Origin of the sequence: Ferrimonas sediminum (assembly GCF_900100175.1) — a bacterium.
GTDB lineage: Bacteria > Pseudomonadota > Gammaproteobacteria > Enterobacterales > Shewanellaceae > Ferrimonas > Ferrimonas sediminum.
The window spans coordinates 5270-62940 of the sequence record NZ_FNEM01000016.1 but is presented as its reverse complement, the minus strand read 5'-3'; the positions used below and the strand labels follow the sequence as shown (position 1 = coordinate 62940).

Below are 57671 nucleotides of genomic sequence, written 5' to 3'. Positions count from 1 at the left end.
CGGGCGGTACGCGGGTCCTGCGCCAATGCATCGCAGAGGCGGCCAATAAAGCCATGCTGCAGGGTGGCCTCGCCGCCGGAAAAGGTGACCCCATCAAGCAGCGGCGCACGGTCGGCAATCAACTGCACCAGCTGTTCGGGAGTGTAGGCCACCGCACTGGGGTTGCCGCCCCGAGGGCAGTGGGGCAGGCACTGATCACAGCGTAGGCAGCGCCCGGCGTCACAACGCATACGCTTGCGCTGGCCGACACCTCGCACCAGTTCAAGGGCACCGTTGGGGCAATGGGCCACGCAGTCGCCGCAGTGGTTGCACAGGCCGATGGTCTGTGGGTTATGACAACCGATGCAGTCCATGTTGCAGCCCTGGAAGAACAGCACCATGCGGCTGCCGGGGCCGTCGACACAGCTGAAATCCAGTACCCTGCTCAGCAGGGCCGTCGCCGGTTTCGGCTGCGGGGCCGCGATCATCGGTGCCAGCGCGGTTATTTCCACAGTGCCGCCGGGTGCTGTTCGTGGCTGATCACCCGGGCCTGGCGCTCGAGAATCCCCACCACATCCACGGCCTCCGCGCCCAGGCAGGTGGAGTGGTGCCGTTCCGCCTGTTGACGGAACTTGTCGATGTCGGATTTCTTCACCATAAAGCCGGTGACCCGCACCAGATCGTTATCACTGAGGTTGGCGGTAAACATTCTCAGCCCCAGCTCCAGCCCCCCTTTCACTAGCCGGGTCAGAGCGGCTGGATTATGACGAATGGTGGGGTCGATGGCGAAGATATCGCTGATGCCGCCATCGAAATAACGGTGCATGGGGGCGCACAGCTTAATGTGGCTCAGGGTGTCGGGCTCGCTGCCTACCGGAATTCGGGTGCCGGCGGTTTCATCGGCATCGCAGGAGATGCCGGACTGGGAGTGGTACACCAGTTTGCCATCGGCGCAGTGGATCATGTCGATGGCATCCACCTGCAACTGATAGGCCGCCACAATGCGCTGACCCAACTCGGTGGCCTCGGCATCCAGTCCATAGCGCCCGGCCTTGCCTTGATGATCCATCAGCTGATTCACCAGTTCCGCCAGGCCGTAGATGCCAAACATGGCGGTAAAGCGATCCAGCCGCACCACCCCCTCCTGACACAGAAAGTGGGACTGGAAGAAATTGGACTCCTCCACCAGAAAACGGATTCGATGGGTCATGGCATCGGCCATCTGCCCGGCACACTCGGGCACCACCCGGCTGAGGTAATCCTCGACACTGCCGTCGCAACGGTCGAAGGAGGCGCGCAGGTTCAATCGCATCAGGGTGTGGGACCCGCCGCCGATGGGCAGGGAGTTGTAGCAGCTCACCACCCCGTAGTCATCGTCAAAATCGGCAGCGATAACCGGGTGATTGGCGATGTGAGGCTTGTTGCAAGCGATGATGTTGTCCACCACCTGCTGCAACAGATCATCCGGCGTACACTCGGGATCGTAGCGGAAGGTCAGGTTGGGCACCGACTGTTTGAGGCTGGCGTCCACCTTGAGGATGGCCCGTGCCACCCGGCTGTCCTCGGGGCCGATATTGGCGTGCACAAAAGAATCGGGCAAGGTGCGGTCGATCATCTGCCAGAACAGGCTCAACTTTTTCTCTAACTGGGCATCCGTCAGGCCCGCATCCACAAAGGGTTCCAGTAATCGGTCCAGCTGTCCCAGGAACACCGGGTAGCTGGTGACGGAGGGCACGTGTTGGTACAGGATGGACAGAAAATTGATCGCCTCGTCCAGATCCTGAGGCGGCGCCAGTTCGAGGAACTCACTCCCCTGCTGCAGCGCCAAGGCATAATCGGGCAGGACGTAGCGGGGTTTATAGGGGGCCGCACTCTCAAACATGTCATGAAACACCCCCTGCTCCAGGCCTTGCTGAACCTCGGCCGAAAATGCCGGTTCAGGCAGCATCGACTCCGCCAGTTGCGACAGTGCCAACTGCTTCTGACTCTGGGTCAGATTGGGTTGACGAATGAGGGAGAGCGCTTGCTGCTGAAACTGTTGGAGTTGCACCATGATAGAACCACTGCTTGTTGATTGGGGCTGGATGGGGGTTCCGTTGGCACCCGGACGATAGCGCCAACGTTTTCTAGCAGCATTCTGACCGTTTTCCCATGGGATTAAGAGTGCTCAGGTCACAAAGCCTGCACCGGGCTAGGCCTTTCTTTTACTGGTCGACGAACGCGCAGAGCTCTTGCCCCGGGCGCCCCGGGCAGCGGCAGGTTTGCGCTTTCTTCGAGGCTTGGGCGCCTGCACCCCCCGCAATGACTCAGGCACGTGTTGACGCGCCTGGTCAACCAACCCCTGCAGTTGCTGCTGCAGCGGCTGCATAAAACCCTGATAGCCCTGCTGTCGCTCCCGAATCGCCTCCAGGGCCGCTTCCCACTGGGCGGTCATGTCCGGAGTGGTCGCCAACTCGGGCAGGCTGTCGATCAGCGCACGGCCGGCGTCGGAGGCCTGAATCTGCTTGCCCTGTCGAAGCAGGAACCCCCGCCGGAACAACAGCTCAATGATGCCTGCCCGGGTGGCTTCGGTGCCCAGACCGTCGGTCTCCTTGAGGATCGCCTTGATCTTCGGGTCGGCCACGTGACGGGCGATGTTGGTCATGGCCGCCAGCAGGGTGGCATCGGTAAAGTGTTTAGGGGCTTGGGTGTGCTTCTCCACCACTTCCCCCTGCCGACAATGCAGTGTCTGTCCCTGCTGCAGCACCGGCAGCGATGCGCAACCCTCGTCGCCGTCGCTATCCGTTTTGGCCTCTTTGGCAGGGAACAGCACCTTCCAGCCCGCCTCGACCGGCACCTTGGCGGCGGCGGTAAACACACCGGTGCCGATGGCCACCGTCACCTTGGTCTCATCAAAGCGATAATCCGGATAAAACTGCAACAGGTACTGGCGGGCAATCTGCTGGTAGATCTTCGCCTCCTCGGCGCTCAGGCGGGTACTGCCCTGCTTACCGGTGGGAATGATGGCGTGGTGCGCATCCACTTTAGCGTCGTTCCAGGCCCGGCTTTTCCGGCTCAGATCGGCGCCGGTCACCGCGGTTTGCAGTTCACTGCAGTGATGAGCCACCGCCTGACACACCTTGGGGGCATCCCGATGCTGCTGTTTGGGCAGGTAGCGACTGTCGGAGCGAGGGTAGGTAATGAGTTGATGACGCTCATACAGGTTCTGGCACAGATCCAGCACCTTTTGCGCACTGAAGCCAAACCGCTTGGCGGCATCGATCTGCAGCGCCGACAGGTTGTAGGGCAAGGGAGCCGACTGCGACTTGCGCTTCTTCTCCGCCTGGGTCACCACCCCTGGCTGATCGGTAATGCGCTCGGCCACGTTCTGTGCCAGCCGTTTCGACAGCACCCGCCCCTCTTCATCCTGGTAGGGCTGACACGCCTCGCTGGGTTGCCATTTGGCAGAAAACGGCTGCCGATCCTCGGTCACCAGATGTGCCAACACCTCGAAGAAGGGCCGGGAGACGAAGTTGGCGATCGCCTTATCCCGGCGCACCACCAGCCCCAGCAGCGGCGTTTGCACCCGTCCCACCGACAGCACCCCCTGGTAGTGGACCTTTCTCCCCTGCAGGGTGTAGGCCCGGGTCATATTGATGCCATACAGCCAGTCTGCCCGCGACCGGGCCAATGCCGACACCGACAGCGGCACAAATTCACGGTTTGAGCGCAGTTGCCCAAGTGCCCGGGTCACCGCCGTCGGGGTTAAATCGCTGACCAGCAGACGCTGAACCTGCTGCTGCTTGGTGCGGCTGACCTTGCAGTGATGAATCACCTCATCCACCAACAACTGCCCTTCACGATCCGGGTCGCCGGCATGGATGAGTTGCTGTGCCTGCTTCATTAGCTTGCGCAAGACCGTCAACTGCTTGTGGCAACCCTTGCGGGTTTTCAGCTGCCACTCCTCGGGCACAATCGGCAGGTGCTGCTCCTGCCAGGATTGCCAGTGAGCCTGGTAGTCGCCCGGCTCCGCCTGCTCCAGCAGATGGCCGACGCACCAACTGACGCAGTCACCGTTGCCAACCTCAATGTAGCCGTCGTGGTTTTTATGGGGTTTGGGCAGCACCGCCGCAATGGCGCGCCCCAGGCTGGGTTTTTCGGCGATGTAGAGTTTCATGGCGACACGATGACTGTATGAATGAACAGTAGTGTAGCGAAAAGTGGTGAGGAGTGCGACCCGGGGACTTTACAATCGCCATCGACACTAAGAGTGACGACGGTTCTTAAGGTTGGCATCCTGGCATTTTTTACAGGACGGTTTGGATTTTATCCCTGTTTCAATAAAGCGAAACACTCGCCCTCTTAATTTAAGGTACTGCTCTGCATCAATTTTTTCATTCCATTTGAAAGAGTTAATAATAGCCAAAATGCATTCCATCTCAACCCTTTCCCGCTGGTCATCAACCATACTATCAATCAGTTTACTTTCGTACGCCGTAGATTGACCGAAAAGCTGAAAATAGATCATCTGCGTCAGGAGTAATACCCGTTCCGGAGTTTCATCAAGCGCCCCTTCGGCTCGGGCGTCCAGTGCCAGTTGATGGATTAAATCAAAAAATCGATTGACCCTGAGTTTAAACCTGTCCACTTTTTCACAACTGGCCAATGTCCACACTTTGCTGTTGACCGACACCGACCTAAGCGACATAAAGCGGCTGTTTTTAGCAACCTCTTCATAGGTAGTCAGTATCGGCACCAAAAATCGTTCCTGAGAGCTAAGCCCCTGTTCTAAATTCAAAATTCCTGAAATATTGTTGGCGGTGACGCTGCGAAGGAACAGGCACAGCAGCACGTCCTCCTTACTTTCAAAAAAACGGGTTACCGAGCCGGTAGAGCAGTTGGCCACCTTGGCTATATCTGAAAACTCAAACGAAATTATTCCTTGCTCTTCAATTAGTTGCTCTGCTGCATCCAAAAGAATCTGGCACTTAATTTCCGCTTGTTGGGTATTGGGACAGTGCATAGTCAATGGCATTCCTGCTTCAGTAAATTAAAACTACCTGTTCTTCGGAAGCGTTGTTGTGACTCTAATCAACAATCTCTGTGGCACAATCGGGTTTAAAAAACTCAACCTAAAGCCCGTTATTACGGTAAATAAAGATTCATACACCCATGCCGTAATGAAACTCCTGTTCCACCAGCACACGGTGTGGGTCAGTGTCGCTCTGCCGACCGCAGGCTCTCAAGTTCCCCCAAAATCACATGACACACCGGAAGCTGACTGCGTATCGGTGCAACCCCTTTACTACTTGGAGGTTGAGCGACTTTTGGGTGTCAATTTGCCGTGGTTCTGTCGCCATGGTGGTTGCTTTTCGCGATGAGAAGAAGGCCAGCTGCACCTCACCGCCTCAATTACTGACAAAAAAAAGGTGGAGTCCCCCCCACCCTGGTGTTACTCAGGCTGACATCAGGATAACCGGTACCGTGATACCACCTGGTGCAGTTCATCCGCATGGCTCAGGATCTGTTCCCCTACCACCAGCGCCTGACTGGCGTTGGCTTCCACCGACTCTCCGACCTCCTTTACGCGCATGACGCTCTGGCTGATCTCTTCGCTGACCCGGCTCTGCTCCTCGGCCGCCGCCGCAATCTCCATATTCATCTGGCTGATGTGGCTCACCTCCTCTGTCACCTGGGTAAGCATGTCATCCACCTCCTGCGCCTGACCGGCACAGACATCGGCATACTGCTGCCCATGCCGAATGGAGGAGGCGGCTTCCTCGGTTTCTTTCTGCAGACGCTCGATCATGGTCTGAATCTGCTGGGTCGATTCCTGAGTCCGTGACGCCAAAGAGCGTACTTCGTCCGCCACCACCGCAAAGCCCCTTCCTTGCTCACCGGCCCGAGCAGCTTCGATGGCCGCATTCAGAGCCAGCAGGTTGGTCTGATCGGCAATGTTACGAATCACATCCAGAATGGCGCCGATCTCCTGACTTTCATGCTCCAATCGCTGCATCACCTCACCGGACTGACTCACGGCGCCCTGCAGTTCGATGATATTGCGTTTGGTTTCATCCAGGCCGGTTTTACTCTGTCCCAGACGCCCATTGGTCTCCGCCACATTATTGGCGGCCACCTGGGCGCTGTTGCTGACCTGGGTCACCGATGCCACCATCTCGGTCATGGCACTGGCCATCTGATCGGTCTGAGCATTCTGCTCATGGATCTCGGCCCCACTGGCTGTCATCTCCTGTTTAAGAGCCTCAGACTGGGCCCCCAGTGCATCGGAAACCTGCCGCAGATTTTGCACGATAACCACCAGCTGCTGCTGCAACTCCCGGGCATCGTCCGCCAGTTGCCCAACCTCATCGCGCTGTTGCAGAGACAAGGATGCGGCAAAATTGCCCGACGCCAGTTGCTGCAGGAACGCTCCCAACGCCCGGGTGGGGGTCACCACCGTCGCATTACCCACCGCCATGCCTAGCGGTATGGCGATCACAATGGCTCCGATCAGAGCAATCACCCCAACCAGCAACTGATCTTCGGCATGTTGCTGGTGCTCCTCTATCAAGCGAGTCTGAGTCGCGGTCATCTCTTCCACAATCCCTGCCAGCAGGGTAGAAGGTGCCCGGTCGATGCCCCGCAGTTGCTGGTCCGTGGCCACCGCATCAAACTGACTGTTTAACAGGTACTCATGGCCCCGGCGGTATTGCCGGTTCAAATCCTGCAGTTCGGTGATGAACCCCTGCATCCGCTCCGCTTCAATGCTCTGTAGCTGCTGCAGCAACTCGAGGGTCGCCTGGGCATGCTCAAGCACCGAGGCTTCCGCCTTCAGATACTTGCCCCAGTACTTATCCCGGTCTGCCTGAGAGCCCGTCCGGATCAGCACATTTTTCCATGCCTGTACCTGGTTCTTAAACTCCACCTCAACCACCTTCACCTCCTCGCGGGCGCGAACGTCGTTGTGCAGCAAGTTCTGGTAATAGTCCACCACCGACAGCTGGCTGGACAGCGCAAAGCCGGCGCCCACCAAAACCATCACAATACCGATGAGGTTGGCAGCCACTAATTTCGTTTTAATGCTTAAGTTTTGCAGATAGGTCATTCTGACATCCCAAAGGCGGTACCCGGAAGCGGGCATGAAGGGTCGTAGAGTACACAGTCGCGGCTATCGGCGACTTTAAGACTCGAATAGTAACAAAGGGTAAATTAAGTATTTTCACTTTTACTTATTAATCGAACTGCATTCCTCTGAAGCAACGAAGAATAAGTACATTTTATAGCCAATCAAGCAACCTAAAACCCAACCAAAATCAGTGGAATTAACTGATTTATTTACAATTTGACCCATTAGCCACTTTTTGCGATCCTGAACAGGTACGACCTTCATAAAAAGTGATAAACATCAAATATCAGCCACAATTAATTAAAACCGTATTTCAATAACAACTTAATCTAAGTCATTGACCCACAATCGCTATGAGCTTAATTTAAAGTTCCGGCCTAAATGGATTGGTGCCGGATTACAATTTGCCCTGCGAAGTAGATGGAGTTTGCTGATATGGCCCGCTTGTCTTTGATCGATGCCTCGTTTGTCCTGTTCGAGTCTGCACATACCCCCATGCATGTGGGCGGCCTGTTGATGGTTGAACCCGACAACCACAATTTCGCGACAGAGCTGTTTCAACATCTGCTTCAATGCCATATCGCCAACCCACCCTTTAACCGGATTCTGAAAGTGGGGGCCGGCGGTTGGCCCTACTGGAAAACCACCTCGACCCTAAACATCGAACAGCACGTATTTCTGCATCAGGCCCCTCAGCACGGCGACGAACTGGCGCTGCAGCGGATGCTGGCGCAGTTGCACAGCCAACTGATGGATCGGCGTAAACCGCTATGGGAATGCCACATTATCGACGGCATCAAGGGTGGCCAGGTCGCGGTGTACATCAAAATACATCACGCCTGTGCCGATGGCATGAAACTCAGTGCCATGATGGATCAGTTGCTGTCCAAGGTACCGGATACCAGCATCAGCCCCGCGTTCTGGCAGTTCAATAACCCCAGACGGGCAAGACAGAACAACACCCTGAAGCAGGCCTACGACTTTGGCAGTGCCCTGTACCACCAAATCGTCGAGTTGCCGAACCTGGCCAAACTGACCGGCAAGCTGTTTTCACGCGCCTTCTACCCCACCATCAGTCGCATGCCGATCCCGTTCACCGCCGAAAAGACCTTCTTTAATCAGCGCCCAATCAGCGATCGGGTCATCGCTCAAGGCAATCTGCCCATCAGCTCTATTAAGCGGATCAGTAAATTCACCGGAGCGTCGGTCAACGAAGTGGTTCTGGCGGTGTGCGATGCGGCTCTGCATCAATACCTGATCGATCACAAACGCCCCAGTGACAAGCCTCTGGTGGCCATCATGCCGGTCAACATGAAGGCGGATGCCAACGACAAGGACAACCATTTCTCACCCGCACTGATTGAATTGGGGAAACGCCAAAACCAACCCACCGAGCGACTGAAGGAGATCATGATCTCCAGCCGGCAGATCAAGCATGAGGCCAAAGCCTTTTCACCCACCGCCTTTATGAACCTGTCTGTGGCTACCAATGCCCTGATGCTGCTTATCGGCAAGCTGAAGCTGGATAATCGCCTGCCGACCATCAGCAACCTGGTGATCTCCAATGTGCCCGGGCCACGGGAGACCCGTTATCTGTTCGGCGCGCCGATTCGATCCATTACGCCCTATTCGGTGCTGCTGCCGGATCAGAGCCTCAACATCACCCTGTTCAGCTACGACCAGATGCTGCACGTGGGCATTACCGCCTGCGATCGGGCCCTGGGCGACATTGAACTGCTGGTGCCCTACATCAGCAAGGCCTTGACGGCGCTGGAGCTGGATCTGCTGACGGTGACTCTGGAAAAAGTGGAAGCCCAGCTGGAGCAACAACACCACTGATCGGACTTGAATACACGGGTGGTTACGTTTTGATTTTGATTAAAAAAACCAAACCTGGCTACAGTACTATTTCGCCGTCACCAAGGAAGTGAGCAGCCCGTGTCCCTGAAACCCATCCTGTCGTTGCTGATCCTGGCGCTGTTGGCGCTACCGGCGCTGGCCGAACATCCCAGCGATGATTGGCGCACCCTGGAAACCGATCTCTACCGCATCCATTTCACCCCTGAATACGAACTCTGGGCCAGGCAACTGGCCGTGGAGGCCGATACCATTCAGCGACACGTCGGCAACCAGATTGGTCATCAACTGGGGGAAAAAGTCGACATCGTGATACGCGACCCCCTCAATGTCGCTAACGGCTTTGCACTGCCGCTGGTGGGACGCAGCCGCACCGTATTCTATACCACCGCGCCGCTGTCGGACTCGGTTCTGTCCTATCTGGACGACTGGCGCACCCTGTTGCTGGTGCATGAACAAGCCCACCTGAATCACCTGTCCCGCCCCTCCCGCTCCTCACTGACCCAGCTGTGGCAGGCGTTGTACATCGGCTTCCTGGAGGTGCCCCGCTGGGCGGCAGAGGGCTACGCCACCGTCATCGAGCATCAGCACAATGGCAAAGGCCGGCCAGCCAACCACCTGGTCAATGCCATCTTGCGGCAATGGGCCCGCGAAGGGGCGCTGCCGAACTATCAGCAACTGTCCGGCGATGACGATGCTTACCTGGGCATGAGCATGGCCTACCTGATGGGCTCCAGCTACCTGCTGTGGCTGCAATCCGAGTATGGAACAGACAGCCTGCCCGCGGTTTGGACCCGCATGGCCGCCAAGCAGGGCCGCGACTTTGAGCAGGCGTTTAAAGGGGTCTTTGGCCAGACTCCCCAACGGCTGTACCGGCGCTTTGTGGCCGAAACCACCTATCAGGCTCTGGCGGCGGAGGCCCGAATGAGCGATCCCCAGGCCAGCCTGTGGCTGGAGCACCGGTGGGGGCTGTCGCGACCAGCCTTGTCCGCCGACGGCAGCAAACTGGCGCTGCTGCTGAAGGACAAAAACAGCGACCGGCAGCGACTGGTGATCTACCCCACTGCCGACAATCCTAAAGCCAGGCAGCAATGGCAGCAGCGTCAACAGGCGCGCCTGAAAAAGGATCCTGAAGACATTGCCGACATCGAGCCCAGGGTATTTAACCCCGAGCCCCTGCATCAACTGCCGACTCGAAGTTGGCGTATGACCGCCCCGAGATGGCTCGACCCAGACACCCTGATTTTCAGCCAGGCCCAGCAAGATGATGGCGGCAACTGGCATTTCGACCTGTTTACCTGGCAACCCGGCGGCAACGGGGTCCGGCGCCTGACCCGTAACCAGAACCTGGTGCGCGTTGCACCCCACGAGGACGGCAAACGGGCTCTGGCTCTGCAACGCCAATATGGCCACAACCGCATCGTCGAGATTGATCTGGCCAGCGGCACCCTGACTCCGGTGGTGGAAGCACAAGGCAATGACCTGCTGGACTTCCCCGCTTATCGCCCCGACAGCCAGCAGATCAGCTTCCTGCGGCACCGGCACGGCCACTGGCAACTGATACTGGACAGTGAGGGCGATCAGCAGCAGCTTGGGCTGAACCAGGTCAATCAGGGCAACTTCATCAGCTACCCCCAGTGGCTCGACGCCCGGTCGCTGCTGCTGACTCTGGGACAAGCGGACGGCATTGCCAACTACCGTCTGGATCTGCAACACAACCGGCTCGAGCGCCTCACCAGCCACAAGTTGCTGGCAACCGCGGCCACCGCGGATGATCAGCGGCTCTACTTTGTGGCCACCGACAGCCAGGGACAAAGCCTGTACCGGCAACCCCTGAGCCACCAGGTCGGCTCCGCCATCACCCTGGCCGCCCCCACCCAGGTCGCCGATACGACGCCGCTGCCGCACCTTAACCGGGAAGCCTTACCCTACGGCACCGGCCCGCACTACCTCGCGCTGGCGTTTGGCGCCAACCTGTCCCCCTGGCAACAGGGGCTTGAAGTGGGCCTCAAAGGCGGCGATCCCGTCAACCGGCTTCGCTGGCAACTGATGGCACACTGGGATCCCAGCGGCCACCAACAAGGACTGCTCACCAGCCTGCGTTGGCAAGGCTGGCCCATACAGGTTCATGGCGATCTGTACTATCTGCAGCAGGACCTGCAAGGACTCGATGGCAGTAACGCCCCAGAGTTGGATGAGCGGCGCAGCGGTGCCCACCTGGGACTGGCGTGGCAACGCCGTTGGAGTGATTGGCTGTCGCTGCAGCTGAGCACCGGCGCAACCCTCAGCCAGATTGATGACCGGGCCCTGAGTCGCAATGGCATCGACCAGCGCAGCGCCTATGCCGATGTGACTGCCAACGGCCACTGGCAGCGCGGCCGCTGGAATGCCCACTATCACCTCGGTGGCCGCGCCAGCAGCGGTGAAACCGACCAGCAGCAGTGGCACCGCTACGACAGCACAGTATCTGCAGCACTGGGATTTGGCGACTGGCGCCTGTCCGGCGGCTATCAGCGCCTCAACCTGCTTGGGAATCCCAGTGACTATGATCGGCTTCGCCTCGGTGGCAGCGACACCAGCCTGACCCCTTCCTGGCTGCCGTGGGGCCAGCACACCAACGCCGCCCTGCCACTGTCCGCCCTGGTGGGCCAGGAACTGCAGCAGTGGCAAGCCGGAGTGAGTTACCAGGCCGTGCGCACCTTCTATCAGAGATACCAGATGGATAAGGGCAGCAGCCTGCCGGTTTATGGCATTGAGTTCCAGCTGCAGGGGCTGGGCCCCGAGCTGGACGATGCCCTGCCGGAGCTGGACGGCCTCAACTTGCGCCTCGGGGCCGGTTGGGCCGGAGACAACGGCGTCGACGATCCCCTTGGCTGGAGCGGCTGGATCAACCTGTTCTATCAGCTGTAGCCTTCGGTGGCCAACGCCCTCAGCCTCTCACCAACTCTACCCAGAAAGGGGTTGGCGCGCGGCCCTGGGCAGGCTACCCTGTGCGAGCGATGCAACCACCGGCCCGGACCATGATGCTGTTTTCCCCTGACGATCTGCTTAACCACCTGTTTGCCCTGCAGACCCAGACACTGACGTCTGAGAGACTGAGCCAGGTGGTGGCCAGCCTGCTCGACCATCACAACCAGCCATGGCAACTGAAATGCGGCCAGCACCGGCAGCTTGGCGACACGCCTCACTACTGGGTCGAGTGGCAGCAGCGGCTGGTGGACTTCCGCTATCCCGGTCTCAGCCAGCCTGAGATGGGGATTCGCCCCATTGCCGACGTCGAGGCCGATTACCTGTCGGCCAATACCGAGCCCTTTTCTCCGGTGCCCAAGGTGTTGCTGGCCAGTTTCTGTTGCAACGACCACGCCCACTTCGATCATCTGGCCGCCAAACCGCAGCCATAAAAAAACCGCCAGACGGCGGTTTTTTTTCAGGCGGTCAGGCTCAGATGTCGATGACATCAAACTCCACCAGCGGGTTAACGTCAGCCTCGTAATCGACGCCGTCAACACCGAAACCAAACAGGTTAAGGAACTCCTCCTTGTACTGAACGTAATCGGTCAGTTCAGCCAGGTTCTCATTCGTCAGCTTACTCCACAGATCACGGCAATGGGCCTGAATGTCTTCGCGAAGCTCCAGATCATCCAGGCGCAGGCGATTGGACTCATCCACCTCGGCAGCGCTGCCATCCTCTTTGTACAGGCGCTCATTGAACATGCGGTAGATCTGCTCCATGCAACCTTCATGGACCCCCTCTTCACGCATCTTCTTAAACACCATGGCAATATACAGAGGCATTACCGGGATGGCGGAGCTGGCCTGAGTCACCACCGACTTCAGCACCGCCACGTTGGCGCTGCCACCGATGTTGCTCAGCTGGCTGTCCAACGAATGAGCGGCACGGTCGAGATCCTTTTTGGCATCTCCCAAAGCGCCATCCCAGTAGATGGGCCAGGTAATCTCGGTACCGATGTAGCTGTAGGCAACGGTCTTACAGCCCTGTGCCAGAACACCGGCATCGGACAAGGCATTGATCCACAGCTCCCAGTCTTCGCCGCCCATCACCGTCTTGGTGGCGGCGATCTCCTCTTCGGTCGCCGGCTCGATGGACGCTTCAAACAGGGTGTCCTTGTTGGTGTCTACCGCCGTGGCGGTGTAAGTCTCCCCCTTTGGCTTCAGCACCGAGCGAACCACTTCACCGGTGTCCGGCATTTTACGCACCGGTGATGCCAGCGAGTAAACCACCATGTCGACCTGTCCCAAGTCCGCCTTGATCAGGTCGATGGTCTTCTGCTTGGCTTCGTGACTGAACGCATCGCCGTTGAGGCTCTTGGCATACAAGCCTGCTTCGTGGGCCAGCTTGTCGAAAGCGGCGGCGTTGTGCCAGCCCGCGGTTCCCGGCTTCCTCTCGGTGGCCGGCTTTTCAAAGAACACCCCGATGGTCGCGGCATTACTGCCGAACGCCGCCGCAATCCGGGAGGAGAGGCCGTAGCCACTGGAGGAGCCGATGACCAAAACCCGCTTTGGCCCCTTGGCGATAGCGCCCTTGGCCTGGGTGTAGGCGATCTGCTCTTGTACATTGCGCTCACAGCCAAGCGGGTGAGTAGTGGTACAGATAAAACCGCGAATTTTTGGCTTGATGATCATCCGATATTCCTTTGGTTTGTTCCTGCACATTGGCAGGCGATCGCGCCCCGTTCGGGCCACAGTAGAAATTTTTCAGGCAAGCTTATCCAAAAGCGATGATAACGAAAAGGAAAAGCTGGCACATCCGACCATCCATCCCGCCCCACAAACGACAAGCGCAGCCGAGGCTGCGCTTGTGGTATTGCAGATTGACCGGCATTGCCGGTCCGCCTGGCCTGAAGGCTTACTCAGCTACAGGATAGCTGATGTCGGCGTTGGCGCGCAGTGCAGCCACCAGAGCCTGGTAGCTGCCCTGTCCCATCATGCTGGCCATGCGCAGCTTCAGGCTTTCTGCAAGCTGGGCGTCGGCATCGCCGGCACTGACCTTATCCAGAGCCACAACGGCGTAATCACCGCTGCTCATCTGAATCGCTGCGTAGGAGCTGCCCCCGGCCGGTTTGGCCATGGCAAACACCTGCTGAACCAGCTGGCCATCCACCTCGGCGCTGCCCATGCGGCCCATGGCGTCCACGGCCACCATGCCGTCCAACTCGGAGCCGGACTTCAGCTCGGCCAACTTGGCCTCTGCGGCAACTTTAGCCTGTGCGGAGGCTTCTTCCGCCACCAACTGGGCCTGGATCTGGTCACGAACCTCGACCAGAGGCTGGGTTCCTGCTGGCTTGTAGTCCTTGGCTCTCACCACCAGCACATGACCGCTCTCCAGCTCGATGATGTCGCTGTTCATGTTGTCCAGCACCACGGCATCGGAAAACGCCGCGTTCAGCACTTTCGGATCGCTAAACGGCGCCGGTGCATCGAAGCGGTTGAACAGTTCGGTGCTCTTCACCTCACCACCCACTTCCAGCGCGGCATCTTCCAGGTTTTCGGGGATCTGGAAGCTGACATCGGCCAGCAGTTGTTGCAGCTCGTAGAAGCGCTCCTGGGCCTGCTCAGACTTCACCGCGGTCTCGATGTCGGCGCGAACCTCGGCAAGCGGCGCCACGGCACCGGTTTCAACATCTTTAGTCAGAACAATCTGGTAGCCGTAATCGGTCTTCAGAACCTCGGAAACCTGACCTTTATCCTGGCCAAAAAGGGCCTGGTCAAACTCCGGATCCATCACCCCTTGCTCAAACCAGTCCAACTCACCGCCATTGTCGGCGGAGAAGTCATCGGAGGCAGTCTTAGCCACCTCAGCAAAGCTCTCACCACCGCGGATACGAGCCAGGGCATCGTCCGCCTTGGCTTTGGCGGCGTCATCGTCACCCTCGATCAGAATGTGGGCTGCCAGACGGCGCTCCGGCTTCTGGTACAGGTTCTGATGGCCATCGTAGTAGGCCTGAATCGCCTCTTCGGAGGCATCCACGTCCTTCATCAACTGCTCAACCGTCAGTTCGACGTACTCCAGGCTCACCTGCTCGGCGGTAGCAAAGCGGTCCAGGTTCTTGTCATAGAACGCCTGAATCTGCTCATCGCTGATGGCAACACCGGCTTCAAAGTCGGCCTTGGCAATGGTCAGGTAACGGAAATCACGCTGCTGCTGCTGCAATGACACCAGGCTCAGCGCCTGCTCGGTAGTGACAATCTCGCTGCCAAGCAGAGTGCGCAACAGTTGGTTACGAACCATATCGCGACCGATCATGGTGGCCAGCTGATCCGGCGTCATGTTGACCTGACGCAGCACGGCCTGGTAGCGGTCGTTGTTGAACACCCCGTCCTGCTGGAACTCGGGCATCACAACAATGGCCTGCTTAATCTGCTCATCAGAAACGCGCAGACCCAGGTCTTTGGCCTTTTGATCAATCAGACGTTCGGCAATCATGCGCTCCAGCACGGACTGGCGCACGCTGGCCATCCAGTTCGCATCGGCAGACAAGGTATCGAACATCTCGCCCATCTGCTGGCGCAGGCGGCCCTGCTCGTTCTGCAGTGCCTTATCCAAATCATAGCGGGTAATATCTTCACCGTTGACGGTCACAGCATTTACCTGGGCACCTGAGCCCAAGTAGCTGTAAATACCTGACAACGCGAATGAGAGAATCACTGCGCCCAAAATGATCTTGGCGGCGCCACCCTGTGACCCTTCACGAATTTTCTCTAACATCTGATGTCTCTTCTGGATCGAGCTAGAACGGGTAATACCAAATCGCAGCTTGGTACCTATAAAAAAAGCGCATCGTTGATGCGCCTTTTAATAAAAAACTGGCGGAGTAGACGGGACTCGAACCCGCGACCCCCGGCGTGACAGGCCGGTATTCTAACCAACTGAACTACCACTCCGAAACTAAAAAACGCTCACGATTGTGTCGCTGAGCGCTTTCTGGTTGTTTAGTTTACCGCGTCTTTTAGCGCTTTACCGGCTTTAAATGCAGGGATCTTCGCCGCAGCGATCTTGATCTCTTCACCAGTTTGTGGGTTACGACCAGTACGCTCTGCGCGCTCGCGTACTTCAAAAGTACCGAAACCTACCAGAGAGATCTTGTCACCCTCTTTCAGAGTGTCGGTGATTGCTTCAATGAAAGAGTCCAAAGCACGGCTGGCTGCTGCTTTAGAGATATCAGCACCAGAAGCAATTTGATCGATCAATTGAGATTTGTTCATTTCATCCCCTTCAATTCTAATTTTGCGCCGTCGCCATTCCATCGCTAGCGCGGTCTGCGGAGAGTTTTATATCAAGCCTAAATTCAAAGTTCAAGCATTCAGAGAACCACAATTTCCTAATCAGGATACCGCTCAAAGCCAGTCATGCCGCGCTTTTTAGCGCACTGAGCCTTGGTTCAAAACATACACTACACATGGAAATCGAGATTGAAAAGCCCTTTTTTCGGTTTTTCGACCTAAAACAAAAATGCGCTCATAAAAAAGCGCATTTTTGTTGATTAATGACCAAGATTACGCCACTGAAACAAAGCCTTCCGGTGGATTTTCCAGTGCCAGATTGAGAACTTCGTCAATCCATTGCACCGGATGGATGGCCAAATCCTTCTTAACGTTGTCCGGAATCTCTTCCAAATCACGTTCATTTTCCTTAGGGATCAGTACGGTTTTTATCCCACCGCGGTGTGCGGCCAGCAGTTTTTCCTTCAATCCGCCAATGGGCAACACCTCACCCCGAAGGGTAATTTCACCGGTCATGGCGACGTCGGCTTTGACCGGATTTCCGGTCAAACTGGACACCAGTGAGGTGCACATGGCGATGCCCGCAGACGGCCCGTCTTTCGGCGTTGCCCCTTCGGGAACGTGTACATGGATGTCCCGTTTTTCATAGAAATCCGGATTAATCCTCAGCTTCTCGGCCCGGGAGCGCACCACCGTCATCGCCGCCTGAATCGATTCCTGCATCACATCGCCCAGGGAGCCGGTATAGGCCAGCTTGCCTTTACCCGGTACCGAGGTCGCTTCAATGGTCAGCAGATCGCCGCCCACTTCGGTCCAGGCCAGACCAACCACCTGACCGACCTGGTTATTTTGCTCGGCTTTTCCATAGTCAAAGCGCTGAACACCCAGATATTCCTTGATATTATCGCCGTCCACCGTCACCGATTTCAGCTTCTTATCCAACAACAACTGCTTCACCGCCTTACGGCACACCTTGGAGATTTCACGCTCCAGGCTACGTACCCCCGCTTCGCGGGTGTAGTAACGGATAATGCCCATGATGGCACCGTCATCGATGGTCAGCTCACCCGCCTTGAGGCCATTGCGCTTCAGCTGCTTGGCCAGCAGATGCTGCTTGGCGATGTTGAGTTTTTCATCTTCGGTGTAACCGGACAGGCGAATCACTTCCATGCGATCCAGCAGCGGCCCCGGAATGTTCATGGAGTTGGAGGTGGCCACAAACATCACGTCCGAGAGGTCATAATCCACCTCCAGGTAGTGATCGTTAAAGGCGTTGTTCTGCTCGGGATCCAGCACCTCAAGCAGCGCCGACGCCGGATCACCGCGCATGTCCGAGCTCATCTTGTCGATCTCGTCCAGCAGGAACAGCGGGTTTTTCACCTCGACCTTGGCCATCTTCTGAATCAGCTTGCCGGGCAGTGAACCAATATAGGTACGGCGGTGACCGCGAATCTCCGCTTCGTCACGCACGCCCCCCAGTGCCATGCGAACGTATTTGCGTCCGGTGGCCCGGGCAATGGACTGCCCCAATGAGGTCTTACCCACCCCTGGAGGCCCCACCAGGCACAGAATCGGCCCCTTCAACTGCCGCACTCTCGACTGTACCGCCAGGTACTCAAGAATGCGGTCTTTGACCTTCTCCAGACCATAGTGGTCGGCATCCAAAATCTGCTGAGCGCGGGCGATGTCCTTTTTCACCTTACTGCGCTTGGTCCAGGGCACGCTGATCATCCAGTCGATGTAACTGCGCACCACCGTGGCCTCGGCAGACATCGGCGACATCATCTTCAGCTTGTTCAGCTCAGCCTCGGTTTTCTCCTTGGCTTCGGCCGGCATACCGGCTTCATCGATCTTTTTCGACAGCGCTTCGAACTCATCAGGCACGTCATCCAGCTCACCCAGCTCTTTCTGGATCGCCTTCATCTGCTCGTTGAGGTAGTACTCGCGCTGACTTTTCTCCATCTGCTTCTTAACGCGGCTGCGAATCTTCTTCTCCACCTGGAGGATGTCGATCTCGGACTCCATCATCGCCATCAGGTATTCCAGGCGTTCGGTGACGTTCCCCATCTCCAGAACAGCCTGCTTCTCTTCCAGCTTCAGCGGCATGTGGGCCGCCATGGTGTCTGCCAGTCGCGCCGCTTCATCGATACCGTTGAGCGAGGTCAGCACCTCGGGCGGAATCTTCTTGTTGAGCTTGATGTAGCCTTCAAACTGACCAATGGCGGTGCGGACCAGCACCTCCTCTTCCTTTTCGTCCATCTGGTCGGTCGCCACATAGCGGGCATTGGCCACCAGAAACGGCTCTTCATCGGTAAAGGTTTCAACTTCCGCGCGCTGGCTGCCTTCCACCAACACCTTGACGGTGCCGTCGGGCAGTTTCAACAGCTGCAGGATGGAGGCCACGGTACCCATCCGGTACACGTCATCGATGCTGGGTTCGTCCAGCTCTGCTTCTTTCTGAGCCACCAGCAAGACCTGCTTGTCTTGCTCCATTGCCGCTTCCAGACAGCTGATCGATTTTTCACGACCAACAAATAAAGGGATCACCATATGGGGGTAGACCACCACATCCCGCAATGGCAGAACCGGGATATGGATAAGGTCGGAGCGCTCTATTGTCATGGCTCTATTCCATTTCAGCTACCAGCCTGTGGGAAACACAGGCTATCTATAATTCAGTATATGGGGGCGTTACAGCCAGTTTCAATCGTTAATTAATACGTAAAGCATAAAAAAAAGGAGCCAAAATGGCTCCTTTTTTCAATGTGCTACCGACTTATTCAGCGGAGGCCGCCTGGGCGTCGGAGCCATCGTAAATCAGAATGGGAGCCGATTCGCCTTTAATCACAGACTCATCGATCACCACCTTACTGACGTTTTCAGTGGACGGCAGGTCGTACATGGTGTCCAGCAGTACCCCTTCGACGATGGAGCGCAGGCCACGGGCACCGGTCTTACGTATCATCGCCTTGGCGGCAATGGCACGCAATGCATCGTCACGGAACTCCAGTTCGACATCTTCCAGTGCCAGCAAGGCACCGTACTGCTTGGTCAACGAGTTCTTTGGTTCCTGCAGAATCTGGATCAAGGCTTCTTCATCCAGCTCACCCAGGGTAGCCACCACCGGCAGACGACCGATGAACTCAGGGATCAAACCGTATTTGACCAAATCTTCCGGCTCAACCTGCTGGAAGGTTTCGGTCAGCGACTGAGTGTCGTTCTTACCGCGAACCTCGGCACCAAAGCCGATACCGGTTCCGGTCAACGCACGCTGCTCAATCACCTTGTCCAATCCGGCAAAAGCGCCACCACAGATAAACAGAATCTTGGAGGTGTCTACCTGCAGGAACTCCTGCTGTGGATGCTTACGGCCACCCTGAGGCGGTACCGCCGCCACGGTGCCTTCAATCAGCTTCAGCAACGCCTGCTGCACACCCTCACCGGAAACATCCCGAGTGATGGAGGGGTTGTCGGACTTACGGGAGATCTTGTCAATCTCGTCAATGTAGACGATGCCGCGCTGGGCTTTCTCTACGTCGTAGTCACACTTCTGCAGCAGTTTCTGGATGATGTTTTCCACATCTTCACCCACATAACCGGCTTCGGTCAGGGTGGTGGCATCGGCCATGGTGAACGGCACATCCAGCAATCGGGCCAGAGTTTCCGCCAACAATGTCTTACCGGAACCGGTAGGACCGATCAGCAGAATGTTACTCTTACCCAGCTCCACTTCGGCGTTGTCGCCGCCATGGCGCAGTCGCTTATAGTGGTTGTAAACGGCAACCGACAGCACTTTTTTCGCCTGTCCCTGCCCAATAACATAATCATCCAGGTGAGCGCGGATCTCATGGGGCGTCGGCAGGCGATCACTGTCCCGCTTCGGCACCAGCTCCTTGACCTCTTCACGAATAATATCGTTACACAGGTCCACACACTCGTCACAGATGTAAACAGAAGGGCCGGCAATCAGCTTACGCACTTCGTGCTGGCTCTTTCCACAGAAAGAGCAGTACAAAAGTTTGCTGTTTTCACCGTCTCCCTTGGAGATATCACTCATTCAGCTACCTCATCACTGTGCCTGTCGCCGTACCATACCCTTCAGTGTATGCCACCGGCGACCGCTTTGCTTTACTCTACGCCGCGCTTGGTCAACACCGAATCGACCAGGCCGTATTCAACGGCGTCATTGGCACTCATGAAGTTATCACGGTCGGTATCACGCTCGATGATCTCCAGTGGCTGACCGGTATGTTCAGCCAACAAGGTGTTCAACTTCTGCTTGATACCAATGATCTCTTGAGCGTGGATTGCGATATCAGAGGCTTGCCCCTGGAAACCACCCAACGGCTGGTGAATCATCACCCGGGAGTTTGGCAGTACATGCCGCTTGCCCTTGGCTCCACCGGCCAGCAGGAAGGCGCCCATGGAAGCCGCCTGTCCCATGCACACCGTGCTCACGTCCGGCTTGATAAACTGCATGGTGTCATAAATCGACATACCTGCGGTTACCGAGCCACCGGGTGAGTTGATGTACAGATAGATATCTTTATCCGGATTTTCGGACTCCAGAAACAGTAACTGGGCCACCACCAGATTCGCCATATGATCCTCAACCTGGCCGGTCAAGAAGATCACACGCTCTTTCAGCAGGCGGGAGTAGATATCGTATGAACGCTCCCCTTTCGCGGTTTGTTCAACCACCATAGGGACCAGTGCATTGAGTGGAGATTCGAGCAAATGCTGCATATTCAATCCGTTTCCTAACAAAATGGCTCGCATGAGAACAACCCCATACGAGCCATAATATGATTGGCCTGACAGGCCAAGTCAAATCAACTTAAGCGCTAGGCTGTTGTTGATTCATGAACTCTTGGAAGTTCACTTCCTTATCAGAAACTTTAGCATCCGCCATCAGGGCGTCAACCGCTTGCTCTTCCAGAGCAACGTTGCGCATGTTCTGCATCATTTCCTGGTTGTTGTTGTAGTATTCAACAACTTCCTGAGGATCTTCATAGGCAGATGCCATGGAAGCGATCAGGGCGTTAACGCGCTCGTCTTCCACTTTCAGTTCTTTCTGCTTGATCACTTCACCCAGCAGCAGGCCAACGCGAACGCGACGCTCGGCTTGCTCGGTGAACAGCTCGGCTGGCAGCTCAGGCATGTTTTGAGCCTGTTGGTTACCAAAGCGCTGCATCGCTTGCTGACGCAGAACGTTGATTTCGCCTTCAACCAGTGGCTTAGGTACGTCGATCTCGTTGGCCTTCAGCAGACCGTCCAGAGCTTGCTCTTTAACCTTGGCTTTCAGAGCCTGGCTCAGTTCACGCTCCATGTTCTTACGGATTTCCGCTTTCAGCGCGTCCAGGCCACCCTCTTCGATGCCAAACTTGGCAACGAACTCGTCGTTCAGCTCAGGCAGAACCTGGGCATCAACGCTGTGCAGCTTGATGGCAAACTGAGCCACTTTACCTTTCAGATTCTCAGCGTGGTACTCTTCAGGGAAGGTCACGTCGATGCTGAATTCGTCGCCGGCTTTCTTACCCAGAATGCCGTCTTCGAAACCAGGGATCATACGGCCGGAACCCAGAACCAGTTCAAAACCTTCGGACTTACCGCCTTCAAACGCTTCACCGTCGATGGAACCTTCAAAGTCCAGTTTCACCTTGTCAGAGTCCGCCGCTTCACGCTCAGCCGCTTCAAACGTAGCGTGCTGGGTGCGCAGAGTTTCGATCATGGTGTCAACATCAGCGTCGGTTACGTCGCAGACCGGCTTTTCGATCTCGATGTCGCTCAGACCCTGAAGCTCAACTTCTGGGTACACTTCAAACAGAGCGGCAAACTGCAGGTCTTCACCTTCGTTGCTGGCGATCACGTCAAAACGTGGCGCACCCGCTGGGTTCAGCTTTTGCTCAACGATGGCTTCAAAGAACTTCTGCTGCATCAGTTCGCCCATGGTTTCCTGGCGAATTGCGGCACCGTAGCGCTTCTTAAATACAGAAACTGGCACCTTGCCAGGACGGAAACCGTCCAGACGTACGCGCTTGGCTTCGGCCTTCATTTTTTCGGTTACTTTAGGCTCGAATTCAGCGGCCTCAACGGTAATAGTCAGGCGGCGTTCCAGGCCTTCAAGGGTTTCAAAAGAAACTTGCATTACGTTACCTCAAGTACTCGTGTTCTTGGTGACCAGCCGTGTCGTCAGCTGGCAAAAAAATATGCTGCGGTATAGTCAATGCAAACCGCGCGTATCAGGAGTGCTTGCAGACGCAATGATTGAAAAACCAGTGATTGCATAGAAACGGCTTTAAAATCGACTCGGAAACTCCGAAAACGCCTGCCACTACCTGCCTAAGCCAATAGTAGGACGCGCCATTATAGCCATAGGTATTGACGGAGTCGAGATGGCATTGTTAAAGGCGGGATAAGATCCCTTTCCGCCCTCCAATTGCTCGTTTGTTGTGCAACACTTACAGAAGCAGACCACCATGGAGGGGGCTTTTACAGAGAATGCAGGATGCCGGCATCAAACCTAATCGAAAATCAGCCCTGAAAAGGAGGTCCGCAATGAAAGCACAATATTGTCATATCGGCCAACAGATGATTGAAGTCACCTGGGCAGACGGGGTGATGACCATCAAAGGCCATGGAGTCCTTTCTGACAAGACCGTCGACATCCCCTATGAAGAGGCACTGCAGGCCGCGACCGCCTACGTCGATCAACATGGTGGGGAGCTGCCAACCCTGTACCGCGCCGGCTGGATCGCAGCAGAAAACCGCATCAGTCAAAAAGGGATCTATTCCAGCAACCCCGACTTGCAGGTACGGCAGGACAGAGCCCCGGAATCCTAGGCGGCGCAGACGCCCCTGTATAACAGCGGCCTTGAAACGGTGAAGATGGCATCCGCAACAACCGGACTCAAACATAAACAGAATAATATCGGCGAGGTAGGCTGCGCCCTGAATCCGCCATCGGTCTCCAATTCAAGACAACGAAGACGGTCAACGTCATCGACGATTCGAAGCAGCCAAAAACAGGTGATGGAAATAGAGCCCGAAAGGAGGGATGGTTGCCGCTAAAAATGAAACCACAACCGGAACCAGGCTGGGTGTAAACGGATTCCAGATACGAAAAAGCCCCTGAAAATCAGGGGCTTAATCTGGTAGATGGGGTGGCTGATGGGGATTGAACCCACGACAACCGGAATCACAATCCGGGACTCTACCAACTGAGCTACAGCCACCATTATATGGCGCACCCGGCAGGATTCGAACCTGCGACCAGCTGCTTAGAAGGCAGCTGCTCTATCCAACTGAGCTACGGGCGCAAGATACAACCTTACCGGTGTATTTTATTGTGTTTGGTGCCGACAAACCAGGTCGATCACCCCACACATAAAGAGTGGTCGGTGATAGAGGATTCGAACCTAAGAACGACCTCTGGCCCGCTTGTTCCAGAAGCGACGATGCGCTACCAGACAGTGCTATTCACCAAACACGCAATAAGTGGTCGGTGATAGAGGATTCGAACCTCTGACCCTCTGGTCCCAAACCAGATGCGCTACCAGGCTGCGCTAATCACCGACAAAGTGTTGTTGTTTCGAGGCTGTGCCCCGTCAACGGAGGCGAATATTAGCGGCGGCTCCAAGTCAGGTCAATCACTTTTTTACAAATGCCACCACGATTGGACAAATGCTGAACGTGAGACACACTAATACCATGACACTGATCAGTTTTACTGGCAAAATGCGCCCAGCGTCACTTAATCTCAACTACAAGGGAAGTTTGTAGGGATGACAGCATCACTAATAGACGGCAAAGCCATTGCCGCATCAATTCGACAGAACATCGCCTCTCAAGTCCAACATCGAACCAGCCAGGGGCTGCGGGCACCCGGTCTGGCCGTCATCCTGGTAGGCAGCGATGCCGCCTCTCAGGTCTATGTCGGCAACAAGCGCAAAGCCTGTGAACAGGTTGGCTTTGTCTCCAAAAGTTTTGACCTGCCTGCCGACACCACCGAAGCGCAACTGCTGACTCAGATTGACCAGCTGAATGCCGATACCAGCATTGACGGCATTTTGGTGCAGCTGCCTCTTCCGGATCACATCGACAGCGCCACCGTGATTGAACGGATTCAGCCGAACAAAGATGTCGACGGTTTCCACCCCTACAACGTCGGCCGGCTGGCTCAGCGCATCCCGGTACTGCGCCCCTGCACGCCTCTGGGCATCATGCAGCTGATCAAATCCACCGGCATCAAAACCCACGGACTGCATGCCGTGGTCGTCGGCGCATCCAACATCGTTGGTCGGCCGATGACCCTGGAACTGCTGCTACGCGGCTGTACCACCACCACCTGCCATCGCTTTACCGACGATCTTCGCCACCATGTGGCCCAGGCCGATCTGCTGGTGGTCGCGGTGGGCAAGCCAAACTTTATTCCCGGCGAGTGGATCAAGCCCGGAGCCATCGTCATCGATGTCGGCATCAACCGTCAGGCCGACGGCAAGCTGGTGGGGGACGTCGAATTCGAGGCCGCCAGCCAGCGCGCCTCGCACATTACGCCGGTCCCCGGCGGAGTGGGGCCGATGACCATCGCCTGCTTGCTTCAGAACACCCTGTTTGCCTGCGAGCAATACCACAGCTAAGTACGGTGCTAAGTTTAAGCAGGGCAGACACCACCCGGCCCTGGCTTCCAACCAATAAAAAGCCCGCTTTCGCGGGCTTTTTTGTGGAAGTAAGTGGTTACTTGCGACGCCAGGAGGTGCCACCAGCACCATCTTCCAGCACAATGCCCATGGCGGTCAGGGCATCCCGGGCTTCGTCGGCCTTGGCCCAGTCTTTGGCCGCTCTGGCATCGTTGCGTTGTTGAATCAGTGCCTCAATCTGAGCCACTTCGTCATCGTCGCCACCGCCCTGAAGGAACTGCTCTGGCTGCTGCTGCAAAATCCCCAGTACCCCGCCAAGATTGCGCAGCGTGGCCGCCAGCCCGGCAGCGTCACCGGCCTGCTCTTTGGCAATGTTCAGTTCACGGGCCAGCTCGAACAGCACCGATACCGCTTCTGCGGTATTGAGGTCATCGTTCATGGCGGTACGGAAACGTGCCAGGTACTCTGGCAACACCTCTCCCTGCTGCGGCGCATCCCGCAGCGCCGTGTACAGCCGCTCCAGAGAGGCATGGGCCTGGTTCAGGTTCTCTTCCGAATAGTTCAACTGACTGCGGTAGTGGCTGGACAGCAGGAAGAAGCGCACCGCTTCGTGATCGTATTGCTTGAGCACATCACGAATGGTGAAGAAGTTGCCCAGAGACTTGGACATCTTCTCCTTATCCACCTGCACCATGCCACCGTGCATCCAGTAGTTGACGTAGTTGTTATCATGGGCACAGCAGCTTTGCGCCACTTCGTTTTCGTGGTGAGGGAACATCAGATCCGAACCGCCACCATGGATATCGAACACCTTACCCAGATGCTTGCCGTTCATGGCGGAACACTCGATGTGCCAACCGGGTCGACCCAGGCCCCACGGAGACGCCCAGCTCGGTTCGCCAGGCTTGGCACTTTTCCACAGCGCGAAATCCATGGGGTTGCGCTTGTCCTCTTCCACATCCACCCGGGCACCGGCTTGCAGTTGCTCCAGATCCTGACGTGACAACTTGCCGTAGTCGGCAAAGGTATTCACCTCAAACCAGACGTCGCCCTTATCGGAAACGTAGGCATGGCCCTTCTCCACCAACACCGCGATCATGTCGATGATCTCCTGCATATGGCCGGTCACCGTGGGTTCGATATCCGGACGCAACAGACCCAGGGCATCAAAATCCTCGTGCATCGCCTGGGTGAAGCGCTCAACCAGCGCCTCACAGCTTTCGCCATTCTCAGCGGCGCGACGGATGATTTTGTCATCCACATCGGTAACGTTGCGCACGTAAGTCACGTCCATACCCAGCGAGCGCAGGTAACGCACCGCGATGTCGAACGCCACATAGGTACGCCCATGACCGATGTGACAGTAGTCGTAGATGGTTACCCCACACACGTACAGGCCCACTTTGTTGGGCTCGATGGGAGTAAAGGTCTCTTTCTGTCGGGTCAGCGTATTAAATATCTTTAGCATTGTGGCGCTCGTTATACTGTTTGACGGTACGTAAAAATCAAAGGCCCAAGTCTATCACGAGTTCAGGGCTTACGGAGCGGGTTTTTGTTATCACTCAGATCGATGGCCAGCATGCACAAGAGTTGGCCGACTCGCCTTCACCGGCTTCCTAGTCCCTTGTGGATAAGGTAAAATTTGCCAACCATAACTGAAGAGGTCCCTATCATGGTGACACTGACTACCAATTTCGGCGACATCAAGCTGGAACTGTTTGCCGACAAGGCGCCCATTACTGTTGAGAACTTCCTGTCTTACGTGAAAGACGGTTTCTACGACAACACCATCTTCCACCGCGTCATCGACGGCTTTATGGTTCAGGGTGGTGGCTTCACCCCGGACATGCAGCAGAAAGAGAACGGTGGCGGCATTCAGAACGAAGCCAGCAACGGCCTGTCCAACAAGACCGGTACCATTGCCATGGCCCGCACTCCGGATCCACACTCCGCAACGGCCCAGTTCTTCATCAACGTCAATGACAACACCTTCCTGGACTTCAAGAGCGAAACCTCTCAGGGTTGGGGTTACTGCGTGTTCGGTCAGGTTGTTGAAGGGATGGACGTGGTCGAGAAGATCAAAGCCGTGAAAACCGGCAACCACGGCATGCATCAGGACGTGCCGCTGGAGTCCGTGGTTATCGAGAGCGCCAAGCTTGAAGACTGATAACCTTCAGAGGGTCGCTGCCAGCGGCCCTCGCACCCTGTTTATCGGTGATCTCCACCTGAGTGCCGAGCGACCGGACATTACCCACGCCTTTGCCCGCTTCCTGGCCAAAGAGCTGCCGGGTGCCGATGCCCTTTACATCTTGGGGGATCTGTTCGAAGCCTGGATTGGCGATGACGACCTGACCGAGTTCAATCTGGAGGTAGCCTCGCTGCTGCATCAGGCCCGTCAGTTTGCCCCCATCTACTACATTCACGGCAACCGCGATTTCCTGATCGGGCCGGATTTTGCCAAGCGCGCCGGCCTGGTGCTGCTGCCGGAAGTGGATACCCTCGACCTCTATGGTGTGCCAACGGTGATTCTGCACGGCGACAGCCTGTGTACCGCCGACACCGAGTATCAAAAGTTTCGTCGCCTTCGCAACAAGCCCTGGTTCCGGCTGGTGCTGCTGTCGCTGCCACTGAAGCTAAGGCGGGCGCTGGCACGGCGAGCCCGGGCAAAAAGCAAAGTCGCTACCTCAGGCAAAGATCAGAGCATCATGGACGTCACCCCTAGGGCGGTCGACAGACTGATGCAACAGACCCAGACCCACCGCATGATCCATGGCCATACCCACCGCCCCGCCGTTCACCAGCTCAACGACGAGAGACAGCGACTGGTTGTCGGCGACTGGTATCAGCAAGACAGCGTACTGCTGGTCACACCGGAACAGTGTCAGCTGTCGAGCCAGGCTCTGCCTAGCACCTGACCGCCCCGACCGCACTGAATCAAACTCACGAGCCATGCACAACAAGCGGAGTTTTTGTGATGCAAGTCAAATTCCTGCTTGACTCAAACGCCGCAATCCCTAATAACTAGTACTACCTGCTCTAAAAATGATCAGACCGTCCGCGTTTCGCCCCACTCACAATGGCACCGAAACCCGTCGAGGGATCACCGACAGAGCGAGTAAGCAGTAGTTGTATCGTCTGAAGTTCCGACGACTAACGCACATTGACGTTTAGCAGGGGATAATAACTATGATACTCAATCATTTATGGGGCCTGTATACCCATCCGCGTGAAGAGTGGCAAAACATTGAACGCACCCACGAAGGGATTGGTGCCAGCCTCACTCACATTCTGGTCATTGCACTGATTCCCGCCATCTGCGGCTTCTTCGCCAGCAGTTACATTGGCTGGAGCATCGGTGCCGGCGAACCCATTAAATTAACCCAGGCCAGTGCCGTGAAAATGGCCTTCGCCATGTATTTCGCGCTGATTGCCGGCGTGTTCCTGTTGGCCTATCTGGCCCACTGGATGGCTAAAACCTTTGGCGCAGACCCCACCACCACCCAGGCGGTGGAACTGGCCGCCTACACTGCCACCCCGTTGTTCATGGTCGGCTTTGCCACCCTGTATCCAGAGCTGTGGTTTGTGATGATGGTCGGTTTGGCGGGCATCGCTTACTCGGTGTACCTGCTCTATTCCGGGGTGCCCATCATCATGAACATTCCCGAAGAGCGCGGCTTCATCTATGCCAGCTCACTGGTAACCTGCGGGCTGGTGCTGCTGGTGGCAATACTGGCGGCTTCGGTGATCATGTGGAATCTGGGGTTTGGCCCCTCCTACGTCGGTTGACGCAGCAACGGCAGCATAAAAAAACGCGCCTCTACGGCGCGTTTTTTATTTCCAGGCAACCCCGTCTCGGTGCCAGCCAATTCAGGGAACAGGCTCTACCCACCTCGATAGCCAATCACCAAAGGTTCACAGCCCCTAAGGGTGACAGACGTTGTGAATCTCCAGGTTACTGCTCTGCTCAGAGTCCCGTTGGGCCTTGGCGTCATCACTGCGTGATGCGGTCAGCTGATCCAGGTAGCCCTGATCCACGTCCTGAGTCACGTACTCGCCATTAAACACCGAGGTATCGAAGCGATTCACCGTCGGATTCTCTTCGCTGACCGCCGCCACCAGATCCTCCAGATCCTGGTAGATCAGGCCGTCAGCCTTGATCAGGCTGCACACCTCTTCCACATCCCGGCCATAGGCGATCAGTTCCTGCGGGCTGGGCATATCGATGCCGTAGACATTGGGGAAACGAATCTCCGGTGCCGCAGAAGCGAAATACACCTTACGTGCGCCGGACTCCCGGGCCATCTCGATGATCTGCTGTGAGGTGGTACCCCGCACCACCGAGTCGTCCACCAGCAGCACGTTTTTGCCCTTAAACTCCTGACCAATGGCGTTGAGCTTGCGACGTACCGACTTCTTACGCTCCGCCTGTCCCGGCATAATAAAGGTACGACCAACATAACGGTTTTTCACAAACCCCTGCCGGTACGGCAGATCCAGTTCGTTGGCAATCTGGAGCGCGATGTCGCAGGAGGTTTCCGGAATCGGAATCACCACATCGATGTCATGATCTTCCCACTCCCGGGCAATCTTGGCTCCCAGTTTACGGCCCATGTTCACCCGGCTGGCGTATACCGAGATGCCGTCAATGGTGGAGTCCGGGCGGGCAAAGTACACAAACTCAAAGATGCACGGACTCAGCAGCGGCTGCTCGGCGCACTGTTTAGTAAACAGGTGGCCCTCAACGTCGACGTAGATCGCCTCACCAGGTGCCACATCCCGAATGTACTCAAAGCCCACGGCATCCAGTGCCACACTCTCCGAGGCCACCATAAACTCCTGGCCGTTGTCCGACTGACGCTTACCCAGCACCAGCGGGCGAATGCCGTTGGGGTCTCGGAATGCCACCATCCCCTGCCCCACAACCAGGGCGACACAGGCGTAGGCACCGCGCACCTTCTTGTGCAGTTGGCTGACGGCACTGAAGACCTGCTCGGCATCCAGTTGATAACCCGGCATCTGCTGAATCTCGTGAGCCAGCACATTCAGCAACAGCTCCGAGTCAGAGTTGGTGTTGATGTGGCGACGCATCTTGGCCATGGAGTCACTCAACTCATGGGCATTGGTCAGGTTGCCGTTGTGAGCCAGAGTAATACCAAAAGGAGAGTTGACGTAAAACGGCTGCGCCTCGGAGGAGCTGGAGGAGCCCGCCGTCGGGTAACGCACATGGCCGATACCCACGTTGCCTTGCAGACGCAGCATGTGTTTACTTTCAAATACATCCTTAACCAGGCCGTTGGCCTTACGCAACCGGAATGCTTCCGCATCCACGGTGACGATACCGGCCGCATCCTGGCCGCGATGCTGCAGAACAGTCAGCGCGTCATAGATGGTCTGGTTGACGGAGGAATGAGCAACAATTCCGACGATACCACACATTATTGTTGATCCTTATTCGGTAAGATGTTCATAGTTAGTAGGGTCATGGTTTTATTATATTTTTGGTAAAAAACTGGAGCTTTGCTCCAGGTATTGGAAGAACCATTGAATGACGACTTTGAATTCGGGAATCAACACCGAATCGTGCCACCAGCCCGAGGACGCGGCCCCGGTAAAGCTATCGAGGAAGAACAGCACCGCAGCCACCACCAAGGCTCCGCGGGCAGCACCGAAGACCACACCCAGCACCCGGTCGGTTCCGGTCAGGCCAGTTCGGTCGACCATCTGACCGATGAGGTAATTCAGCAGGCCACCGAGAATCAGTGTGGCCACAAAGAGAATTGAGATGGCGGCGCCATTTCTCAACATGGGATCGTCTATCTGGCTCAGATAAACCGCAAGATCTTCATAGAAGCGGCTGGAGACCAGGAAGGCCAGCACCCACACCACCAAAGACATCGCTTCGCGGGCAAAGCCGCGAACCAGACTAATAAGGACAGAAAGTCCAATGACAGCCAGTATGGCGTAATCAATCCAAACCATCACAGCGAGTATCGCCTCCGAATCTACGTTTGGGCGGCAATTTTAACAGAGCGCCCGCCCTTTCACATCTAAATTTCATCGACTGTTACATGCACTAAAAAGCCCGCATAAATGCGGGCTCTGTGCTGAATCAGGTTAAATATCAGTGGCCTTGTAGCGCACCAAGCTGCCGTTGAGTTCGGTCAGTTGGGCCAGGCGCGCCTTCTCTTTCACCAAGGCGTCTTTGGAGATGTCCGGCCCGACAAAGACCCGGTTCAAGCGACCCTCCACCGGCCTGGCGGGCACCGTATAGGCCCGAAACCCCTTTTCACGGAGTTGACTCACCAGATTATTCACGTTCTTGGCGTTCTTGAAAGTACCCAGCTGAATGGTCCAGCCTTGACGTATCTCAGTGGTCGACGGCGTCGGCTTAGTCGCCGCCTTGGACGCCGGCTTGACTGTCTCCTTCTCCGCCCCGGTGTCGGTCAGGGCAACGTCGTCAAACGCCTGCTCCGGCACAGGCTCGGGCAGAGACACCGGTCGCAGTGGAATGGTGGCAAAATTCTCCTGCACTCTCTGTTTTTCACCACTGAGGAGATCGGGAAGAAAGATCACCGCCAGTGCCGTCAGCACCAATGTGCCGACAATCCGGTTCTTTAACTGAGCAGACAAGCTCTATTCTCCTGCAATTGCGTGTTGCGCCTGAGCCACAGTGTAAAAGGAGCCAAACACAATGACTAGATCTAATTGTTGCTGCTGGCTCCGGGCCGCCGCCATCGCCTCGGCAACCGACCCATGGATCGACGCACCACCAACGGCCTCGGCAACACGTTCCCCATTACTGCCTCTGGGCACCGCCAGCGGAGCCGCGAACCACTCATCCACCACCGTCATCAGCGGCGCCAGTGACGCTTCGATCTCCTTGTCTTCCAACATGGCACACACTGCCAGCACCCGTCCCTGCCCCTTCATGGCTTCCAATCGTTGAGCCAGATAGCGCGCCGCATGGGGGTTATGGGCCACATCGGTATAGAGACGCGGTGACAGGCTCAGTGGCTGCATCCTTCCCGGCAGAGTGGCTGTCGACAAACCGGCAGCCAAAGCATCGACGCTTATTTCAGGCATCAGGCGATCGATAGCCGCCACCGCGGTGGCGGCATTCATGGCAGGCAACGCCGGCATGGGCAGGGCGTCGAGATGACGACCGGGGCGGCGGAACTGCCAGTGGTCGGCCCGATAGTCGGCGTGAAACTCATGCCCCACCCGAATCAGAGGGGTGCCCAACGCCTGGGCATACTCGGTCACCGAAGCCGGCAGATCCGGCTCTCCAATCACCGCAGCAACCCCGGTCCGAAAGATTCCAGCCTTTTCACGACCGACGGAGTCGCGGCTGTCACCAAGGTACTCCTGGTGATCCAGATCGATGGAGGTGATCACAGCCAGATCCGCATCAATCAGGTTGGTGGCATCCAGTCGCCCCCCAAGACCTACTTCAAGCAGCACCACTTTTGGCTTGTGCCGGGCGAACAGATACAGGGCGCCCAAAGCCGAAAACTCAAAGAAGGTAAGCTGAATCGGCCCGCGAGCCTGTTCGATGGCAGCAAAGGCATCCAGATGAGACTGATCATCCAGCTCGTTACCATCGACGCGCACCCGCTCGTTATAGCGATGAAGGTGAGGAGAGCTGAAGACACCGGTGCTAATTCCGGCCTGAAGAAGTATCGATTCCATCATGGCGCAGGTGGACCCTTTGCCATTGGTACCGGCGACGGTCACTACGGTGGAGTCCGGCAGGGCATCCAACGCCATGGCCTCGGCCACCTGACGCAGCCGGCTCAACCCCATGTCGATCTCCGACGGGTGTACCGCCAGAATAAAATCAAGCCAGTCCTGGAGGGACTGGCTTGAAAAAGGTGCCGCATTGGCCATTATTCGGTCTCTTGAGGCGCCGCGTGGGTAAACTTGCCCAGTATTCGAGCCAGGGTGTCGCGCATCTGACGACGATCGACGATCATGTCGATGGCCCCTTTCTCCAACAGGAACTCACTGCGCTGGAACCCTTCCGGCAGTTGCTCCCGCACGGTTTGCTCGATAACCCGGGGACCGGCAAAGCCGATCAGAGCCTTGGGTTCGGCCACATTGATATCACCCAGCATCGCCAGACTGGCTGAGACGCCGCCCATGGTGGGATCCGTCAATACCGAGATGTAGGGCAGCCCCCTCTCACTCATCTTGGCCAGGGCCGCAGAGGTTTTGGCCATCTGCATCAGGGAGAACAGCGCCTCCTGCATGCGGGCACCACCACTGGCGGAGAAGCACACCAACGGCAGGTTTTTATCCAGGCAGATCTCGACCGCCCGAACAAATCGAGCGCCGACCACGGAGGCCATAGAGCCGCCCATAAAGGCAAACTCAAACGAACACGCCACCACGGGTTGTCCTTTCAGCATGCCTTCGGCTGCAATCAGCGCGTCAGACTCACCACTGGCTTTTTCACCCTGGCTGATACGATCTTTATATTTCTTGGAATCCCGGAACTTCAATACATCCTGGGGCACCAAGTCAGTACCGATTTCATGCATGGTTCCTTCATCGAAGAACCCTTCCAGCCGTGCTCGGGCCCCGATTCGCATGTGGTGGTCACATTTAGGACACACTTCCAGATTACGCTCTAACTCTGCTCGGTAGAGGATCTGATCACAGTTACCACACTTGCTCCATACCCCCTCTGGTACGGAGTGGCGACGGGCCGCGACTGTTTTACTTTTCGGCAGGATTTTCTCTAACCAACTCATCGTCGCTAGTCCTGTAAATGATTGGCCTGATTAGGCGGTTATCTGCTGCAAACAGGCTATTATCTGAATAATAGTAGCCTGTTTTCGAATTCTATTTTCTGGCACCTGGGCTCAAACTGAACAAATTAAACCACAAAGGTCACACAGGCGATACTGAAAACTGGTCTAACCCGATAATTCTCAGGGAAAATGCGGCTAAATTCACTGCCTGGCGTTTAACTCTCTACAACGGGTCTGGTAAAAAAAGCGGCCCCGGTTCACTCGCCGGAATCGCAAATTGCTCCGGGTAGTCTACCTGAACCAGATACAGCCCCTCAGCCTTGGAGGTCGCCGAAGCCAGGTTGCGATCTTTGGCAGCCAACAACTCCGAAATCCACTCCACCGGCTGCTCCCCTTTCCCCACAGTCATCAATGACCCGACGATGTTGCGCACCATATGGTGAACAAAAGCGTTGGCCTTGATGTCGACAATCACGTAGTGATTACGACGACTGACGGTTAGGTGATGCACATTCCGCCACGGCGAGTTTGACTGGCACTGGATCGCCCTGAACGAGCTAAAATCCTGTTCACCCAATAACAGTTGACCCGCCTGGTGCATTAAGGTTTCATCCAGCTCGTGGTAATAGTGGCTGACGCCACTGCCCAGAATTGCTGGCCGGTATCGGTGGTTATAGATGATATAGCGGTAGCGTCGGGCCGTAGCTGAAAAACGGGCATGAAATTCATCGCTGACCGGCTTGGCCCAGCGTACCGCAACGTCCCCGGGAAGGTTGGCATTTAACCCCAATGTCCAGGCACGCTCGGGGCGAACCGCATCGGTATCAAAGTGCACGACCTGGCCAGTGCCGTGCACGCCGGCATCGGTCCGACCGGCACAAAACACCTCCACCGGATGATTGGCAACGACCGACAGGGCTTCCTCCAGTCGCTGCTGAACGCCAACCACTTCCCGCTGGCGTTGCCAACCAAAATAGCGACTGCCGTCATACTCAATTCCCAGTGCGACTCTCATACCCGTACTACCTGCTGTTCAAAAAGGGGCGCATTATACCAAATTACCGCAACTTTACCGCTGCCACCGTGCGGCCGAGCATTGTAATACCAAACCCGGTGTAGATCTGGTCTGCGTTGCTGAATTTTGTCGTCAACCAATTGCCGGATTACCGCAGTGCGACCTACCCGCCAGCCTGATACAAAACTGTGAGTTTTCCCTTTCGTTGGCACAAAAAACGGTGGCCTGAGCCACCGTTTTCCATCGATTCGTCGAACCGTTATCTACAGGCGATCCAGCAACTCCTGGGCTTCCCCCTGCTGGGCGCCGGCCCCCTTATCGATCACTTCCCGAAGCAACGCCTTGGCACTGTCCTTGTCATCGATCTCGATGTAAGCCCGGGCCAGATCCAGTTTGGCACTGTAACCACTGACCTCGTCATCCACGTCCACCCCGGACGGCTCACCAATCAGGCTGGTCAAATCCGGATCACCGATGTCCAGGTCAAGGCCATTGTAGGGCTCAACCTGAGCCTCATCGCTGTGGGACTCGTCCAGCAGTTTATCGATATCGATAAACTCCTCATCCCCGGTTTTGCCCATCTCCAGGCTTGGCTCATTGTCCACGCTCAGATCCAGTCTGCTGTCCACCGGCTCCGACTCGAGCGGCGCCTGAAGGGCCGGCTCATCGGCCTCCGGCTGAGACTCGGAGTCCACTGGCGAATGATCTTTGAGCAACGCTTCAATGTCATCCTCAGCCATGGCCATGCTGCCGTCATCACCATCGTTCATCAATTCGACCATGTCGGCACTGTCATCCAGGGCCACTCCAAGCTCAGACATCACCGTGTCCACATCCGGCTCGAGTTCGTTGATGGCCATGTTCGCCAACAGCTCATCGTTGAAATCAGGCTCCGAGGCCTGGGCATCGCCGCTTTCCATGGCCTGATGCTCCTGCAGCAACTCCTCCAACGACTGCACCGGTTCCTCGGCTTCGGTGGCAGAGGGTTCCAGCTGAATGGCCGCCGTATCCTGGCTGTCAGCCGATGCCGGTGCCGAAACGACGACGGCCGGCTCCGGGACTGAGGGCTGAATCGGATCCGAAACCTGAGCGATGCTGCCATCCGGCTCCGGCGAGCGGCGACGGATGTACAACCACACCAAGACCAACAGGAACAGGGTCGGTACCACTGCCGCAATGCCAACCAGCCAGGGTTTGGCCCACAACTGCTGCCAGATGCCACTCTCTTCAATGTCCTGAGCCGGTTCCACCACCTCTGCGGAGTTGGCGCTGGCCATGGGCGACACCAGTTGCTGCTCCAGCTCCCGATTGACGGCCTGCTGATCATCCAGGGCACTTTGCAGAGTCAACACCTGCTGGTTCAGTTCATCCAGGCGAGCCTTAAGCAGTTCATTCTGCTCCAGCATCGCCGCCATCTCATCGATGGAGTGCCCCAGCTCCTGTCGCAGACGACCAATCTGTTCCGCCGATTGCTGCTTTTGCAGGTTCAATTCATCGTTCAGGCGAGCCAGCTCTTTATCCACCCCGGGCGTGGTGGCCTGTTTCGGCGTCGGGGCTTGAGCCCCCACCGGCTTCGGCGCCACATTGGCCTTAGCTGCCACCGGTAAAGCACTCCAGCGCTTGTCGTCGGAAGAGGCGCGCGCCTTCGCTTCGGCCGGATCGATGGCCAGAATCACCGAATCATCTGGGACAGTGAGGATCATCCCCTTTTCAAGGGCATTGAGGTTCTGACTGCTGAACGCCTGAGGGTTGGCCTGATACAGCGCCAGCATGGTCTGGTAGACAGTCGCGCCTTCCGGTTGGTGGGCTTTGGCCAGACGCCATAAAGTATCGCTGGGGGAGGTCGGCCCGATGGTGACTTGCTTCAGTTCACCCTGAGGCCCGGCAACAGCCACCCCTTCGCCAACGGCATGTAATGAATACGAGCAGGCCATGGCCCCACTCAACAGGGCTACCAATACCCTTTGCTTTCCAGTCATTTTGCAGGCCCGCATATCTGTGTCTATGGTTTGATTTTTAAATGCTGCGATCTCAACACTATATCTCATCTGCCATAAGGACAACAGCAGTTGCTGGGACAGGCGCTACCCGAAGTGATCAAGGCCTCGCCCCCTGACATCGCCCATAGCAAACAGCCGCCCCGAATTCGGGGCGGCTGCTGCAGGAATTACCCCTGGTAGTTACAGATAATCCCTGATCAGAGTTTCGGCAATCTGCACCGCATTGAGGGCCGCGCCTTTGCGAATGTTGTCTGCGACCACCCACAGGTTAAGGCCACAGGGGTGGCTGATATCCTGGCGCACCCGGCCAACGAAGACCTCATCCTGGCCAGTGGCGTTCCCCACCTGAGTGGGGTAGTCCTGATCTTCCTCCATCAGCACCAGTCCGGGCGCCTGGCTAAGCAGTGCCTTCACCTCCTCCACAGAGGTAGGCTGACGGGTTTCCAGGTGAATCGCTTCACCGTGACCATGGAATACCGGTACCCGCACCGCCGTAGCGTTCACCGCGATGCTGGCGTCACCGAAAATCTTCTGGGTTTCCCAGACCATTTTCATCTCTTCCTTGGTGTAACCGTTATCCATGAAATCATCGATCTTCGGCAGCACATTGAAGGCGATCTGATTGTCGAACACCTCGTTTTTCGCCGGTAGGCCATTCAACAACTGAGCACACTGCTTGGCCAGCTCCTCGATGGCACGGCGACCGGCACCGGATACCGACTGGTAGGTGGCCACATTTATCCGGTCGATGCCGTACTGCTGGTGAATCGGGTGCAGGGCCATCAACATCTGGATGGTGGAGCAGTTCGGGTTGGCAATGATGTTGCGATTACGAAACTCCGCCAGCGCATGGGCGTTGATCTCCGGCACCACCAGTGGCACGTCCGGCTCATTGCGGAAGTGAGAGGTGTTGTCGATGACCACGCAGCCGGCGTCGGCCGCCAACGGGGCATACTGGGCCGACACCTCGCCGCCGGCAGAGAAAAAGGCCAGCTCCACCTGACTCCAGTCAAACTCCGCTACATCGGTAACCGTCAGGCTTTTTCCTTTAAACGCCAGAGTCTTGCCGGCACTGTTGGCACTGGCCAGCAGATGCAGCTCGGCAATGGGAAACTCCCGCTCTTCCAGAATCTGGATCAGGGCTTCACCGACGGCGCCGGTGGCGCCCAAAATTGCGACATTAAATGCCTGTGCCATGGATTATCTCTCTTTATTAAAACCGAGTTCAGACCACAGGTCCGGGGCCGCCTGCCCCGAGTGACCCACGGTTAAGGATAGAAATTCTCTGCGATTGAGGTGGGCTTTTCGCTGCCGGTCAAAACCACCGGGTTGCGCCAGCCACTGCCGGAAGCGGCGATCTTCGCTGTCGATGTCGTACACCAGACGGGCAACGCGGGCCAACAGGGACTGATTCACAGCGGCACTTACCCGCACCGAGGCAATCTCGGCTTCCGGTACAAACCGGGAAAACTCCGCCACCGGTCCCAGCCCCAACTGCTTCGCCAGCACCTCAAGCAACATCCAGTTGCCCCGCAGTTTGGCTTCGACGCTGTATCCGGCGATGTGCGGCGTGGCAATCTCGGAGACCTCGACCAGCTCCGCCATCGGCGACGGCTCCCCCTCCCACACATCCAGAATCAACTTGAGGTCCGGCCGCGCTTGTTTCAGCGCCAGCAAGGCCCGGTTATCCACCACCTCACCCCGGCAGGCATTCACCAGCCAGGCATCAGGCTTGAGCCCGTTCAGGCGGGTCTCATCCAGCAGGTGCCAGGTGGGATGCGCGCCGTCACGAACCAGTGGCACATGACAGCTGACGATGTCAGCCGCTGCCAACACGGCGTCCAGTGACTCAAACTGACGGGGGTCTCCGGCCGCCTGCAGAGGTGGATCACACAGCAGCACCTGCATCCCCAACGCCTGCGCACGCCGCGCCGTGGCAGAACCGGTATTGCCGGCGCCGATTACCGCCAGAGTTTTCCCCTCAAGGGACACCGACAGACGCTGGGCCAGGGTCAGCAGCGCCGTGAGCACATACTCACCCACCGCCTCGGCATTGCAGCCGGGGGCATTGCTCCAGGGGATCTCTCTGGCCGCCAACGCCGCGACGTCGATGTGGTCAAATCCGATGGTGGCGGTACCGACAAACTTCAGCTTCTCCGCCGCATCAATCAACGCCTGATTGACCTGGGTGACACTACGTACCAGCAGGACATCAGCATCGCGCACCTGCTCCGGGCCGATCCCACGGCCGGGATAACAACGAATCTCTGCCAAATGGCCAAACATGGCATCCAGCGCCGGCATATTCTCATCAGCAACGATAATCATCGGGGTAGGGGGAGTTGCGGTAACAGGAGGGGGAGTGTAACAAAAGCAGAGCCGGGACGCAGTATCCCGGCTCTGGAGTTTACAGGGTTATGGACGCTTAACCCTGGTACTTACGCATGATCAGCGTGGCGTTGGTGCCACCAAAGCCAAAGCTGTTGCTCATGACGGTGTTCAGCTCGCGCTCCTGAGTCTCGGTGACGATGTTCAGGCCTTTAGCATCGTCATCAAGGTTGTCGACGTTGATGCTGGGCGCCACAAAGCCGTTCTCCATCATCAGCAGGCTGTAGATGGCTTCATGCACACCGGCGGCTCCCAAAGCATGGCCGGTCATCGCCTTAGTGGCACTGATGGCCGGGCTCTTGTTACCGAACACCTCCTGAATGGCACCCAGTTCACGGGTATCGCCGACCGGCGTACTGGTACCATGAGTATTGATGTAGTCGATGTCGCCACCGGCCTGCTCCAGCGCCAGCTTCATGCAACGCACTGCACCTTCACCGCTGGGGGCAACCATATCGTAGCCATCGGAGTTGGCACCGTAACCCACGATCTCGGCGTAGATCTTGGCGCCACGGGCCAGAGCGTGTTCCAGCTCTTCCACCACCACCATGCCGCCGCCGCCGGAGATTACAAAACCATCTCGATCGGCATCGTAGGTGCGGGACGCCTTGGTGGGATCATCGTTGTACTTGGTGGACAGCGCGCCCATGCCATCAAAGCCCATCGCCAGAGTCCAGTGCAGCTCCTCGGAGCCACCGGCAAACACGATGTCCTGCTTACCCAGCTGAATCTGCTCAACGGCATGGCCAATACAGTGGGCACTGGTGGCACAAGCGGAGCTGATTGAGTAGTTGATGCCCTTGATCTTAAAGGGGGTCGCCAGACAGGCAGAGGCGGTAGAAGACATGATCCGTGGCACCAGATAAGGGCCCACACGGCGCACGCCTTTGCTACGCAAGGTATCGGCTGCCTGCACCTGGTTCAGGGAGGACGCACCGCCACACCCGGCAACAATGCCGGTGCGCAGGTTGCTGACCTGGTCTTCTGGAAGATCGGCGTCTTTAATCGCCTCTTCCATTGCGATATAGGCGTAAGCCGCCGCATCACCCATAAAGCGCAACTTCTTGCGATCGATGTGCTCAGCCGGGTCGATCTTCAGATCGCCCCAGACGCGACTACGAAGCCCCAGCTCTTCAAACTGATCTGAATAGCTCAGGCCACTTTTGCCGGCCTTCAGGGCTGCCGTTACTTCTTCGGCGTTATTGCCAATACTGGAAACAATACCCAGTCCGGTAATTACAGCTCGCTTCATCATTTTTTCCTGTGTATGAAGATCCGTTAAACTGACGCCATCTTAGCCTGTTTTGTTTGCGAAACTGGTCGGCTTTCCCTTTACAGCGTTACAATGGCGACAAAAGAGCGACAGTGAGACCCAGCGTGACTCCCATCCTTCCCGCCAAACTGGATTGGCGCGATTCCGACACTCCGGTATCGGTCGACTACGACGATGTGTACTTCTCCACCGTAGACGGCATCGACGAAACTCAGTATGTGTTCTTGAAACATAACGGGTTTCCAGAAAGATTTATAGCCCACCCCCACTCAACTCTGGTGGTGGCGGAAACCGGCTTTGGTACCGGACTGAACCTGTGCCTGCTGTGGCAGGCGTTTCGTCAGTTCCGCCAGGATCATCCTGACGCCCGCTGTCAGCGGCTGCATTTTGTCAGCATGGAAAAACACCCTGTCAGCGACGCCGACCTGCGCCGGGCCCACAGATACTGGCCACAACTGAGCCACCAGACCCGGCAACTGCAGCAGGCCTACCCCGCCCCGATAGGCGGCTGCCACCGCATGGAGTTTGACCAGGGTGAAGTGGTGGTGGATCTGTGGCTGGGTGACGTCAACGAAATTCTACCCACCATGGTATCCGACGACAGCGGCCTGTTCGATGTCTGGTTCCTCGATGGTTTCACGCCGAGCAAAAATCCCACCATGTGGCAGCCTGAACTCTACACCCAGATGGCCAGGCTGAGCCGCAACCAGGCCACCTACGCCACCTTTACCGCAGCCGGGCACGTTCGCCGCGGACTGGAGCACGCCGGTTTTTCCGTCACCAAGGATCACGGCTACGGCGTCAAACGGGAGATGATCAGCGGCCGGTTACTGGACGCCAAACCGATCGCCGAAACCGTCACCGAGGTGGCGATCGTCGGTGCCGGCGTGGCGGCGGCGCACCTGGCCCTCAGCCTGGTACAGAGGGGCATACGGGTCACCCTGTACAGCCAGGGACAGGCCAGTGCCGATGGCGCCTCGGGCAATCGTCAGGGGGCCATCTACCCGTTGATGAACCTGGCCGAAGATGGACTGAGCCAGCTGTACCAACAGGGCTTCCTGCTCAGCCGTCAGCGCCTCAACCGCGCCGTGGCCGCCGGGCACGCCATCGACCACGACTGGTGCGGCGTGGTCCAGTTAAGCCAGAACGACAAAGATCAGACCAAGTTGGCTAAGGTGGCCGCGGCGGGGTTCCCGCCGGAGTTGGTGCATGGCATCGACCGCCAACAGGCCAGCCACATCGCCGACTTGCCGCTGGATCGGGGCGGATTGTTCTTCCCCTTCGGCGGCTGGGTGGCACCAAATCAGCTGATTCCGGCCCTGCTGCAGCAGGCCGGCGAGCTGGGACAACTGCAATGCTACTATGACCACCAACTGACGTCGCTGACGGCCAGCGACAACGGCTGGCAACTGGATTTTCAGCACGGTCGCCAGGCCCGCCATGCCCAGGTGGTGGTCGCCATGGGGCACCAGAGCCACCTGCTGGCACAGACTGAGCCCCTGCCCATCCAGGCGGTTCGGGGCCAGATTAGCGCTCCCAACACCACCCCGACGTTGAATCGCCTGAAAACGGTGCTGTGTGCCGATGGATACCTGATCCCGCAGCTGGACGGGCGCCTGACCAGCGGCGCCAGTTTCGTGAAACGCAGCAGCGATGCCCGTTGGCAGCAGCAGGATGTGACGGAGATTCGCCAGCGAATGCACACCAGCTTTGGCCAGTGTGGCTGGGTCGAGGAGTTGACCTTTGACGACAGTGGCCGTGCCGCCGTTCGCGGTTCGGTGCGGGATCACTTTCCTTTGGCCGGGCCGGTACCTGACTGGCCGAAAATCATCGACCAGCAGTCCCAGCTGCGGGGGCAGCCTCTGCCTACCCTACCGGGATTGCACCTGCTGGCCGGACTGGGTTCGCGAGGCCTGTGCAGTGCCGCGCTAATGGCCGAATCCGTCGTCTCAAGCCTGTGCGCCGAACCCAGGCCTGTCGACCAGGCACTGCTTGCGCGGATTGTACCGGACCGCTTCTGGCTGCGGCGACTGAAAAAAGGCCACCGGGTGCCAGAATAAAAAAAGGAGGCGCCGGCCTCCTTTTTTCAGTTTACGAGTTGCTGCAACCGATGCAGCAGCTGAAGCCAGGCCTGGCGCACCAGGTTCAGATCGTCCGGTGCCAATTCACTGCTGGCGGCGCTGATGCGCTTATCCATGTCTTCGGACAACAGGCTCAGCAGGTGCGGCTGCTGTTCATCCAGCTCATTGAGGCTCAGCGCCAGATGCCCCTGCAGGTAGCCGCTGGCAAACACCTGGTCGTCCGTGCCCTGCTCGACCATTTCGGTCATCCACTGGTCGGCCTGTTGTTCTAACCTGTCTAACATTCACCCTATCCTACGTTAACCGGTACAGTACTTCATCGTGAAAGCCGGTGATGATGGGATACCACCCGGCCAGCTGAGCATCCAGCTCAGGGTCGCCAGTATCTGCGATCATCGGCCTTCCCTCAAGTGCTTTCAGCTTCGACTTGGTGGCCAGAATAAGGATATTGTCGCCACCGATGGCACGAATCACCTCGGGGCTGAGTTGCTGGTTGCCCCGGCCAAACAGATGGCCCTGGCCCCCTATCAGGGTGACCACCAACCGGGAGGGCACTTCAGTAACCAACTCAAGTAGCTGAGCGGCCGTCAAATCCCGCCCCACAACCTGGCCGTCGCGCACTACATCGACCCCGAGCAGGGTGTTGTCCAGCCCCTGCATCGCCATGGCGGCGGCCACGGTGGACCCGGAGCCCATCACAAACTGGCCCCCCTCTTCCATGCGCTCCTGCAGATCGGCGCAGATGTCATCGAGCACCAGTTCGTCCACCTCGACACCGCCCATTTTCACCGCCTGGACAAACTGCAGCGCTTCGGGAATCCGCATCTCACCATAGTGACGGGCCTGCACCCGCCCCTGACGAAACGCCGCTTCATCGATATCACGCACCTCGGCCATCATGGTGCTCACCAGCTCGCCACGGGCCATCATGGCCACCACCTCGCCGCTGGCTTTGGGGGTGATACCGTAGACACCGGAGTGAATCTTCACCCCCGCCGGCACGCCCAGCACCGGCTGCCGCTCCCCCACCACCGAACAGATGTCCCGGGCGGTACCGTCGCCACCGGCAAACAGCAGCAGGTCGACGCCATGCTCCACCAGCGCCCGGGCGGCAGCTTGAGTATCGGTGGCATCGCTGTCACCGGTACTGTGATACAGGCAGTGATGGTCAATCCCCAGCCCGGTCAGCAGATCGGCCCCCATGGCGCCGCCGGCGCTGAACCAGTCGATGAGCGGCCACTGTGATTGGCAAGCACTCAACGCAGTGGCCATCCGCTGCTGGGCCTTAGGTTCAGCGCCCAGCGCCAGCGCCTGTTGGGCCACGTTGTCACTGCCTTTCAGGGCGACACTGCCCCCCAGGCCGGCCAGGGGGTTGATAATGACCCCAAGTCGAAATGGTCGGTTCATCCTTGCCTCAAAACTCAAACTGCTGTGATGTCAGTACCGGTGTGCGGTAGTGACGACGAACGTCCTCGATCAACGCCGCGGCCCTGGGGGGAAACCCCTGGACCAGATAGCAGCGCACCTGCGCCTGCACCCTAAGCTGGAAGGCCCGGCGATCCACCTCTATGCCCCCCAGGTTGTCGACACTGACATTGAACGGCATCGCCGCGGCCTGATGCAGGGCCCACTCGATCGCCTGAGGCTTCACCTCCACCCGCTCAAACTCCGCCTGTTGTTGCGCATCACGGCCATCGGGGTGATACCAGTAGCCGTAATCCAGCCGTTGTCGGCGCGCTTTCCCCGCCAGGGTCCAGTGTGCCAGCTCATGGAGGGCACTTGAGAAGAAACCATGAGCAAAGTAGATGCGATGGAAAGGACACTGCGCATCGGCGGGCAGGTAGAGGGGTTCACTCCCCAGATCGATAAGCCGGGTGCGAAACTGTTTACCCAGGCCTCGATTAAACAGCCGAATCAGGGCCTGATTCTGATTAATGGTCACCTCGCGATTCCATCCTCTTGTTGTCGTGCAATCCCTTAAACCCCAGCGCAACCAGCAGAGCCACCGTTGCCAGGCCCATGGCCAGCCACCAGATCTGCTCCGGGTGGCGCTGCCACAGCTGGCCGCTGAAATAGACCCCCAAAGCACTGCCACCGCTGAACGACAGGCTGCGATAGAGCGCCTGCACCCGCCCCTGAATACCGGGGCGGAACTCATGGTGAATAAACTGCATGGCACAGACATGGGCCAGGGAAAAGCTGGCCGCATGCAGCAGGTTGGCGGGTAATTGGCCCCAGGGAGAGGTCATCTCGGCGGTCAGGTACCAGCGCACCAACGCCAGCATACCACAGGCGATCATCAGCCACTCCAGTGACACCCGCCTGAGCAGCCTTGGTGTCAGGGCGAACAGCGCCACCTCCGCGACCACCCCGGAAGCCACCAGCACACCCGCCACCCCTTCGCTGATCCCCAGCGATTGCAGGTAGAGTACATAGAACCCGAAAAAGGCGCCGTGGCTGGCATTAAGGCAGAAGGCAAACAGCACAAAAGTGCCGACCCTAAGCCAGTTAATACCGCTCCAGCTTTCGGCCAGGACTCGGTGAGAGGCCTCCTCAACGCACCTGAGCGGCAGGGAAAAGACCAGCATCACCAGCAGAAGTCCACACCCGACCCAGGGCATCAGGACGACACTCCAGCGCTCGAACAGCCAGCCCGCCAGCACCACCATCACCAGAAAACCCACACTTCCCCAGGTCCTAATCCGGCTGTAACGCTCAACATGGGGGCGAAGGGCACTGAGGGTCAACACCTCCAGCTGGGCCAGGATGCCGCTCCAGCTGAAACCAAACAACAGCAGGGCGGCAGCGGTGGGCCAGAACCCTTCGGCGAGAAGCAGGCCGGCAACCCCCAGCAGTGACAACGCCACCCCCAACTTGGTCATCAGGGTGCGTCGACCGTATCGATCGGCCAGTGAGGCCCACCAATAAGGGGCAATCATGGCGATAGCCATCTGCGCCGCCATCAGGGTGCCGATATCGGGAGCGGAGAAACCTCTGAGCTTCAGAAATACCGCCATAAAGGGCACAGTAAGCGCCTGCATGGCAAAATAAAACAGGTAGTTGGCCGCCAGGAGTCGGCGCTGGGGCTGCCAAAATCCGTCGTTCGTCATTCTTTAAGCCACACAGCCCAAGCAGAGACTAAGCTGCGGGCTCCGCGCAGGGTTGCGGGTCATGGTCTTGGCCATCGGCAATCCTTTTGTTGTAACCCAGGCTTCGTGACAACAGCGCCATCAGCAGCGACAGCATCGACAGTGCCATGGCCAGTTGCCACACCCGCTCCGGATGCTGTTGCCACAGGTGCCCACTGAGGTAGATGCCCAGCGCACCACCGCCGCTAAAGGCCAGGCTGCCGTACAGCGCCTGCATCCGCCCCTGGATGCCCGGTTTAAACTCATGGTGAATAAATTGCATGGCGCAGGCATGCGCCAGGGCAAAGCTGGCGGCGTGCAGCAATTGCGCTGGCAACTGACCGGCGACGGTGGTCATCTGTGCCGTCAGATACCAGCGCAGCAGGGCCAGGGCCCCACAAAGGATCATCAGACGATCCAGAGCGATGCGGCGCAGCAGCCTGGGCATCAGGGCAAACAACCCCACTTCCGCCATCACCCCACACGCCAGCAGTACCCCGGCCATCGATTCGCTGATCCCCAGGGTCTGAAGATACAGCACGTAGAAGCCGTAGTAGCCACCGTGGCTGGCGTTGAGGCTAAAGGCAAAGGCCAGGTACAGCCCGACTCTGGACCAGTGAATGCCGGACCAGTCCGCCGACTGACGCTGCGGCGGTTCGGCCGCACCGCGCAGGGCCAGGGTAAAGCCGATCATCGCCGCCAGCAGTGCCACCCCCAACCACGGCAGCAAGCCCGCATCCCAACGTTCAAACGCCCAGCCGGCGGCAATCACCATCAGCAGATAGCCGACACTGCCCCAGCTGCGAATCTTGCTGTAGAGTTCGGTTCGGGGTTTCAAAGAGCTGAGGGTCAGCACCTCCAGCTGAGCCAGAATGCCACTCCAGCTGAAGCTGAATGCCATCAGGGCCGCCGCCGTCTCCCAGAAGCCCTGGGCGATAAACAGCCCGGCAAAGCCAGCCAAAGCCAGTGTGACGCCCAACTTGGCCACCGAAGCCCGGCGACCACTGTAGTCTGCCAGCGACGCCCACAGGTAGGGAGAGACCATGGCGGTGGTCATCTGTGCCGCCATCAGGGTGCCAATCTCTGGCGCCGAGAAGCCCCTAAGATCCAGATAGATGCCCATGAAGGGCACAGTCAGCCCCTGCATGGCGAAATAAAACAGGTAGTTAGCAGCCAACAGCTGTCGCTGTGGCTGCCAGAAGTTCAGCGTCATTGGTCGTTCATTGAGAGAGTCGGAGTGGACACGGTCACCGCCCCATTCTGGCCGCGTTGGCGCAGGGCGTGATCCATCAGGGTGATCGCCATCATCGCCTCGGCGATGGGCACGGCACGAATGCCGACGCAGGGATCATGGCGCCCCTTGGTCACCATCTCGGTGGCCTTGCCGTCGACGTCGATGCTGTTGCCCGGCACCATGATCGATGACGTCGGCTTCAGAGCCAGGTGGGCGATCACCGGCTGGCCGCTGCTGATCCCCCCCAGTACGCCACCGGCATGGTTACTGGCAAAGCCGTCCGGCGTCATCTCGTCCCGGTGCTCGCTGCCCTGCTGCTCAACCACGTCAAAGCCATCGCCGATGGCAACCGCTTTGACCGCATTGATGCTCATCAGGCTATGGGCCAGATCCGCATCTAGCCGGTCAAACACCGGCTCACCGAGTCCGACCGGCACGCCGGTGGCCACCACGGTCACCTTGGCACCGATGGAGTCACCCCGCTTCTTCAGGTCCCGCATATACTGATCCAGCTCATCCAGCTTGGTCACATCCGGGAAGAAGAACGGGTTGTTTTCCACCTCAGTCAGGTCGACCTGCTGCGCCTTAATCGGACCAAGCTGCGACAGATAAGCCCGAACCTCGATGCCGTACGCCTGGGCCAGATACTTTTTGGCAATGGCGCCGGCGGCAACCCGCATGGCAGTTTCCCGGGCCGAACTTCGGCCCCCGCCGCGATAATCGCGAACGCCGTACTTGTGGTGGTAGGTGTAATCCGCATGCCCCGGACGAAACACCTGGGAGATGGCCGAATAATCTTTGCTGCGCTGGTCGGTGTTTTCAATAACCAGACCGATGGGGGTGCCCGTGGTCTTGCCTTCAAACACGCCGGACTGAATCTTAACCTCGTCGGCTTCCCGGCGAGCGGTGGTATAGCGGGAGCTGCCCGGGCGACGGCGATCCAGATCCAGTTGCAGATCCGCTTCGCTCAGCTCAATTCCCGGAGGGCAGCCATCGACAATGGCCCCCAACGCCAACCCATGACTTTCACCATAGGTGGTTACGGTAAACAGTTTTCCTATTGTATTGCCAGCCATCGCGTTGGGGCTCTCCCTTTGTCATTAATTAAAAGCTGTTCTGGTGCTCCAGCAGTTGTTCCCGGGTCAGGGCAAATACGCCGTCGCCGCCATTTTCAAACTCGAGCCAGGTAAAGGGCACGCTGCTCATCTCTTGTGCCAACGCCACCCAGGAGTTGCCTACCTCAACAATCAACACGCCGTTTTCATTCAGATGATCGGCCGCTTCCCGCAGGATTCGACGGGTCAAATCCAGACCATCGACGCCGGACGCCAGGCCCAACTCCGGCTCATGGTGAAACTCCTCGGGCAGATCCGACATGTCATCGCTGTCCACATAGGGTGGATTGGATACAATAAGGTCATACTTCTGACCTGGCAAGGCATCGAAACAGTCGGACTGAATCGGGAAAACGCTGTGCAGGGCACCATGGCGTTCAATATTGATCTGCGCCACATCCAGGGCGTCTGCGCTGATGTCGACCGCGTCCACTTCGGCTTCCGGGAAAGCATAGGCACAGGCGATGGCGATGCAGCCCGAGCCGGTGCACATATCCAGAATCCGGTTAACCGGCTTGTTGTACATCCAGGGGGTGAACTGCTTATCGATCAGCTCGGCAATGGGAGAGCGCGGTACCAGCACCCGCTCATCACAGTAAAATTCCAGGCCGGCAAACCAGGCGCTGTTGGTCAGGTAGGGCACCGGGGTACGCTCATGAACACGACGAATCACCATTTCGGCGATTTTCTGTTTTTCACTGCTGGTCAGGCGGGCCCGGCGAACTTCGTGGCCCAACTCCAGTGGCAGGTGCAGGGCATGCAACACCAGCGCCACCGCTTCATCCCAGGGGTTGTCGGTCCCATGACCATAATAGATGCCGGCATCATTGAAGCGGCTGACCGACCAACGCAACATGTCTTCGATGGTATGCAGCTCGGTGACCGCTTCATCAATAAAAATTTTATCCACCAGAAAAATCCTGTCTGTCTCTACTGCGCCACATTGTAAACCCAATCGTGTTAAAGATCTGATCTATCTGTTCTCCGGCCTGCATCGCTTTTGCGGCGACGATTGGGTTAAAATGCCGCCCATGAGTAAAGACAATCAAAACGGTTCGTTTGCCGAGATGATGTCGGGGGTCAAACCCCTGAGTCAGGACAAACACCATCACCCCAAAGCCGCCCCGAAACGCATTCAGGTGGAAGAGAAGCAACAGCGGCAACTTGCCGACAGCTACTTTTCTGATGAGTTCCAACCCGCCATGCCCGATAGCGGCCCCGTCCGCTACCTGCGCCAGGGCGAAGACCCGTTCGAGCTGAAAAAATTGAGGCGGGGCGACTACACCCCGGATCTGATGCTGGATCTGCACGGCTACCGGACCCAGGAAGCCCGGTTTGAGTTGATCGCCCTGATTGAGGAGTGCAAAAAACACCACGTCCACTGCGCCTGCATCATGCATGGCATTGGCAGCGGCGTGCTCAAGCAACAGATCCCTAGTTGGCTGGCCCAGCACCCGCAGGTAATCGGCTATCACCAGGCACCGCTGGAGTGGGGAGGCAACGGCGCTTTACTGGTGCTGGTGGATGTCGGCTCAGAGGACGGCGGGCACCGTCGGTGAATGCAATGACAGCACACGCGCACTGCCGTCATTGACCTCCAACGAGGCAACGGCGGCAGTGGCAAACAGCGGCGGCTCAACCCCGGCAACGAACTCCCGCAACAAATAGGCCAGCAGTGGCATATGAGCCACCACCAGTACCGCATCGGTGGTGCTGAGCGCCGCGTGCGCGACAATCACATCATGACACACACCGGGATCGGCGTTGGGCACCAGTTCATCCAGCGTAATGACTTCAGCATCCTGCGGCAGCGATGCCTGCAAACAGCGCCAACTCTGCTGGGCACGCACATAGGGGCTGACCAGCACCAACCGGCAGCCACCGAACTCCTGGGCCAAACGGGCCCCCATGTGCAGGACCTCTCTCTGACCGAGGTCGGTCAGATTCCGCTGACTGTCTACCGTTGCGTCAAATCCGGCTTCACCATGACGCATCAAATAAAAACGCATGCTAACCCCAAAAAATCATCCATCCCATCGGCCTAACCCGGCTTTTTTGCCTTGCCGGAACGACCCGGTTCAACTGGCTCGAAGCTGGCATTGTATAGAAAGCCCGCAGCAAAGTTAACCACCGGCAGACGAGGCCGGCAATCGAAAAAAGACATCCCGTAACAAAGTGATATCTTTTGGTTTTCACCGTGAAAAAGGTATAAGCTAACAAAAATCATACGTACGCAGCCAGCTTTAACTAGGCTTATAACTACCACAAAAAGAACCTTGATTGCCCAACGTTGTCTCCGGCGCAATACCCAAAGCTCGGCCGTACGCCTATAGGATTCAACATTGATGCCAGAACTGATCGTCAGCCCCAACGATAACAAAAAATACGCTCAGGTCACGTTAGACAATGGCCTAAGGGCCTTACTGATTGCCGATTCCACGGCCACCAAATCCGCCGCCGCCCTGGCCGTCAATGTCGGCCATTTTGATGATCCCGACGACCGGGAGGGGATGGCGCACTTTCTTGAGCACATGCTGTTTCTCGGCACCGAAAAATTTCCCCACCCGGGAGAATACCAGCAGTTCATCAGCCAACACGGGGGCAACCACAACGCCTGGACCGGGCCTGAGTTCACCAGCTACTTTTTCGACATCAACCATGACCACTTTCAAGAGGGGTTATTGCGTTTCAGCCAGTTCTTCACGGCACCGCTGTTCGATGCCCACCTGGCGGACAAAGAGCGCCAATCGGTTGACTCAGAGTTTAAGATGAAACTGCGGGATGACGTGCGCCGCCTGTATCAGGTGCATAAACAGACCGTCAACCCGGCCCACCCCTTCAGTAAGTTCTCCGTTGGCAACCTGGAAACCCTGGCGGATCGCAACCAGCGTCCGGTCCGTGAGGAGTTACTGGAGTTCTACCACACCCAGTACTCTGCCAACCTGATGACCCTGGTGTTAGTGAGCGATGCCAGCCTCGAACAGATGCAGCAATGGCTGCAACACTATTTCTCCGCCATCGTTAACCGTGACATCCACAAATGCTACCCGGATATACCGCTGTACACCGACAAAGAGATGAATATCGAGGTACAGGCCACACCACTGAAAGCCCAACGGCGGCTCACGGTCACCTTTCCGCTACCCGGCGTGGACCAATGGTATCACCTCAAACCCCTGACCTTTTTGGCCCACATGCTGGGTTACGAAGGCCGGGGCAGCCTGCTGTCCCTGCTGAAGCGACAGGGGCTGGCGACCAACCTGTCTGCCGGCGGTGGCATCAACGGCTATAACTTTAAAGACTTCAACATCAGCTTTCAGCTGACCGAAAAAGGGATTACCGAGCAGGACACCATTATCGGCCTGATGTTTCAGTTCATTGGGGTAGTGCGTCAACAGTGCCTCGAGGACTGGCGCTACGACGAACGCAAAACCCTGCTGGATCTGGCATTCAAGTACCAGGAAGCCAATAAGCCCCTGGATCTGGCCAGCCACCTGGCGATTAACCTGCAACACTACCCCGCCGAGGACGTGATCTTTGGCGACTACCGCATGGATACCCTGGATCATACACTGACCGCCTCGCTGCTGGATAAGATGGTGCCGGAGCAGCTGAGGATTCAATTGGTTTTGCCGGATCTCGATACCGACAGGCACGCCAAGTGGTACAACACTCCCTATCGCATCGTACCGATCACCGAGGCACGCCGGCAGCGGTGGGCCAACGTGCCCCGCTCCCATGAGCTAGAACTGCCCGGCCCCAACCCCTACATTCTGAACAACATACAGCCTCGCCAGGACACCCAGCCGAGCCGAGGCCCCCAAGTGGTCTTTAATCAGCAGGGGTTTCGTCTCTGGCATTACAAAGACAGTGAATTCAAGGTTCCAAAGGGCCATCTGTTTATCGCCCTGGACAGTGAGCAGGCCCACCGCACCACCCGGGCGGCAGCCCTGACCCGGCTTTACATCGCCATGTTACTGGACGACCTCAGTGAACGAACCTATCCGGCGGAGATCGCCGGCATGTCTTATAACATCTATCCGCATCAGGGCGGACTGACCCTGCACCTGACCGGCTTTACCGGAAAGCAGCAGGCACTGCTAACCCTGCTGCTGACCCAGGCGAGAAAGCGGAATTTCCTGCCCCGACGCTTCAATGACACCAAGGCCAGGCTGATGCGCAACTGGCAGGCAGTTCGCAACGCCCGCCCCATATCAAAGCTTTTTAACAGCCTCACCGCCACCCTGCAGCACCGCAGCTATGAACCCCTGCGGCTGGCGGCAGGGCTGGAAACCGTCACACTGGAGGAGTTACACGGCCACATCGGCAAGATCTATCAACAGATCAATGTGGAAGCCTTCGTCTACGGGGACTGGTTAAAACTGGAAGCCATCGCCCTGGCCCAGGATCTGAATCGGCAACTGGCGCTGGTCAGCCAACCCGGTGAAGAGGTCGCCAGGGAGTTGGTGCGCATCGAAAGCAAGGGCACCATCCTCAGGGAGTTACCCGCCGAGCATCAGGACAGTGCCATTCTGGTGTACTACCAATCCCGAAAGCACAGCACCGATAAAGCCGCCATGTTCAGCTTGCTTAACCATGCCATGTCATCGACCTTCTTCCATGAGCTTCGCACCAAGCAGCAACTGGGGTATATGGTTGGCACCAGTTACGTGCCGTTGAACCACTACCCGGGCCTGATGTTCTACATTCAAAGCCCGGTGGCCAGTCCGTTGAAACTGATCGAGGCCATCGATCAGTTCATTGCCGATTTCAGCTATGCCCTGATGCAGATTACCCATGAACAGTGGCAAGCCACCAAGCAGGGGCTGATTCAGCAGATCCTGGAGCCGGATGCCAACATCAATGCCCGAGCCCAGCGTCTGTGGACCAGCATCGGCAACCACGACTGCGACTTCAATCAACGGCAGAAGATCGCCGACAACATCGCCCAACTGGAACGGGCAGACATGATTCGCTTTATCGTCAACCGAATGAAGGCCAAAACCCCGGACAGGCTGATTCTCTTTAGCTGTGGCAACCAGCATCAGGATAACTCTCCCATTATCGGTTCAAGCAGCATCGAAGACCTGAATCAATTTAAATCGGAAGCCGGTCGCTTTTCTATGTAGTCCGCTCTGTGATGCCGCAGTAATTCAACGGCTTAACCACAGTATCTGCGGTTGCTGTCACCTTGTAACAGATGCTATTGTAAAATGGTTGCATACAGTGTTAGGCGGCCCAAAACGGGCCGTTTTCTATATCATAAAAACGTATAAATACAGATATGAAGCTAAAACTGGTCGTCACCCTTATCCTATCCCTTGCCCTGCTCCCCATGGCGGGTATGGCGGCCTCATTGCACCCCGTCACCAAACTCCAGCACCTGTCCATGGCGAAAGGGCTGAGTCAATCGGTAGTCACCGCCATCACCCAGGACAATCAGGGCATGATGTGGTTTGCCACCCTCGATGGCCTCAACCGCTTCGATGGCAATGAATTTAAGGTGTTTCGTCATGAGGAGGGCAACCCCAACAGCCTCAGTTCCAACACCATTCACGATCTGGTGTACGTCGCCAAACAGAACGCACTTTACATTGCCACCCAAACCGCCATCAGCCGCTATGACATCACCTCTCAGCAGTTTTCCACCATCTCTATTCCGTCGGGGCTGACCACCAACCACCTGACGTTACATAAAAACCACATCTGGTTCTCCAACACCCAAGGGCTATTTTCACTGAACATCCACTCCGGCACCATTGAGCAACTCGGCACCGGCGAAGCGATAAAGAAGGCCCTGCCCGGTAAAAAGATGAGTCTGGCCCTGACCGCCTCAGGCCAGGTAAAGTCGGTTCAGCCGGACGCCAGCAAGCCATGGATACCGCTGACGGATGAAACCCTGACCGTTATCGATATCGACCGCGCCATTAATGAGTGGTTCCTGCTGACTGCGAACCAGGTCTTCAGCCTGGGTCCCGACGGCGAGCTGCAGGAAATCCTGAGCGGCAACCAGTTTGAAAAGCTGGATTTCAACGAACGGGAAAGCATCTTACGAGTGGTCTCTAAAACCGGAATCGTTGCCGTCGACACCTCTGAGCACCCGTTTAAAATCCGACAGTTTCGAACCGAAGACAACAGCAAGCCCATCCTTAGCCTGTTTACCGACTCCGGTAACAACTTCTGGTTTGGCACCAACGGTAACGGCCTGTTCAGAAAAAGTAATCAACAGAAAGTCGTTGAGAAGTTTGCCAATGACACCGGCAATGACGTCTGGGGCGCCCATCAGTTTGGTAATGAGTTGGTGGTACTGGAAGATGAACCCGAAGTTCACTTCTATAACGATCAGTTTGAACAAACCCGCAGCCTCAACACCGCCATTGCCGGCCCCAAGACCGTGGCGACCTTTGGCGACAAACTGCTGATCAGTGGTCGTCAGACCCTGGTCATTGTCGATGCAGACTTCAACACCACGACCCTGAAACACGATGCCACCTTCAGCTGTATCATTCCCGATATCTATCAGGGCAAGGTTTATCTGGGTACCGTGGACCACGGCCTGATGATGCTCAACATCAACAAGCCGACCCCCTCCATTGCGCCAGCCCCGGTAGATGTGCAGTTTAAACACCCGATTCTCAATGGCGCGGTCACCAAAAGCAGTCTGGTGATCGGTACTCAAAACGGGGTCATTCAACTGGTAAAACTGGACGATGAACTGATTCGTAATGGTGAATTCCTCAAGGGCCGAATCATCTCCGGAACCAAAATCGCCAATGGCCAGATCTACGCCCAGGCGCTGGACACCGGCATGTTCGAGATCAAGAGCACTGGCCACATCGAGCAGTTCAGCAAGCTGAACAAGAGCGTGGCCTACTCCTTTGAAGTCACCCCGGAGCGAGTCATCAGTGCCACCTCCGGCGGTTTGGTGGTTGTCGATCGCAGCAGTGGCAAGACCGTCAACATCTACGACACCAAACTCGGAGCCCTGTCCGAATTCAACGGCATGGCAAGTGGCAAGTTCAATAACCAATTGCTCTTTGGCGGCAGCGGCGGGCTGAACCTGGTCTCAGACATCGACAAAACCCAGCAGCGTGGCACGGCCCCGGTGATTACCTCATTTCGCATCTTCAACCGTGAAGTACCAGTGGGTGAGAAGCTGAACAAAAACATCATGGTGGCCAAGTCCATTACCCTGAAAAGCAGTGATTACCCCTTCTCTTTCGGGTTTTCCTCCCCCTCTGAGGCACTGGATTACAGCATCTCCTACCTGTACCGGCTCCATGGCCTGGATGACAACTGGCTGGAAACTGCCAACAACTCCCGCATCGCCACCTACACCAACGTGCCCTATGGCGAATACCGGTTTGAGATAAAAAGCACCAATGGCCTCGGGCACGACAGTCCGGTTCGCAGCCTTGGGGTGACCATTCTTCCCCCTTGGTGGTTGTCGACCTCTGCCAAGGCGATTTACGCTATGCTGCTGATGGCCCTCATCTACCTGGCCTTCCGCTCCATTCAGCAACGCCGCCGGGTGCAGGCGCGCATCGCCCAGAGTGAAGAGCGCCTCAAACTGTCTCTATGGGGCAGCGGCGATGAGATGTGGGACTGGGACATCGACTCCGGACGGATATACCGTTCCAACATCTGGGGAACCCTGGACTTCCCCCAAGATGGTCAACGCAGCACCCCCACCGATAACGGCAACATCCATCCCAACGATCGGGAGCGTGTCCGCAATGCCCTCGAGGCCCACTTCCGGGGCGACATCGACCACTTTGAGGCAACCTACCGGGTTCGGGACAAACAGCACAACTGGATCTGGATCCTCGACCGGGCCAAAATCGTTGAACGGGACGGTGACGACCAGCCGTCCCGAATGACAGGTACCATTAAAGACATCAGTAAGATCAAAGAAGCGGAAGAGCGTCTGACCATCTTTGCCCGCGCGCTGACCAACATCTCCGAAGGGATGTTCATTCTGGATGCCGACTTCAACTACCTGGAACTGAACGACAGCGGCTGCCAGATTCTGGGCCACAAGCGCCGGGCACTGATCGGGACTCCCCTGTCCCTAGGGGATCTGGATACCGACTATTTTCAAGAGATCTCCAACATCGTCAAGATTCAGGGCAACTGGGCCAGCGAGCTGGAGCACCGCCGCCCGGATGGCCGTAAGATCCATCTGGATGTGGTGATCGATCTGATCAAAGCCGAAGACAACCACCCCAGCTATTTTGTGGGTATCCTCACCGACATTACCCACCGAAAACAGAACGAGGTAGAGCTGCGCCGGCTTACCAACAACGACGTGCTGACCGGACTGCCGAACCGCACCTACCTGCACATCAGCCTGGATGCCCGCATCAAACGCCAGAGCGAGCACTGCTTGTTTGTCTTTGACCTGGATAACTTTAAGCGCATCAATGAAACTCTGGGCCACGATGTGGGAGACAGCCTGCTGTGCCATGTGGCCAACCGGCTCAACAGCAAGCTGCCCAATGACTGCGAGCTCTACCGCCTCGGCGGCGACGAGTTTGCCATCATCGCCGACAGCACCTCTTCAGTAAAAAATGCCAGCAAAATTGCCAAGCGCATTCTGACTACCTTTGAGCAACCCTATCTGGTGGATGAGGAAGAGATCGTCGTTAAAGCCAGCATCGGCATTGTCAGCTACCCCGAAGACGACGTAGAGCCGCACGCCCTGCTGAGAAAAGCCGATCTGGCCATGTACCACGCTAAGAGTCAGGGTGGACAATGCTTCCAATTCTTCAACGACTTTATGAACCAGGACGCCATAAAGCGCTTCGAAGTGGAAAGCATGATTCGCCAGGCCCTGAAAGAGAATTGGTTCGAGCTGCACTATCAGCCCAAGATGGCCCTGACCTCCGACTCCATCTTTGGTATGGAAGCACTGGTCCGGATGAATCACCCCACCAAAGGGCTGTTGTTCCCCGACCAGTTTATCAGCCTGGCGGAGGAGACTGGCCTGATCATCGACATCGACAACTGGGTATTAAAGCAGGCCTGCCTCACCGCCGAACAATGGCGCAAAAAGGGACTTCTTAAGGGCAGGATCGCGGTTAACCTGTCCAGCCAGCAATTTAGCTCTCCGGGGCTGTGTAAGCGCATTCAGGTGATTTTGGATGAGACCGGCCTCCCTGCGCACAACCTGGAGCTGGAGATCACTGAGAGCACCGTCATCGATCGCCCCGAAGAGGCCATTCAGATTATGAAAGACCTCAATCGCATGCAGATCCACCTGGCCCTGGATGACTTCGGCACCGGATACTCTTCATTGTCCTACCTGAAGCGCTTTCCAATTCATACGTTAAAAATCGACAAATCCTTCATCGATGACATCGCCACCTCCGATCGCGATATGAAAATGGTCGATTCCATCATTACCATCGCCCACAACATGAACTTGCAAGTGGTGGCAGAAGGGATTGAAGAGCAATCGCAACTTACTGTTTTAAAGGCTCTTAAGTGTGAATTAATTCAAGGCTACCATTTCAGTAAACCGCTAAAAGAAAGTCATATAGAACAAAAGCTTAAAAATGAGAAATCCAAAATCTCCTTGAAAAGCTAGGAAATTTACGACAAAACAACATTGGCACAACCATTGCTAAACCCTTGCTGTCTATTTTTAACATTCAGCAAGGGCAACCACTATGACTACAGCAATGAAGCTTCTGTTATCCACCTTCGTTACTGCTACCTCTTTCTACGGTGTCGCATCCATCAGCCATACCCCTGATCAAGCCAACGCGCTGCAGCAGATCGCCGGAAGCGTGCCATGGATAAAGTTGTCCGAGCAAAACCAGCAGGTCGCGGGCAGCGTTCCCTGGATCAAGTTATCAGA

43 protein-coding genes and 4 tRNA genes (1 of these 47 cut by a window edge) are annotated in these 57671 nt (G+C 57.1%); 12 read left to right on the top strand and 35 right to left on the bottom strand.

All coding sequences use genetic code 11. The features are described 5' to 3' along the window. The 5 genes from BLT77_RS15775 to BLT77_RS15755 form a co-directional block, all read right to left on the bottom strand. Nucleotides 1-491, bottom strand: partial view of a YjjW family glycine radical enzyme activase gene (locus tag BLT77_RS15775; protein ID WP_143026654.1) — the 5' portion only. 430 nt of this gene lie to the left of the window's left edge; the window shows 491 of its 921 coding nt (coding positions 1-491); its start codon is at nucleotides 489-491; its stop codon lies beyond the left edge, outside the window. Beyond that, the gene (locus BLT77_RS15770) at nucleotides 482-2032 is read right to left on the bottom strand and encodes a YjjI family glycine radical enzyme (protein WP_090367177.1); all 1551 of its coding nucleotides are present in this window, start codon (nucleotides 2030-2032) and stop codon (nucleotides 482-484) included. The genes BLT77_RS15775 and BLT77_RS15770 overlap by 10 nt, the downstream gene beginning before the upstream one ends. Nucleotides 2033-2170: 138 nt before the next feature. Further along, a complete protein-coding gene (locus BLT77_RS15765; RefSeq protein ID WP_090367174.1) occupies nucleotides 2171-4135 on the bottom strand; it encodes a DNA topoisomerase III in 1965 nt (654 codons plus the stop codon). 87 nt (nucleotides 4136-4222) lie between these two features. Further along, nucleotides 4223-4993 (bottom strand): TetR/AcrR family transcriptional regulator, encoded by a 771-nt coding sequence (locus BLT77_RS15760; protein WP_090367172.1) that lies wholly within the window; start codon nucleotides 4991-4993, stop codon nucleotides 4223-4225. A gap of 432 nt (nucleotides 4994-5425) precedes the next feature. After that, nucleotides 5426-7063 (bottom strand): methyl-accepting chemotaxis protein, encoded by a 1638-nt coding sequence (locus BLT77_RS15755; RefSeq protein WP_176819342.1) that lies wholly within the window; start codon nucleotides 7061-7063, stop codon nucleotides 5426-5428. Nucleotides 7064-7519: 456 nt separating this feature from the next. Between BLT77_RS15755 and BLT77_RS15750 the strand changes: the two genes are divergently transcribed. The 3 genes from BLT77_RS15750 (at nucleotide 7520) to BLT77_RS15740 (ending at nucleotide 12342) form a co-directional block, all read left to right on the top strand. Then, nucleotides 7520-8923, top strand: coding sequence for a wax ester/triacylglycerol synthase family O-acyltransferase (locus tag BLT77_RS15750; RefSeq protein ID WP_176819341.1), 1404 nt, complete (start codon nucleotides 7520-7522; stop codon nucleotides 8921-8923). Nucleotides 8924-9022: 99 nt separating this feature from the next. Continuing rightward, complete coding sequence (locus tag BLT77_RS15745) at nucleotides 9023-11851, top strand: TolB-like translocation protein (protein ID WP_090367165.1); 2829 nt, start codon at nucleotides 9023-9025, stop codon at nucleotides 11849-11851. Between the two features lie 80 nt (nucleotides 11852-11931). Then, on the top strand, nucleotides 11932-12342 hold the full coding sequence (locus BLT77_RS15740) for a hypothetical protein (RefSeq protein ID WP_143026653.1): 411 nt from the start codon (nucleotides 11932-11934) through the stop codon (nucleotides 12340-12342). Nucleotides 12343-12382: 40 nt separating this feature from the next. On the opposite strand, the gene fabV is transcribed toward BLT77_RS15740, so the two are convergent. The 8 genes from fabV to tig form a co-directional block, all read right to left on the bottom strand. After that, nucleotides 12383-13585, bottom strand: coding sequence for an enoyl-ACP reductase FabV (gene fabV / locus BLT77_RS15735; RefSeq protein ID WP_090367161.1), 1203 nt, complete (start codon nucleotides 13583-13585; stop codon nucleotides 12383-12385). Nucleotides 13586-13808: 223 nt separating this feature from the next. Then, on the bottom strand, nucleotides 13809-15668 hold the full coding sequence (locus BLT77_RS15730; RefSeq protein ID WP_090367159.1) for a SurA N-terminal domain-containing protein: 1860 nt from the start codon (nucleotides 15666-15668) through the stop codon (nucleotides 13809-13811). A 99-nt stretch (nucleotides 15669-15767) separates the two neighbouring features. Further along, nucleotides 15768-15844: transfer RNA gene (locus tag BLT77_RS15725), tRNA-Asp, on the bottom strand. Nucleotides 15845-15892: 48 nt separating this feature from the next. After that, nucleotides 15893-16165: a nucleoid-associated protein HU-beta gene (gene hupB, locus BLT77_RS15720; protein WP_028114642.1), complete on the bottom strand. Its 273-nt coding sequence runs from the start codon at nucleotides 16163-16165 to the stop codon at nucleotides 15893-15895. A gap of 291 nt (nucleotides 16166-16456) precedes the next feature. Further along, nucleotides 16457-18805 (bottom strand): endopeptidase La, encoded by a 2349-nt coding sequence (gene lon / locus BLT77_RS15715; protein ID WP_090367157.1) that lies wholly within the window; start codon nucleotides 18803-18805, stop codon nucleotides 16457-16459. 154 nt (nucleotides 18806-18959) lie between these two features. After that, nucleotides 18960-20240, bottom strand: a complete 1281-nt coding sequence (gene clpX, locus BLT77_RS15710; protein WP_028114644.1) for an ATP-dependent protease ATP-binding subunit ClpX — start codon at nucleotides 20238-20240, stop codon at nucleotides 18960-18962. A gap of 71 nt (nucleotides 20241-20311) precedes the next feature. After that, nucleotides 20312-20929, bottom strand: coding sequence for an ATP-dependent Clp endopeptidase proteolytic subunit ClpP (gene clpP / locus BLT77_RS15705; RefSeq protein WP_090367154.1), 618 nt, complete (start codon nucleotides 20927-20929; stop codon nucleotides 20312-20314). Nucleotides 20930-21020: 91 nt separating this feature from the next. After that, entirely contained in the window at nucleotides 21021-22331 is a 1311-nt protein-coding gene (tig, locus tag BLT77_RS15700) for a trigger factor (RefSeq protein ID WP_090367152.1), read from the bottom strand. 410 nt (nucleotides 22332-22741) lie between these two features. Between tig and BLT77_RS15695 the strand changes: the two genes are divergently transcribed. Further along, nucleotides 22742-23026 (top strand): hypothetical protein, encoded by a 285-nt coding sequence (locus tag BLT77_RS15695; protein WP_090367149.1) that lies wholly within the window; start codon nucleotides 22742-22744, stop codon nucleotides 23024-23026. Between the two features lie 316 nt (nucleotides 23027-23342). On the opposite strand, the gene BLT77_RS15690 is transcribed toward BLT77_RS15695, so the two are convergent. From BLT77_RS15690 to BLT77_RS15680, 3 genes are all read right to left on the bottom strand, one after another. Then, nucleotides 23343-23418, bottom strand: a tRNA-His gene (locus BLT77_RS15690). Nucleotides 23419-23425: 7 nt separating this feature from the next. Next, nucleotides 23426-23502, bottom strand: a tRNA-Arg gene (locus tag BLT77_RS15685). Between the two features lie 179 nt (nucleotides 23503-23681). Further along, nucleotides 23682-23758 (bottom strand) — tRNA-Pro (locus tag BLT77_RS15680). 209 nt (nucleotides 23759-23967) lie between these two features. Between BLT77_RS15680 and folD the strand changes: the two genes are divergently transcribed. Continuing rightward, on the top strand, nucleotides 23968-24822 hold the full coding sequence (folD, locus tag BLT77_RS15675; RefSeq protein ID WP_090367147.1) for a bifunctional methylenetetrahydrofolate dehydrogenase/methenyltetrahydrofolate cyclohydrolase FolD: 855 nt from the start codon (nucleotides 23968-23970) through the stop codon (nucleotides 24820-24822). Nucleotides 24823-24919: 97 nt separating this feature from the next. Here the strand turns inward: folD and cysS are convergent, their stop codons facing one another. Next, a complete protein-coding gene (gene cysS, locus BLT77_RS15670) occupies nucleotides 24920-26290 on the bottom strand; it encodes a cysteine--tRNA ligase (RefSeq protein WP_090367146.1) in 1371 nt (456 codons plus the stop codon). 204 nt (nucleotides 26291-26494) lie between these two features. Between cysS and BLT77_RS15665 the strand changes: the two genes are divergently transcribed. From BLT77_RS15665 to BLT77_RS15655, 3 genes are all read left to right on the top strand, one after another. Continuing rightward, nucleotides 26495-26989, top strand: a complete 495-nt coding sequence (locus BLT77_RS15665) for a peptidylprolyl isomerase (RefSeq protein WP_028114650.1) — start codon at nucleotides 26495-26497, stop codon at nucleotides 26987-26989. Then, a complete protein-coding gene (locus tag BLT77_RS15660) occupies nucleotides 26979-27737 on the top strand; it encodes a UDP-2,3-diacylglucosamine diphosphatase (protein WP_090367144.1) in 759 nt (252 codons plus the stop codon). Before BLT77_RS15665 ends, BLT77_RS15660 begins: the two co-directional genes overlap by 11 nt. A 271-nt stretch (nucleotides 27738-28008) precedes the next feature. Then, entirely contained in the window at nucleotides 28009-28608 is a 600-nt protein-coding gene (locus BLT77_RS15655; RefSeq protein ID WP_090367142.1) for a Yip1 family protein, read from the top strand. Between the two features lie 135 nt (nucleotides 28609-28743). On the opposite strand, the gene purF is transcribed toward BLT77_RS15655, so the two are convergent. From purF to fabB, 10 genes are all read right to left on the bottom strand, one after another. Further along, entirely contained in the window at nucleotides 28744-30258 is a 1515-nt protein-coding gene (gene purF, locus BLT77_RS15650; RefSeq protein ID WP_090367140.1) for an amidophosphoribosyltransferase, read from the bottom strand. 54 nt (nucleotides 30259-30312) lie between these two features. Next, entirely contained in the window at nucleotides 30313-30801 is a 489-nt protein-coding gene (locus tag BLT77_RS15645; RefSeq protein WP_090367138.1) for a CvpA family protein, read from the bottom strand. A gap of 135 nt (nucleotides 30802-30936) precedes the next feature. Beyond that, a complete protein-coding gene (locus BLT77_RS15640; protein ID WP_090367137.1) occupies nucleotides 30937-31452 on the bottom strand; it encodes an SPOR domain-containing protein in 516 nt (171 codons plus the stop codon). Between the two features lie 3 nt (nucleotides 31453-31455). Further along, complete coding sequence (folC, locus tag BLT77_RS15635) at nucleotides 31456-32709, bottom strand: bifunctional tetrahydrofolate synthase/dihydrofolate synthase (RefSeq protein WP_090367135.1); 1254 nt, start codon at nucleotides 32707-32709, stop codon at nucleotides 31456-31458. Next, a complete protein-coding gene (accD, locus tag BLT77_RS15630) occupies nucleotides 32709-33575 on the bottom strand; it encodes an acetyl-CoA carboxylase, carboxyltransferase subunit beta (RefSeq protein ID WP_090367133.1) in 867 nt (288 codons plus the stop codon). Before accD ends, folC begins: the two co-directional genes overlap by 1 nt. Before the next feature lie 223 nt (nucleotides 33576-33798). Continuing rightward, nucleotides 33799-34590 carry a tRNA pseudouridine(38-40) synthase TruA gene (gene truA / locus BLT77_RS15625; protein WP_090367131.1) on the bottom strand — a complete coding sequence of 264 codons (792 nt, stop codon included), beginning with the start codon at nucleotides 34588-34590 and terminating at the stop codon, nucleotides 33799-33801. Between the two features lie 263 nt (nucleotides 34591-34853). Beyond that, entirely contained in the window at nucleotides 34854-36524 is a 1671-nt protein-coding gene (locus BLT77_RS15620; protein WP_176819340.1) for a FimV/HubP family polar landmark protein, read from the bottom strand. Nucleotides 36525-36770: 246 nt separating this feature from the next. Continuing rightward, nucleotides 36771-37787 (bottom strand): aspartate-semialdehyde dehydrogenase, encoded by a 1017-nt coding sequence (locus BLT77_RS15615; RefSeq protein ID WP_090367127.1) that lies wholly within the window; start codon nucleotides 37785-37787, stop codon nucleotides 36771-36773. A gap of 3 nt (nucleotides 37788-37790) precedes the next feature. After that, nucleotides 37791-38918, bottom strand: a complete 1128-nt coding sequence (locus BLT77_RS15610; RefSeq protein ID WP_090367125.1) for a 4-phosphoerythronate dehydrogenase — start codon at nucleotides 38916-38918, stop codon at nucleotides 37791-37793. 97 nt (nucleotides 38919-39015) lie between these two features. After that, a complete protein-coding gene (gene fabB, locus BLT77_RS15605; RefSeq protein ID WP_090367123.1) occupies nucleotides 39016-40230 on the bottom strand; it encodes a beta-ketoacyl-ACP synthase I in 1215 nt (404 codons plus the stop codon). 125 nt (nucleotides 40231-40355) lie between these two features. Between fabB and mnmC the strand changes: the two genes are divergently transcribed. Further along, complete coding sequence (gene mnmC / locus BLT77_RS15600; RefSeq protein WP_176819339.1) at nucleotides 40356-42311, top strand: bifunctional tRNA (5-methylaminomethyl-2-thiouridine)(34)-methyltransferase MnmC2/FAD-dependent 5-carboxymethylaminomethyl-2-thiouridine(34) oxidoreductase MnmC1; 1956 nt, start codon at nucleotides 40356-40358, stop codon at nucleotides 42309-42311. A gap of 26 nt (nucleotides 42312-42337) precedes the next feature. Here the strand turns inward: mnmC and BLT77_RS15595 are convergent, their stop codons facing one another. The 7 genes from BLT77_RS15595 to prmB are packed head-to-tail and all read right to left on the bottom strand — an operon-like array spanning nucleotide 42338 to nucleotide 48719. After that, a complete protein-coding gene (locus BLT77_RS15595; protein WP_090367119.1) occupies nucleotides 42338-42616 on the bottom strand; it encodes a YfcL family protein in 279 nt (92 codons plus the stop codon). Between the two features lie 10 nt (nucleotides 42617-42626). Further along, complete coding sequence (locus BLT77_RS15590) at nucleotides 42627-43739, bottom strand: ATP-NAD kinase family protein (protein WP_090367117.1); 1113 nt, start codon at nucleotides 43737-43739, stop codon at nucleotides 42627-42629. Nucleotides 43740-43746: 7 nt separating this feature from the next. Then, on the bottom strand, nucleotides 43747-44274 hold the full coding sequence (locus tag BLT77_RS15585; protein WP_090367115.1) for an elongation factor P hydroxylase: 528 nt from the start codon (nucleotides 44272-44274) through the stop codon (nucleotides 43747-43749). Next, nucleotides 44264-45442, bottom strand: coding sequence for an MFS transporter (locus tag BLT77_RS20515; protein WP_090367113.1), 1179 nt, complete (start codon nucleotides 45440-45442; stop codon nucleotides 44264-44266). The genes BLT77_RS15585 and BLT77_RS20515 overlap by 11 nt, the downstream gene beginning before the upstream one ends. Before the next feature lie 28 nt (nucleotides 45443-45470). Beyond that, nucleotides 45471-46673, bottom strand: coding sequence for an MFS transporter (locus BLT77_RS15575; protein WP_090367111.1), 1203 nt, complete (start codon nucleotides 46671-46673; stop codon nucleotides 45471-45473). Next, on the bottom strand, nucleotides 46670-47770 hold the full coding sequence (gene aroC, locus BLT77_RS15570) for a chorismate synthase (protein ID WP_090367109.1): 1101 nt from the start codon (nucleotides 47768-47770) through the stop codon (nucleotides 46670-46672). The genes BLT77_RS15575 and aroC overlap by 4 nt, the downstream gene beginning before the upstream one ends. Before the next feature lie 28 nt (nucleotides 47771-47798). Then, a complete protein-coding gene (gene prmB / locus BLT77_RS15565) occupies nucleotides 47799-48719 on the bottom strand; it encodes a 50S ribosomal protein L3 N(5)-glutamine methyltransferase (protein WP_090367107.1) in 921 nt (306 codons plus the stop codon). A gap of 121 nt (nucleotides 48720-48840) precedes the next feature. On the opposite strand from prmB, the gene smrB reads away from it, so the two are divergent. Continuing rightward, nucleotides 48841-49368, top strand: coding sequence for an endonuclease SmrB (smrB, locus tag BLT77_RS15560; RefSeq protein ID WP_090367234.1), 528 nt, complete (start codon nucleotides 48841-48843; stop codon nucleotides 49366-49368). On the opposite strand, the gene sixA is transcribed toward smrB, so the two are convergent. Next, on the bottom strand, nucleotides 49342-49818 hold the full coding sequence (gene sixA, locus BLT77_RS15555) for a phosphohistidine phosphatase SixA (protein WP_090367106.1): 477 nt from the start codon (nucleotides 49816-49818) through the stop codon (nucleotides 49342-49344). The two genes, smrB and sixA, sit on opposite strands and share 27 nt — an antisense overlap. Before the next feature lie 336 nt (nucleotides 49819-50154). Between sixA and BLT77_RS15550 the strand changes: the two genes are divergently transcribed. Together BLT77_RS15550 and BLT77_RS15545 are read left to right on the top strand one after the other, a co-directional pair. Next, nucleotides 50155-52938, top strand: a complete 2784-nt coding sequence (locus tag BLT77_RS15550) for an insulinase family protein (protein ID WP_090367104.1) — start codon at nucleotides 50155-50157, stop codon at nucleotides 52936-52938. 155 nt (nucleotides 52939-53093) lie between these two features. Then, nucleotides 53094-57398 (top strand): EAL domain-containing protein, encoded by a 4305-nt coding sequence (locus BLT77_RS15545; protein WP_090367102.1) that lies wholly within the window; start codon nucleotides 53094-53096, stop codon nucleotides 57396-57398. The last annotated feature ends 273 nt before the right edge of the window (nucleotides 57399-57671 follow it).

What these genes read in the sequence shown, in the direction of transcription:
- tig (WP_090367152.1), bottom strand. Translation starts at nt 22,331, where the DNA reads ATGCAAGTTTCTTTTGAAACCCTTGAAGGCCTGGAACGCCGCCTGACT.
- folC (WP_090367135.1), bottom strand. Translation starts at nt 32,709, where the DNA reads ATGGCCAATGCGGCACCTTTTTCAAGCCAGTCCCTCCAGGACTGGCTT.
- BLT77_RS15550 (WP_090367104.1), top strand. Translation starts at nt 50,155, where the DNA reads ATGCCAGAACTGATCGTCAGCCCCAACGATAACAAAAAATACGCTCAG.
- BLT77_RS15615 (WP_090367127.1), bottom strand. Translation starts at nt 37,787, where the DNA reads ATGGCACAGGCATTTAATGTCGCAATTTTGGGCGCCACCGGCGCCGTC.
- BLT77_RS15645 (WP_090367138.1), bottom strand. Translation starts at nt 30,801, where the DNA reads ATGGTTTGGATTGATTACGCCATACTGGCTGTCATTGGACTTTCTGTC.
- BLT77_RS15755 (WP_176819342.1), bottom strand. Translation starts at nt 7,063, where the DNA reads ATGACCTATCTGCAAAACTTAAGCATTAAAACGAAATTAGTGGCTGCC.
- BLT77_RS15765 (WP_090367174.1), bottom strand. Translation starts at nt 4,135, where the DNA reads ATGAAACTCTACATCGCCGAAAAACCCAGCCTGGGGCGCGCCATTGCG.
- accD (WP_090367133.1), bottom strand. Translation starts at nt 33,575, where the DNA reads ATGAGTTGGTTAGAGAAAATCCTGCCGAAAAGTAAAACAGTCGCGGCC.
- BLT77_RS15665 (WP_028114650.1), top strand. Translation starts at nt 26,495, where the DNA reads ATGGTGACACTGACTACCAATTTCGGCGACATCAAGCTGGAACTGTTT.
- clpX (WP_028114644.1), bottom strand. Translation starts at nt 20,240, where the DNA reads ATGAGTGATATCTCCAAGGGAGACGGTGAAAACAGCAAACTTTTGTAC.
- hupB (WP_028114642.1), bottom strand. Translation starts at nt 16,165, where the DNA reads ATGAACAAATCTCAATTGATCGATCAAATTGCTTCTGGTGCTGATATC.
- folD (WP_090367147.1), top strand. Translation starts at nt 23,968, where the DNA reads ATGACAGCATCACTAATAGACGGCAAAGCCATTGCCGCATCAATTCGA.
- BLT77_RS20515 (WP_090367113.1), bottom strand. Translation starts at nt 45,442, where the DNA reads ATGACGAACGACGGATTTTGGCAGCCCCAGCGCCGACTCCTGGCGGCC.
- clpP (WP_090367154.1), bottom strand. Translation starts at nt 20,929, where the DNA reads ATGCAGCATTTGCTCGAATCTCCACTCAATGCACTGGTCCCTATGGTG.
- truA (WP_090367131.1), bottom strand. Translation starts at nt 34,590, where the DNA reads ATGAGAGTCGCACTGGGAATTGAGTATGACGGCAGTCGCTATTTTGGT.
- BLT77_RS15695 (WP_090367149.1), top strand. Translation starts at nt 22,742, where the DNA reads ATGAAAGCACAATATTGTCATATCGGCCAACAGATGATTGAAGTCACC.
- BLT77_RS15620 (WP_176819340.1), bottom strand. Translation starts at nt 36,524, where the DNA reads ATGGCCTGCTCGTATTCATTACATGCCGTTGGCGAAGGGGTGGCTGTT.
- purF (WP_090367140.1), bottom strand. Translation starts at nt 30,258, where the DNA reads ATGTGTGGTATCGTCGGAATTGTTGCTCATTCCTCCGTCAACCAGACC.
- fabB (WP_090367123.1), bottom strand. Translation starts at nt 40,230, where the DNA reads ATGAAGCGAGCTGTAATTACCGGACTGGGTATTGTTTCCAGTATTGGC.
- lon (WP_090367157.1), bottom strand. Translation starts at nt 18,805, where the DNA reads ATGACAATAGAGCGCTCCGACCTTATCCATATCCCGGTTCTGCCATTG.
- BLT77_RS15545 (WP_090367102.1), top strand. Translation starts at nt 53,094, where the DNA reads ATGAAGCTAAAACTGGTCGTCACCCTTATCCTATCCCTTGCCCTGCTC.
- BLT77_RS15730 (WP_090367159.1), bottom strand. Translation starts at nt 15,668, where the DNA reads ATGTTAGAGAAAATTCGTGAAGGGTCACAGGGTGGCGCCGCCAAGATC.
- BLT77_RS15575 (WP_090367111.1), bottom strand. Translation starts at nt 46,673, where the DNA reads ATGACGCTGAACTTCTGGCAGCCACAGCGACAGCTGTTGGCTGCTAAC.
- BLT77_RS15655 (WP_090367142.1), top strand. Translation starts at nt 28,009, where the DNA reads ATGATACTCAATCATTTATGGGGCCTGTATACCCATCCGCGTGAAGAG.
- BLT77_RS15750 (WP_176819341.1), top strand. Translation starts at nt 7,520, where the DNA reads ATGGCCCGCTTGTCTTTGATCGATGCCTCGTTTGTCCTGTTCGAGTCT.
- sixA (WP_090367106.1), bottom strand. Translation starts at nt 49,818, where the DNA reads ATGCGTTTTTATTTGATGCGTCATGGTGAAGCCGGATTTGACGCAACG.
- BLT77_RS15760 (WP_090367172.1), bottom strand. Translation starts at nt 4,993, where the DNA reads ATGCCATTGACTATGCACTGTCCCAATACCCAACAAGCGGAAATTAAG.
- smrB (WP_090367234.1), top strand. Translation starts at nt 48,841, where the DNA reads ATGAGTAAAGACAATCAAAACGGTTCGTTTGCCGAGATGATGTCGGGG.
- BLT77_RS15590 (WP_090367117.1), bottom strand. Translation starts at nt 43,739, where the DNA reads ATGAACCGACCATTTCGACTTGGGGTCATTATCAACCCCCTGGCCGGC.
- cysS (WP_090367146.1), bottom strand. Translation starts at nt 26,290, where the DNA reads ATGCTAAAGATATTTAATACGCTGACCCGACAGAAAGAGACCTTTACT.
- fabV (WP_090367161.1), bottom strand. Translation starts at nt 13,585, where the DNA reads ATGATCATCAAGCCAAAAATTCGCGGTTTTATCTGTACCACTACTCAC.
- BLT77_RS15610 (WP_090367125.1), bottom strand. Translation starts at nt 38,918, where the DNA reads ATGATTATCGTTGCTGATGAGAATATGCCGGCGCTGGATGCCATGTTT.
- BLT77_RS15595 (WP_090367119.1), bottom strand. Translation starts at nt 42,616, where the DNA reads ATGTTAGACAGGTTAGAACAACAGGCCGACCAGTGGATGACCGAAATG.
- BLT77_RS15770 (WP_090367177.1), bottom strand. Translation starts at nt 2,032, where the DNA reads ATGGTGCAACTCCAACAGTTTCAGCAGCAAGCGCTCTCCCTCATTCGT.
- aroC (WP_090367109.1), bottom strand. Translation starts at nt 47,770, where the DNA reads ATGGCTGGCAATACAATAGGAAAACTGTTTACCGTAACCACCTATGGT.